Source organism: Streptomyces sp. NPDC096013, assembly GCF_044763565.1.
Classification (GTDB): domain Bacteria; phylum Actinomycetota; class Actinomycetes; order Streptomycetales; family Streptomycetaceae; genus Streptomyces.
In genome coordinates this window covers 1-55130 of sequence record NZ_JBIWGK010000008.1, presented here as the reverse complement: position 1 = coordinate 55130, position 55130 = coordinate 1, and the positions used below count along the sequence as shown (strand labels likewise).

The 55130-nt window shown below is 70.6% G+C and carries 55 protein-coding genes (1 of these 55 running past the window's edge); 28 read left to right on the top strand and 27 right to left on the bottom strand.

Going from position 1 to position 55130, the window contains the following annotated elements; genetic code table 11:
• The 10 genes in view from ACIRB1_RS26145 to ACIRB1_RS26100 are tightly spaced (at most 59 nt apart) and all read right to left on the bottom strand, a layout consistent with a single transcriptional unit that may run on beyond the window.
• On the bottom strand, nucleotides 1–669 hold the 5' portion of the coding sequence (locus tag ACIRB1_RS26145) for a M20/M25/M40 family metallo-hydrolase (protein WP_403467192.1). 504 nt of this gene lie to the left of the window's left edge; only the first 669 of its 1173 coding nucleotides appear in the window; its start codon is at nucleotides 667–669; its stop codon lies off the left edge, out of view.
• A 3-nt stretch (nucleotides 670–672) separates the two neighbouring features.
• Nucleotides 673–1608 (bottom strand): [LysW]-aminoadipate kinase, encoded by a 936-nt coding sequence (locus ACIRB1_RS26140; RefSeq protein ID WP_352179394.1) that lies wholly within the window; start codon nucleotides 1606–1608, stop codon nucleotides 673–675.
• Nucleotides 1609–1617: 9 nt separating this feature from the next.
• A complete protein-coding gene (argC, locus tag ACIRB1_RS26135; RefSeq protein WP_352179395.1) occupies nucleotides 1618–2643 on the bottom strand; it encodes an N-acetyl-gamma-glutamyl-phosphate reductase in 1026 nt (341 codons plus the stop codon).
• Nucleotides 2640–3524: a lysine biosynthesis protein LysX gene (lysX, locus tag ACIRB1_RS26130; RefSeq protein WP_352179396.1), complete on the bottom strand. Its 885-nt coding sequence runs from the start codon at nucleotides 3522–3524 to the stop codon at nucleotides 2640–2642. The genes argC and lysX overlap by 4 nt, the downstream gene beginning before the upstream one ends.
• Nucleotides 3517–3693, bottom strand: a complete 177-nt coding sequence (locus ACIRB1_RS26125) for a lysine biosynthesis protein LysW (protein ID WP_352179397.1) — start codon at nucleotides 3691–3693, stop codon at nucleotides 3517–3519. Before ACIRB1_RS26125 ends, lysX begins: the two co-directional genes overlap by 8 nt.
• 52 nt (nucleotides 3694–3745) lie before the next feature.
• On the bottom strand, nucleotides 3746–4705 hold the full coding sequence (locus ACIRB1_RS26120; protein WP_352179398.1) for a transketolase C-terminal domain-containing protein: 960 nt from the start codon (nucleotides 4703–4705) through the stop codon (nucleotides 3746–3748).
• Entirely contained in the window at nucleotides 4702–5574 is an 873-nt protein-coding gene (locus tag ACIRB1_RS26115; RefSeq protein WP_352179399.1) for a transketolase, read from the bottom strand. Before ACIRB1_RS26115 ends, ACIRB1_RS26120 begins: the two co-directional genes overlap by 4 nt.
• Nucleotides 5571–6905 carry a DegT/DnrJ/EryC1/StrS family aminotransferase gene (locus ACIRB1_RS26110; protein WP_403467191.1) on the bottom strand — a complete coding sequence of 445 codons (1335 nt, stop codon included), beginning with the start codon at nucleotides 6903–6905 and terminating at the stop codon, nucleotides 5571–5573. Before ACIRB1_RS26110 ends, ACIRB1_RS26115 begins: the two co-directional genes overlap by 4 nt.
• 59 nt (nucleotides 6906–6964) lie before the next feature.
• Entirely contained in the window at nucleotides 6965–8044 is a 1080-nt protein-coding gene (locus ACIRB1_RS26105; RefSeq protein ID WP_352179401.1) for a BtrH N-terminal domain-containing protein, read from the bottom strand.
• Nucleotides 8034–8630: a hypothetical protein gene (locus ACIRB1_RS26100; protein ID WP_352179402.1), complete on the bottom strand. Its 597-nt coding sequence runs from the start codon at nucleotides 8628–8630 to the stop codon at nucleotides 8034–8036. Before ACIRB1_RS26100 ends, ACIRB1_RS26105 begins: the two co-directional genes overlap by 11 nt.
• 313 nt (nucleotides 8631–8943) lie before the next feature.
• On the opposite strand from ACIRB1_RS26100, the gene ACIRB1_RS26095 reads away from it, so the two are divergent.
• Genes ACIRB1_RS26095 through ACIRB1_RS26085 form a run of 3 tightly spaced genes read left to right on the top strand, consistent with a single transcriptional unit; the run spans nucleotide 8944 to nucleotide 11317 of the window.
• Entirely contained in the window at nucleotides 8944–9705 is a 762-nt protein-coding gene (locus tag ACIRB1_RS26095; RefSeq protein WP_403467190.1) for a sulfotransferase family protein, read from the top strand.
• A gap of 44 nt (nucleotides 9706–9749) precedes the next feature.
• Nucleotides 9750–10286: a MarR family winged helix-turn-helix transcriptional regulator gene (locus ACIRB1_RS26090; RefSeq protein ID WP_403467189.1), complete on the top strand. Its 537-nt coding sequence runs from the start codon at nucleotides 9750–9752 to the stop codon at nucleotides 10284–10286.
• A complete protein-coding gene (locus ACIRB1_RS26085) occupies nucleotides 10283–11317 on the top strand; it encodes a DMT family transporter (protein WP_403467188.1) in 1035 nt (344 codons plus the stop codon). The genes ACIRB1_RS26090 and ACIRB1_RS26085 overlap by 4 nt, the downstream gene beginning before the upstream one ends.
• Here the strand turns inward: ACIRB1_RS26085 and ACIRB1_RS26080 are convergent.
• The gene (locus ACIRB1_RS26080) at nucleotides 11278–11943 is read right to left on the bottom strand and encodes a LuxR C-terminal-related transcriptional regulator (protein WP_403467187.1); all 666 of its coding nucleotides are present in this window, start codon (nucleotides 11941–11943) and stop codon (nucleotides 11278–11280) included. The genes ACIRB1_RS26085 and ACIRB1_RS26080 overlap by 40 nt on opposite strands.
• Before the next feature lie 501 nt (nucleotides 11944–12444).
• Here ACIRB1_RS26080 and ACIRB1_RS26075 point away from each other — a divergent pair.
• Both ACIRB1_RS26075 and ACIRB1_RS26070 read left to right on the top strand, forming a co-directional pair.
• Nucleotides 12445–12804 (top strand): DUF779 domain-containing protein, encoded by a 360-nt coding sequence (locus ACIRB1_RS26075; RefSeq protein WP_328832918.1) that lies wholly within the window; start codon nucleotides 12445–12447, stop codon nucleotides 12802–12804.
• A 75-nt stretch (nucleotides 12805–12879) separates the two neighbouring features.
• Nucleotides 12880–14118 (top strand): phosphodiester glycosidase family protein, encoded by a 1239-nt coding sequence (locus ACIRB1_RS26070; RefSeq protein ID WP_403467186.1) that lies wholly within the window; start codon nucleotides 12880–12882, stop codon nucleotides 14116–14118.
• 66 nt (nucleotides 14119–14184) lie between these two features.
• Here the strand turns inward: ACIRB1_RS26070 and ACIRB1_RS26065 are convergent, their stop codons facing one another.
• The 6 genes from ACIRB1_RS26065 to ACIRB1_RS26040 form a co-directional block, all read right to left on the bottom strand.
• Nucleotides 14185–14379 carry a hypothetical protein gene (locus ACIRB1_RS26065; RefSeq protein ID WP_403467185.1) on the bottom strand — a complete coding sequence of 65 codons (195 nt, stop codon included), beginning with the start codon at nucleotides 14377–14379 and terminating at the stop codon, nucleotides 14185–14187.
• A 125-nt stretch (nucleotides 14380–14504) separates the two neighbouring features.
• On the bottom strand, nucleotides 14505–15368 hold the full coding sequence (locus ACIRB1_RS26060; protein ID WP_403467184.1) for a phosphatidylinositol-specific phospholipase C/glycerophosphodiester phosphodiesterase family protein: 864 nt from the start codon (nucleotides 15366–15368) through the stop codon (nucleotides 14505–14507).
• Nucleotides 15369–15548: 180 nt separating this feature from the next.
• Complete coding sequence (locus ACIRB1_RS26055) at nucleotides 15549–16622, bottom strand: acyl-CoA dehydrogenase family protein (RefSeq protein ID WP_403467183.1); 1074 nt, start codon at nucleotides 16620–16622, stop codon at nucleotides 15549–15551.
• The gene (locus ACIRB1_RS26050) at nucleotides 16619–17854 is read right to left on the bottom strand and encodes an acyl-CoA dehydrogenase family protein (protein WP_403467182.1); all 1236 of its coding nucleotides are present in this window, start codon (nucleotides 17852–17854) and stop codon (nucleotides 16619–16621) included. The genes ACIRB1_RS26055 and ACIRB1_RS26050 overlap by 4 nt, the downstream gene beginning before the upstream one ends.
• On the bottom strand, nucleotides 17851–18852 hold the full coding sequence (locus ACIRB1_RS26045; RefSeq protein WP_403467181.1) for an NADPH:quinone oxidoreductase family protein: 1002 nt from the start codon (nucleotides 18850–18852) through the stop codon (nucleotides 17851–17853). The genes ACIRB1_RS26050 and ACIRB1_RS26045 overlap by 4 nt, the downstream gene beginning before the upstream one ends.
• A 199-nt stretch (nucleotides 18853–19051) precedes the next feature.
• A complete protein-coding gene (locus ACIRB1_RS26040) occupies nucleotides 19052–19633 on the bottom strand; it encodes an XRE family transcriptional regulator (protein WP_352179413.1) in 582 nt (193 codons plus the stop codon).
• Nucleotides 19634–19712: 79 nt separating this feature from the next.
• On the opposite strand from ACIRB1_RS26040, the gene ACIRB1_RS26035 reads away from it, so the two are divergent.
• From ACIRB1_RS26035 to ACIRB1_RS26000, 8 genes are all read left to right on the top strand, one after another.
• The gene (locus ACIRB1_RS26035) at nucleotides 19713–20672 is read left to right on the top strand and encodes an NAD(P)/FAD-dependent oxidoreductase (protein WP_403467180.1); all 960 of its coding nucleotides are present in this window, start codon (nucleotides 19713–19715) and stop codon (nucleotides 20670–20672) included.
• A 73-nt stretch (nucleotides 20673–20745) separates the two neighbouring features.
• Nucleotides 20746–22284 (top strand): ATP-dependent DNA ligase, encoded by a 1539-nt coding sequence (locus ACIRB1_RS26030; RefSeq protein WP_352179415.1) that lies wholly within the window; start codon nucleotides 20746–20748, stop codon nucleotides 22282–22284.
• Nucleotides 22281–22757, top strand: a complete 477-nt coding sequence (locus ACIRB1_RS26025; protein ID WP_403467179.1) for an NUDIX domain-containing protein — start codon at nucleotides 22281–22283, stop codon at nucleotides 22755–22757. The genes ACIRB1_RS26030 and ACIRB1_RS26025 overlap by 4 nt, the downstream gene beginning before the upstream one ends.
• A gap of 74 nt (nucleotides 22758–22831) precedes the next feature.
• Nucleotides 22832–24217: an NADP-dependent succinic semialdehyde dehydrogenase gene (locus ACIRB1_RS26020; protein WP_403467178.1), complete on the top strand. Its 1386-nt coding sequence runs from the start codon at nucleotides 22832–22834 to the stop codon at nucleotides 24215–24217.
• Nucleotides 24218–24242: 25 nt separating this feature from the next.
• Nucleotides 24243–24479, top strand: a complete 237-nt coding sequence (locus ACIRB1_RS26015) for a DUF6213 family protein (RefSeq protein WP_059198358.1) — start codon at nucleotides 24243–24245, stop codon at nucleotides 24477–24479.
• Between the two features lie 288 nt (nucleotides 24480–24767).
• A complete protein-coding gene (locus tag ACIRB1_RS26010) occupies nucleotides 24768–25832 on the top strand; it encodes a type III polyketide synthase (protein ID WP_352179418.1) in 1065 nt (354 codons plus the stop codon).
• A gap of 7 nt (nucleotides 25833–25839) precedes the next feature.
• Entirely contained in the window at nucleotides 25840–27054 is a 1215-nt protein-coding gene (locus ACIRB1_RS26005) for a cytochrome P450 (RefSeq protein ID WP_403467177.1), read from the top strand.
• A 7-nt stretch (nucleotides 27055–27061) separates the two neighbouring features.
• Nucleotides 27062–27583 carry a cupin domain-containing protein gene (locus ACIRB1_RS26000; RefSeq protein ID WP_403467176.1) on the top strand — a complete coding sequence of 174 codons (522 nt, stop codon included), beginning with the start codon at nucleotides 27062–27064 and terminating at the stop codon, nucleotides 27581–27583.
• 129 nt (nucleotides 27584–27712) lie between these two features.
• Here the strand turns inward: ACIRB1_RS26000 and ACIRB1_RS25995 are convergent, their stop codons facing one another.
• Entirely contained in the window at nucleotides 27713–28939 is a 1227-nt protein-coding gene (locus ACIRB1_RS25995) for an acyl-CoA dehydrogenase family protein (protein ID WP_352179421.1), read from the bottom strand.
• Nucleotides 28940–29108: 169 nt separating this feature from the next.
• On the opposite strand from ACIRB1_RS25995, the gene ACIRB1_RS25990 reads away from it, so the two are divergent.
• The gene (locus tag ACIRB1_RS25990) at nucleotides 29109–29753 is read left to right on the top strand and encodes a TetR family transcriptional regulator (RefSeq protein WP_352179422.1); all 645 of its coding nucleotides are present in this window, start codon (nucleotides 29109–29111) and stop codon (nucleotides 29751–29753) included.
• A gap of 89 nt (nucleotides 29754–29842) precedes the next feature.
• Here ACIRB1_RS25990 and def read toward each other — a convergent pair whose 3' ends face one another.
• Entirely contained in the window at nucleotides 29843–30388 is a 546-nt protein-coding gene (gene def, locus ACIRB1_RS25985) for a peptide deformylase (RefSeq protein ID WP_403467175.1), read from the bottom strand.
• 154 nt (nucleotides 30389–30542) lie between these two features.
• On the opposite strand from def, the gene ACIRB1_RS25980 reads away from it, so the two are divergent.
• From ACIRB1_RS25980 to ACIRB1_RS25950, 7 genes are all read left to right on the top strand, one after another.
• Complete coding sequence (locus ACIRB1_RS25980) at nucleotides 30543–31781, top strand: MurT ligase domain-containing protein (protein ID WP_352179424.1); 1239 nt, start codon at nucleotides 30543–30545, stop codon at nucleotides 31779–31781.
• 21 nt (nucleotides 31782–31802) lie between these two features.
• Nucleotides 31803–32531: a type 1 glutamine amidotransferase gene (locus tag ACIRB1_RS25975; RefSeq protein ID WP_266766659.1), complete on the top strand. Its 729-nt coding sequence runs from the start codon at nucleotides 31803–31805 to the stop codon at nucleotides 32529–32531.
• A gap of 223 nt (nucleotides 32532–32754) precedes the next feature.
• A complete protein-coding gene (locus ACIRB1_RS25970) occupies nucleotides 32755–33780 on the top strand; it encodes a 6-phosphofructokinase (RefSeq protein WP_352179425.1) in 1026 nt (341 codons plus the stop codon).
• Between the two features lie 104 nt (nucleotides 33781–33884).
• Nucleotides 33885–34835 carry a cytochrome c oxidase assembly protein gene (locus ACIRB1_RS25965; RefSeq protein ID WP_403467174.1) on the top strand — a complete coding sequence of 317 codons (951 nt, stop codon included), beginning with the start codon at nucleotides 33885–33887 and terminating at the stop codon, nucleotides 34833–34835.
• Between the two features lie 109 nt (nucleotides 34836–34944).
• Nucleotides 34945–36231: a DUF6777 domain-containing protein gene (locus tag ACIRB1_RS25960; RefSeq protein WP_403467173.1), complete on the top strand. Its 1287-nt coding sequence runs from the start codon at nucleotides 34945–34947 to the stop codon at nucleotides 36229–36231.
• Between the two features lie 25 nt (nucleotides 36232–36256).
• Nucleotides 36257–38095, top strand: coding sequence for a protein kinase (locus ACIRB1_RS25955; protein ID WP_403467172.1), 1839 nt, complete (start codon nucleotides 36257–36259; stop codon nucleotides 38093–38095).
• A 13-nt stretch (nucleotides 38096–38108) separates the two neighbouring features.
• Complete coding sequence (locus ACIRB1_RS25950; protein ID WP_329556153.1) at nucleotides 38109–38267, top strand: hypothetical protein; 159 nt, start codon at nucleotides 38109–38111, stop codon at nucleotides 38265–38267.
• Between the two features lie 4 nt (nucleotides 38268–38271).
• Here ACIRB1_RS25950 and ACIRB1_RS25945 read toward each other — a convergent pair whose 3' ends face one another.
• The 4 genes from ACIRB1_RS25945 to ACIRB1_RS25930 all read right to left on the bottom strand — a co-directional run bounded on the left by ACIRB1_RS25945 (nucleotide 38272) and on the right by ACIRB1_RS25930 (nucleotide 42365).
• Nucleotides 38272–39477 (bottom strand): sensor histidine kinase, encoded by a 1206-nt coding sequence (locus ACIRB1_RS25945; protein WP_403467390.1) that lies wholly within the window; start codon nucleotides 39475–39477, stop codon nucleotides 38272–38274.
• Between the two features lie 67 nt (nucleotides 39478–39544).
• Nucleotides 39545–41257 carry a cation acetate symporter gene (locus tag ACIRB1_RS25940; RefSeq protein ID WP_403467171.1) on the bottom strand — a complete coding sequence of 571 codons (1713 nt, stop codon included), beginning with the start codon at nucleotides 41255–41257 and terminating at the stop codon, nucleotides 39545–39547.
• Nucleotides 41254–41613: a hypothetical protein gene (locus ACIRB1_RS25935; RefSeq protein ID WP_403467170.1), complete on the bottom strand. Its 360-nt coding sequence runs from the start codon at nucleotides 41611–41613 to the stop codon at nucleotides 41254–41256. Before ACIRB1_RS25935 ends, ACIRB1_RS25940 begins: the two co-directional genes overlap by 4 nt.
• A 2-nt stretch (nucleotides 41614–41615) precedes the next feature.
• Nucleotides 41616–42365, bottom strand: a complete 750-nt coding sequence (locus tag ACIRB1_RS25930) for a LytTR family DNA-binding domain-containing protein (protein WP_266766667.1) — start codon at nucleotides 42363–42365, stop codon at nucleotides 41616–41618.
• Nucleotides 42366–42442: 77 nt separating this feature from the next.
• Here ACIRB1_RS25930 and ACIRB1_RS25925 point away from each other — a divergent pair, with 77 nt between their 5' ends.
• The 3 genes from ACIRB1_RS25925 (at nucleotide 42443) to rocD (ending at nucleotide 45105) form a co-directional block, all read left to right on the top strand.
• Complete coding sequence (locus ACIRB1_RS25925) at nucleotides 42443–42946, top strand: Lrp/AsnC family transcriptional regulator (protein ID WP_403467169.1); 504 nt, start codon at nucleotides 42443–42445, stop codon at nucleotides 42944–42946.
• A 123-nt stretch (nucleotides 42947–43069) separates the two neighbouring features.
• Nucleotides 43070–43882, top strand: coding sequence for a dimethylargininase (gene ddaH / locus ACIRB1_RS25920; RefSeq protein WP_352179433.1), 813 nt, complete (start codon nucleotides 43070–43072; stop codon nucleotides 43880–43882).
• On the top strand, nucleotides 43879–45105 hold the full coding sequence (gene rocD, locus ACIRB1_RS25915) for an ornithine--oxo-acid transaminase (RefSeq protein ID WP_403467168.1): 1227 nt from the start codon (nucleotides 43879–43881) through the stop codon (nucleotides 45103–45105). Before ddaH ends, rocD begins: the two co-directional genes overlap by 4 nt.
• Nucleotides 45106–45192: 87 nt before the next feature.
• On the opposite strand, the gene ACIRB1_RS25910 is transcribed toward rocD, so the two are convergent.
• Nucleotides 45193–45477 (bottom strand): hypothetical protein, encoded by a 285-nt coding sequence (locus ACIRB1_RS25910; RefSeq protein ID WP_403467167.1) that lies wholly within the window; start codon nucleotides 45475–45477, stop codon nucleotides 45193–45195.
• Between the two features lie 265 nt (nucleotides 45478–45742).
• Between ACIRB1_RS25910 and ACIRB1_RS25905 the strand changes: the two genes are divergently transcribed.
• The 4 genes from ACIRB1_RS25905 to ACIRB1_RS25890 all read left to right on the top strand — a co-directional run bounded on the left by ACIRB1_RS25905 (nucleotide 45743) and on the right by ACIRB1_RS25890 (nucleotide 51222).
• Complete coding sequence (locus ACIRB1_RS25905; RefSeq protein ID WP_403467166.1) at nucleotides 45743–47035, top strand: EfeM/EfeO family lipoprotein; 1293 nt, start codon at nucleotides 45743–45745, stop codon at nucleotides 47033–47035.
• Nucleotides 47032–48249, top strand: coding sequence for an iron uptake transporter deferrochelatase/peroxidase subunit (gene efeB / locus ACIRB1_RS25900; RefSeq protein ID WP_403467165.1), 1218 nt, complete (start codon nucleotides 47032–47034; stop codon nucleotides 48247–48249). The genes ACIRB1_RS25905 and efeB overlap by 4 nt, the downstream gene beginning before the upstream one ends.
• 173 nt (nucleotides 48250–48422) lie before the next feature.
• A complete protein-coding gene (locus ACIRB1_RS25895) occupies nucleotides 48423–50306 on the top strand; it encodes a phospholipase C (RefSeq protein ID WP_403467164.1) in 1884 nt (627 codons plus the stop codon).
• 196 nt (nucleotides 50307–50502) lie between these two features.
• Nucleotides 50503–51222, top strand: coding sequence for a lysophospholipid acyltransferase family protein (locus ACIRB1_RS25890; protein ID WP_403467163.1), 720 nt, complete (start codon nucleotides 50503–50505; stop codon nucleotides 51220–51222).
• A 115-nt stretch (nucleotides 51223–51337) separates the two neighbouring features.
• On the opposite strand, the gene ACIRB1_RS25885 is transcribed toward ACIRB1_RS25890, so the two are convergent.
• The 3 genes from ACIRB1_RS25885 to ureG all read right to left on the bottom strand — a co-directional run bounded on the left by ACIRB1_RS25885 (nucleotide 51338) and on the right by ureG (nucleotide 54512).
• On the bottom strand, nucleotides 51338–52915 hold the full coding sequence (locus tag ACIRB1_RS25885) for an alpha/beta hydrolase (RefSeq protein WP_403467389.1): 1578 nt from the start codon (nucleotides 52913–52915) through the stop codon (nucleotides 51338–51340).
• A 164-nt stretch (nucleotides 52916–53079) separates the two neighbouring features.
• Nucleotides 53080–53847, bottom strand: a complete 768-nt coding sequence (locus ACIRB1_RS25880) for an urease accessory protein UreD (protein WP_403467162.1) — start codon at nucleotides 53845–53847, stop codon at nucleotides 53080–53082.
• On the bottom strand, nucleotides 53835–54512 hold the full coding sequence (ureG, locus tag ACIRB1_RS25875) for an urease accessory protein UreG (RefSeq protein WP_352179441.1): 678 nt from the start codon (nucleotides 54510–54512) through the stop codon (nucleotides 53835–53837). Before ureG ends, ACIRB1_RS25880 begins: the two co-directional genes overlap by 13 nt.
• Between the last annotated feature and the right edge of the window lie 618 nt (nucleotides 54513–55130).

The following is a 55130-nucleotide window of genomic DNA, read 5'->3' as shown; positions in this document are numbered from 1 at the left end:
GGGTCCGAGCAGTTCCAGCACGTCCTGCCAGAACGCGGCGGCGGACTCGGTGGCCTTCTCGACCGGGTTGCTCGGGTGCGTGGCGGGGCAGTCGACCCGGTATTCGAGGTCCAGTTTCCCCTTGTAGCCGATGACGATCCCCGGCCACCCGCTGGGCTCCCCCACGATCAGCGCGTCCGGCCGCGCGAGGGTCTGCCCGATGTGCACCGCTCCACGGGACTTCGGCGTCTCCTCCTCCACGACGCCCACGACGACGAGCTGTCCGGGGAAGGCGCGGTGGGCGGCGACCGCGCGCACCATGGCCGCGAGGGGTCCCTGGGCGTCGGCCGCGCCACGGCCGTGCAGCCGGCCGCCGTCGAGGTGGACGGCCAACTGCCCCGGGACGGTGTCCATATGGCCGAGCAGCATGATGCGCGGGCCGGGGCGGGGCGGGGTCTCGCCGATCACGTTGCCCGCGTCGTCGATGCGGGCGGTGAGTCCGAGTCCCCTCATGACGTCGGCCAGATGGCGGGCCAGCGGACCCTCCTCGCCGGACGGGGAGGGGATCTCCAGCATGGACCGCAGCATGTCCACGGCGGCGCCGGGATCGGTGCCCGCGAGGGCCGCGGTGAGTTCATCGGTGAGTTCGTCGGTGGGCGCCGCGGCGGGGGCGGCTGTTTCGGTGGTCATCCGTCACTCCCTGTCTGTTCGGGGCAATTCCTGTTCCTGAGCGGGGTGTTGAGGGAGCGTCGGCCGGGTCTCCTGTTCCCCTTCGGGGGGAGACGCGAGCCGTACCTCCGTCCCGGCTCCCCGCAGCGCCTCGCCGACCGACCCCTCGCGCCGCCCGTCGGCGACGGTCACCTGGCCGACCCCGCCGAGCAACGCCTCCCGGGCGGCGACGAGTTTGAGCGCCATGCCGCCCCGGGCGAACTCCCCCGGTGCGCCCGTCCGGTGGACCGCGCAGGCGGGCAGCACGCTGTCGGCGTCGTCCGGGTCGGCGAGCACGCCTGGTGCGCCGGTGAGCAACACCAGCCGGTCCGCTTCGAGTTCGGCCGCGAGGGCCGCCGCGATGCGGTCGGCGTCGGCGTTGACCGGCTCGCCGTGCTCGTCGGAGGCGGGCGGTGACACGACGGGGACGTACCCGTGAGAGAGCAGGGTCGCGATCAACTCCCCGCGTACCGCCTCGATCCGGCCGCTGTGGTCGTCGCGGACGACGACGGTGCGGCCGTCGACCACCGCCTTCTGGCCCTTCTTGCGGCGGGTCAGTACGAGTCCGCCGTCGAGGCCGGTGAGGCCCACGGCGGGGATGCCCCGGCCCAGCAGCTCGCTCACGAGCTTCGGCTTCACCGAGCCGGCCAGCGCCAGCGTCACCACCTCGAGGGTGGCCTCGTCGGTGTGCCGGGCCGAGACCCCGTCGGGCGAGACCAGGCGCCGTTGCGGTACGTCGAGTTCATCGGCCAGCCGGTCGATCTCGGCGGATCCGCCGTGCACCACCACGAGACGGTGGCCCTCCTTCACCAGACCGGCGACGTCCGCGCAGATGGCGGCGGCGTTCACATCGCTGTTGCCGCCGCATTTGACGACGACCAACTGGGGCTCGCCCATGGTCGGTTCTCCCTTCACGCTCATGCACGGTCCTCACACCGGGTGCAGCCCGGGGAAGGACAGTCCGTACGATTCGGGCCAGTCCATGCGTACGTTGAGGCACTGCACGGCGTTGCCCGCGCCGCCCTTGACGAGGTTGTCGAGGGCGGCGACGACCACCAGGCGACGCGACGCGCCGTCCCAGACATGGCCGATGTCGCAGTAGTTGGAGCCGAGCAGGATCTTGGGCTCGGGATAGCGGTAGGTGCCCCGCTTGTGGGCCACCAGGCGGACGAACGGCTCGTCGGCGTAGGCCTCGCGGTACGCCGCCCGTACGGCCCGCTCCTCGACGCCGTCGGGCACCTCGGTGTGGCAGACGACCTGCACACCCCGTACGGCCTCGACGCCGGTCGCCGTCATCCGGGCGTCGAGGCCGGTGTGCTGGGCGACTTCGGCCTCGTGCCGGTGGGTGGCGGGGGCGAACACCCGCAGGGCACCGCTGCGTTCGGCGTGCAGATTGGAGTCGCCGGCGGAGGCACCCGACCCGCTGGACCCGGTACGGCCGTCCAACAGCACCGGAGAAAGGGCCAGTTGGTGGGCGGCCAGCGGGTGCAGGGCGAGGATCGCGGCGTTGGCCATACAGCCCGGGACACTGATCAACCGGGCGGTGCGCAGCCGGTCGCGATGCAGTTCCGGTATGCCCGGGACGAACCGGTCGAGCAACTCCGGTGCTTCGTGCGGGACTCCGTAGTAGCGCTCGTACACCTCCGTGTCGCGCAGCCGGAAGTCGCCCGAGAGGTCGACCAGCAGTTCCGTCCGGTCCGCCCAGTGCCGTACGAGTTCCATGGTGGAGCGGTGCGGGGTGGCCAGGAAGACCACGTCGCAGTCCTCGGCCCGCTCGGGGGCGGTGAAGGTGAGGTCGGTCGCCGAGCGGAGGTTGGGGTGGACGCTGTCGAGGCGTTTGCCGGGGAAGCGGGACGACACGGCGGCCGTCAGCTCCACCTCGGGGTGGCCGAGGAGCAGCCTCAGCAGTTCGCCGCCGATGTAGCCGGCGGCACCGAACACCGCGACCCTGATCATGACTCCACCTCCCTGTCCAGCACCAGGCGTTCCACGATGAGTTCGGCGACGTCGACGCGGTCCGCGTGTGCTTCCTGGAAGCCCTTGAACTCGACTCCGTGGTTCACTTCGAGGACCTGGAGGCCGCCGTCCGCGTCCTCGACGAGATCGACTCCCGCGAGGTCCGCGCCGGTCTCCCGGGCCGCGGTCGCCGTGAGTTTGGCGAGGTCGTCGGTGAGGGGGCAGGACGTGGTCGTCGCGCCGCGTGCCACATTGGTCCGCCAGCCGTCCGACGTGCGGTACATGGCACCGATCGGGGTGCCGCCGACGACGATCACCCTGATGTCGCGGTCGGGCTTGTCGACGTACCGCTGCAAATAGGCCAGCTTGGCCAGCGGTGACGGCAGCGCGTCGCTGTACTCCAGCACGGTGCGCAGCGCGGCGGCGTCCGGGAGCAGGGCGACCCGCCTGCCCCAGGAACCCACCAGGGGTTTGAGGACGACCGGGTAGCCGATCTCCTCGGCCGCCTCCTCCGCGGCCTCCGCCGTGAGGGCGAGGGCGGCGGGCGGTGTGGGGACCCCGGCGGCGCGCAGCGCGAGCGAGGTGCGCCACTTGTCGCCGCACGTCTCTATGGCCGCGGCCGAGTTGACGACGGTGACGCCGGCGGATTCGTAACTGAGGGCCGCGTAGAGGGCCTTGGTCGCCGAAATCTCCCGGTTGAGCACCAGGTCCCACGGCGGCGGGGTGTCGTGCAGGTGGTGGCGGACGGTGCGGGTGTCGATGACGGTACGGGGGATGCCCCGGCGGTCCAGGACCTCCAGGAGACGCTTCTCCTCGAAGCGCATCCTGGAAGCCAGCAACGCCGTACGGGGCGCTGTGGAGGAGACCACCTCGTTACTCACCCCAGTCCTCTTCGACCTCGGGGGCCAGGGCGAGCAGCAGCGGTGCGGTGGTCACGACCTCCAACTCACTGCGGCACTCAGGGCATTCGATGACCTCGCTGGCGCGGACGGTGTCGCCGACGTTCACCGGGCCGTCGCACTCGGGGCAGGTCTGGGTAACGGTCGTCATGAAGTCGCCTTTCTGGGTTGGGTGTTGGTTGTTCCTGGTTGGTGAGAGATCGTCAGTTCGCTTCGAGGGCGGCGGTCACGGCGGCGGCGGTGCGCGCGGCCGTGATGCCGTAGTGGTCGAGGAGGTGCTCCTGGCCGCCGACGGTGTCCGAGAACTTGTCCGGCATCCCGATCCGCAGCACCCGCACCGGCTGCCGTTCGGCCAGGGCCTCGCAGACGGCGCCGCCGAGACCGCCGCTGCGCCAGTGCTCCTCCACGGTGACGACGAGCGAGGCGCCCGAGGCGGCCGTACAGAGGGACTCGGTGTCGAGCGGGCTCAGGGTGTGCATGTTGAGGACGGCGGCGGAGATGCCCGCCTCGCCCAGCAGGTCGGCGGCTTCGGTGCAGGCGGTCACCGGGTACGGGCCGCAGCCGACGAGGACCACGTCGGTTCCCTCGCGCAGCCGTTGGGCCCTGCCGATGACCATGGGCTGCTCGCTCGGGACGGCTGGGGTGGCCTTGCGGCCGAGCCGTACGTAGAGCGGGCCCGACAGGTCGAGGCTCTGCTCGACCACGGCGGCGGTGGCGTCGGCGTCGGCGGGCACGACCACCGTCATGGAGGGCAGCGTCCGCATGACGGCCAGGTCCTCCAACGCGTGGTGCGTGGGCCCGAGATGGCCGGCGGCCAGGCCGCCGTGCGTCGCCATGATGCGGACGGGCAGCGCGGGATAGGCGATGTCGACCTTCACGGCTTCCAGGGCGCGTGAACTGGCGAAGCCCGCCATGGTGTTGACGAACGGCATGCGTCCGCCGAACGCGAGGCCCGCGGCGATGCCCATCAGGTTGTGTTCCGCTATGCCGAGGTTGAGGTACTGCTCGCCCGCCGCCTCGATGTGGTCGGGGCCGAACAGTCCGGTGTCGGTGTCCAGGCACATCAGCCGGGGATCGGTGCCGAGCAGGGCGATCAGCCGGTCGCGATAGGCCTCACGGGTCACGGCGCGAGCCGTTGCCGCAGGAGCCGCGGTGGTGGTCACCTGGTGTCCTCCTTCCTTGAACGGCCCAGTACGGAACGGGCCTTGGCGTGGTTGCGCTCGGAGAAGGTGACGTAGTGGCACGCGGTGCGTCCCTCCAGGAACGGCAGGCCGCGGCCCTTGACGGTGCGGGCGATCAGGACGCTGGGGCGGCCCGGTTCCCACGGCGTGCTGCCGAGGGCGCGCACCAGCGTCGCGAGGTCATGGCCGTCGGCCTCCTGGACGGCCCAGCCGAAGCCGCGCCAGCGGTCGGCGAGGGGTTCCATGGCGGCGATGGAGTCCGTATCGCCCGTCAGCTGAAGGGAGTTGCGGTCCACGACGGCGACCAGCCGGTCGAGTCCCAGTGAGGCGGCGCCGATGGCCGCCTCCCACACCGAGCCCTCCTGGAGTTCGCCGTCGCCCATGAGGACGAAAGTCCTGCTGTCGTGGCCGTCCAGGCGTGCGCCGAGCGCGAACCCGCAGCCCAGCGCGAGGCCGTGGCCGAGCGATCCGGTGGCCGCCTCGACGCCGGGTACGGCGCGCACCGGGTGGCCCATCAGCCGGCTGCCGGGGCGGCCGTAGGTGGTGAGTTCGTCGACGGGCAGGTAGCCGCGCTCGGCGAGGGTCGCGTACAGGCCGACGGCGGCGTGCCCCTTGCTGAGCACGAAGCGGTCCCGCTCAGGGGCGTCGGGCCGGGCCGGATCGAGGTTCATGACGTCGAAGTAGAGGGCGGTCATGATGTCGGCGGCCGAGTACGCGCCGCCGAGGTGGCCTCCTTCGGGGCCAGCGCACATGTCGGCGACGTGCTCGCGGATGCGGGTGGCGCGCTCGCGCAGTGCGCCGAGCCGGGTGTCTCCGATCGTCTCGATGGTCTCCGTGCCGGTCGTGGTCATGCGCTCACCCCCGCGAACTGCCCCACCACGTCGAGGTGTTGCCAGGTCTTCTCGAAGGCGTCGGCGTAGCGGTCGAGGAGTTCACCGCTGCCGGGGTTGAGGTGCCGCTTCTGAAGAGTGAGGGAGTCGCGGATGACGGCACGGGTGACGGGGTGCTCGTCGTCCGGGGGTACGGTGAACTCCCCTGCCGCGTCACCGTCTTGGGCATCGCGGGCTTCATGCTGGAGTGCCGTCCAGGGATACCCGCGTCCGAAGCCGGTCCGGTCCCGGAAGACGGTCTGGTCCGGCAGCGGCATCAGCTGGTACCGCGACATCGGCACCCCTTCGGCCCGCAGCACCCGCCGCAGCGCGTCCCGGAAGCGCTCCGGGGTGGCGCCGGGCAGACCGGCGGCGGCCGGGTCGAGGCGGAAGCGCAGGATGTGCCAGACATGGGTGGTGCCGGGCGGCGCGGTGGGCACGGTCAGACCCGGCAGCGCGGAGATCCGGTCCAGGAAGCGGGTGATGTTGCCCTGCCGGGACCGCTCGTAGCCGTCGAAGCGGGTCAACTGCGTCCGGGTGAAGGCCGCTTGGAGGGCGTTCATCTTCTGGTTCCAGCCGAGCCGGTGGGAGATGTAGTCGCGGTCCTTGCCGCTCTCGATGTCCTCCCCGAACTGCCGTGCCCGGCGCGCGGACTGCGCGAGGCCGGCGTCACCGGTCACCAGCAGTCCGCCCTCCCCGCAGGTGGGGATGTTCTTGGTGACCTGGAGGCTGAACGCCCCCATGTCCCCCAGCCCGCCGACCGGACGCCCCCGGTACGTGGCGCCGGGCGCCTGCGCGGCGTCCTCGATCACGGCGAGGCCGTGCCGGCGCGCGATCTCGTTGATCCGGTCCATGTCGGCGGGGGCGCCGTGCAGATGGACGGGGATGATCGCGGCGGTCCTCGGTGTGATGTGCCGCTCGATGTCGTCCGGGTCGATGTTGAAGGTCACCGGGTCGATGTCGGCGAAGACCGGCACGGCCAGGTTGTGCAGGGGCGCGAGTCCGGTGGCGATGAAACTCAGCGCGGGGACGATGACTTCGGCGCCCGGTCCGATGCCGAGCGCGGCAAGGGCCAGCGAGAGCGCGGCGGTTCCGTTGGCCACGGCGACACAGTGGCCGTAGCCGAACCGCTCGGCCCACTCGCGCTCCAGCAGGCTGACGGGTGTCTCGCCGTCGGTGTCGGAGACCAGTCGGCCGCCGTCCAGCGCGTCGAGCACGGCCTTGCGGTCGTCGTCCTCGATCACCGGCCACTCGGCCCGGCGTTGTGCCGGTGGTACGGCGGCTGTGCCGCCCAGTACTGCGAGCTTGCTCATGTCGTCCTCTCGGCTCGGCTCGGCGTGGGGTGTCGAAGTGGGTTGCGGGGAGCGGGAGTTCACAGTTCGTCCAGGGCGCGTCGGACGGCTTCGATCGCCTCGGTGTGGCGCCAGCGCAGGACTCCCGCGTGCCGGCGCAGGTCGTCGGCCGCGGCGGCCGGGTCGTCGAGTCCGTGGGCGGCGGTGATCCGCAGCGGGGTCCACGCGTGGGCCACGCTCTCCACGGCCCGCCCGGCTCCGGCCAGCGCCGGTGACCGCCACGCGGCCCCCCGGTCGCGCAACAGCTCGCCGTGCAGGGCGGCTTGGGCCTGCATGCCCCAGCCGAAGGGGTACAGCTCCTGGAGCGCGCGCACCTCGCCGGCCCGTGCCCGGAGGGTCAACTCGCCGAGAAAGCCGTCGAGTCCGGCCAGTCCGCCGAGCCCGGCGACCATGCCGGGGTCGTCGAACCGCTCCAGGTTGCCCCGCAGCCAGCCCGCGAACTGCTCGGGACCGGGGTCGGTGCCGGCGCCTCCGAGGGAGCCGACCGAGACGGACAGACAGCGGCGGCTGATCTCCGAGTCGCTGAAGAACGCGTCCTGGTGGTCCTGCGGGTTCGCCGATCCCCAGCTGTTCAGGAAGTCGTCGAGCGGGATCGGCCCCTGGAACGCGGGCGGCATCGCGTCCGAGACATGGACGAGACCGCGCCGCTCGTCGAGGCCGTAGACGACCAGCAGATGTGCTGCGTGGACGTCGCCGAAGGCGGGCCGGAAGGGGAGGTAGAAGTTGTCCACGGCGGCGATGACCAGCCGCCCTTCCGTCATCGCCTCGCGTATCTCGCGCAGCGGGTCGTCCGGGTCCGCCGGGCACCACCACGAGGAGCTCACGTCGTGGTGGGGGAAGAGGCTGCGGCCGAGGTCGCCCTCGTAGCGGCACGGGTAGTAGAACTCCTCCGACCGTACGTCGTCAGGGACGTAGAGGAACTCCCAGCCCGCGCCGAGCGCGAACAGCGGGTTCACACCGGCCCGGTCCAGCACGGACGCGAAGGTGGACTGGAGGCAGCTGATCGGGTCCCGGTACCAGAGGAGGGGTGCCTCGACCGGTACGGAGTCGGTCGTCGAGGTCGTCGTGGGCGTCGTGGGCGTAGCGAAGTCACTGGTCATGGCCGGCCTCCGGGATCGCGGTCTGCTGGAGGGTGGCGGCGAAGACATGGACGGCGGCATGGCGCGGCAGGCGGAACCCGCTCAGATCCGCGCGGCGGGTGACGGGGACGCGCTGCGACCACAGCATGGCCGAAACGCCCCGCTGGACATGGTGCGGATAGTGCATCACCGGCGTCGCGAACGCGGTCGTCTCACCGAACCAGGCGGGCGCGGCCCAGAAGTCCGAGACGCGCAGCCACTCGGGATCGACGCTGCCGTCCGCGAAGTGCATCTCCACCACGTCCTCGGCCCGCCGTTCGGACGCGGTCAGCAGATGCAGCCAGTCGAACCGCCCCGCCTCGACCGCGATGAACTGCCCGTCGCAGCGCACGTTGTCGTCTCCCACCCCCACCCGCGGAAATCGGAACGGGACACCGCCGACGCTGACCGGAGCCCCCGATTCCGGCAGATGTTCCGCCGGGAAGGAGTTGCCCCAGACATTGAACGCACCCCGCGAGGTGTGCGCGGCTGCTGAAATACCGACATTGTTGGAGTACGGCGCCAGATCCACGGCGCGATAGGCCGAGGCAACCGAGGTATCGATCACGATCACTCCCCTGTTCGTAGGGACTCATTCGCTCGTAGGGACTCATTCCTCGTGGCGACTACTGCGATCTCGTCTCCCCGGAGTCAAACACCCGCAGGGCCGGTCGACCTCCCCCAGCCGATTACATCGCCGTGCCAATTTCGAGGACGCCGACAGCGGTTCGGCTAATAATTCGCGGAAGGGCAGCAGCTCACGCCGTAATCAGAATGATGACCCGGGCGCACCCTTCAACCGCACACGGACTCGGTGCTACGGTCCGACTGCGAAAGGAGGATCAATGAGCAAAGGAGGATCAATGAGCGACGGTGGATCAATGAAGAATTCAACCCGGGCGAACGATTCGGTCCCGACCGAGAATCCGCGCATTATCGCGATGTGGAGCGCGCCCCGATCCCGTTCCACCGCGTTCCTGCGCATGATGATGGAGCGCGAGGATCTCACCACGCTGCACGAGCCCTTCTCCCATCTGAAGGACTTCGGTTCGACGGAGGTGGCGGGCCGCACGATCGACACCGAGGCGGGGCTGATCGAGGCCATCCGCGCACTGGCCGGGACCACCCCGGTCTTCTTCAAGGACACGACGGACTTCCGCTTCCCGGGGGTGCTGGCGGACCAGCGCTTCCTGACGGAGGCCCGGCACACGTTCATCATCCGGAGGCCGGACGAGGTCATCGCCTCGCACTACGCGCTCGACCCCGACGTCACGGCCGAAGGGATCGGCTTCGGGCGGCTGCACGAACTCTTCGAGGCGGTCGGTACGGCGACCGGCGAGGTCCCCGTCGTGGTGGATTCCGACGACCTGCTCGACCACCCCTCCGACACGGTCAGGGAGTACTGCGCCCGGGTCGGGCTCCCCTTCGTCCCCGACACCCTGAACTGGGGGACCCGGACGCGCGAGGAGTGGCAGAAGGCCCCGCAGTGGCACCAGGACGCGCGCCGGAGCGGCGGCTTCACACGCGCGCCCCGGGAGTACGAGTTCACCGTGGACAACCACCCGGCACTGGCCGACTTCCACCGTCGGCAGCTGCCGTACTACGAGGAGCTGCGCCGGCACCGGCTGTCACCGCGGGGCTGACCCAGCGGTTGACACTCATGCATGAGTCATGCATCGTCGATGGTATGGACGCTTCACTGGACGGCCGCACCGGGAACCTGCTGGGGGCGTTGGTCACCGCGCTGGGCGACGCTCAGCGGGCGGCGAGCGAGAGCGCGTCAGGGCAGAGCGGGGCGACGCCTGCCGCCCTCACGTATCTGCTCCAGGAGCCCGGCGCGGGCGTCGACCAGATCTCCGGGCCGCTCGGTCTGACCCAGTCCGCGGCGACCCGCCTGGTGGACCGGCTCGAACGCGACGGCAAGGCGCGGCGGGAACCGGTTGCCAACGGCCGCAAGGTGGCCATCTTCCTCACCGAGGAGGGAACACGTGAGGCGAAGCGGCTACTGGAGCTGCGCGGCGGCCTGATGAACGAAGCGATGTCCGTGCTCCGGCCGCGCGAGAGAACGGTGCTGACCGGCCTCCTGGAACGGATGCTGGCCCATCTGACGACCGACGCCGACCACGGACAACGCATCTGCCGCATGTGCGCCCTGGATGAGTGCCCCAAGCAGACGTGCCCGGTCGACACGGCGGTCGTCATCCGGACGAAAGGACCGTCATGAACGGCGTCTTGAACGGCAGGTTCCGGCTCCGGCCGGCGCGCGAGGACGCGGCGCACAGCAGGTTACGACTCACCGCCGTGGTCGGGCTGTTGCTCGTCACGGCCGTCTGGGGCGCCACGTTCCTGGTCGTCAAGGACGCCACCGTGGGCATGCCCGTCTTCGACTTCCTGACCTGGCGGTTCGCGCTCGCCGCGGTGGTGATGGCGGCGATCCGCCCGTCCGTCCTACGGCGTATCGACCGGGGCACCCTGGCGCGCGGCGCGGGGGCCGGGTTCCTGCTGGGGATGTCGTACATCCTCCAGACCCTCGGCCTTCAGCACACGTCGGCGGCCGTCAGCGGCTTCCTGACCGGCCTGTTCGTGGTGATCACCCCGCTGCTGGCCTGGGCGTTGTTCCGCCAGCACCTGTCCCTGACGGCCTGGGCCGCCGCCCTCACGGCGACCGCGGGGCTGGCGCTGATCACGCTCAGCGGGGTCTCGTTCGGCTCCGGGGAGGCGCTCACCCTGCTGTGCGCGCTCTTCTTCGCGCTGCATCTGCTGGCGCTGGGCCGCTGGTCCCCTGGCCGGGACGCCTACGCCCTCACCGTGGTTCAGCTGACGACGGCGTCGCTGATGTGCCTGATCGGCGCGGCCCCTCACGGCGTACGTCCGCCCCACAGCGGCAGCACCTGGATGGCGGTCCTCGTCACGGCGGTGCTGGCCTCGGCGTTCGCGTACATGGTGCAGACATGGGCCCAGAAGCATGTGACGGCGACGCAGGCCGCGGTGGTCCTGACCATGGAGCCGGTCTTCGCGGGCCTGTTCGCCGTGGTCGTCGGCGGCGAACGCCTCACGGTCTCCACGCTGGTGGGCGGGGCGTTGGTGGTGGCGGCGATGTTCTTGATCGAGGTGCCGTCGGCGGAGCCGGAGAAGTCGGCGGAATCCGCGGAGTTGACGGGGTCGGCGGAATCCGAGAGGGCCGAAGGGTCCGTACGGTCCGACGAACCGAGTCCTCAGAGCAAGCCGGCGCTGTGGGCGAAGGAGACGAGCTGAGCGCGGTCCCGCACGTTGAGCTTGTGCCGCAGCCGGTAGATGTGGGTACGGACGGTCGCCGAACCGATGACGAGTTTCGCGGCGATCTCCTCTATCGGCAGCCCCTCCCCCACGAGCACGAGGATCTCCCGCTCACGCGGCGTCAGTGACTCGACCTGGGGATCGGGGGCGCGGTCCGGCCCGAACTCCCGGCTCCTGAACCAGCGGACGAGCCTTCCGGTCACATGGGGCGCGAGCATCACCTCGCCCCGGGCCGCCGCCCTGACCGCGGTGAGCAGCATTTCCCGCCCGGTCTCCTTCTCAAGGAGGGTGATCGCCCCGGCCCGTAACAGCTTCTCTATCACCCGGTCCGTCATGTCACTGGCGAAGACCACGACACCGGGCCGCCCGTCTCGCTCCTGCGCGTTCTCCCGGATCACCCGGCGGACGAAATCGACGCCGTCCATGCCTTCGGGACTGAGGTCGGTTATCAGCACGTCGGGCTTTAATTTCCGGGTCATGACGAGACATTCGACGGCATTTCCGGTCGCGGAGACTCTCGTGACGTCCGGCGCCTCGGAAAGGAGCGACTTGAGGCCGTCCCGCACGACAGGAACCGAGTCGCACACGAGCACTGTCATTGCCATTGATCCGCGTCTCCCGACTCTCCCACAACATTCCGAAACCGACTACCGGCACAATTTGTTACCGAGCATAAAATCCAAAGTTACACGGTCGCAACCAAGTGCATGTAAAGGCATACCGCCCGCGAAGTGAACCATCCGGAAAATCGTGGACGGATTCCGTGATCGTCGATCATGTCGGTGCCCGCCACAGACAACAGCAACAGTCAACAGCAACGAACATCGGACGATTCTCTGCTTCCCCATCACCAAGCGGACACGCCCTCCGGAACCGGCACCACTGAATTTCGGCCACCGCGAGATCGGAAATATCGGAAATACGGCTGCCGGACGCGCAGCTCCTGGGCCCATCCGATCTCCGGCCGATCTCCGGGATCACCCCGCCGGTGAAGGCTCCGGCGGCGAAGGCGCGTCGGGGTGGGCGGCACGCAACCCTCTCGCAACCTTGTGTGTGCTGTGCTGGGGCACCTGCACCACCCCCACCGGCTCCCTGGGACGGCTGACATGGACGACACCACCCCGCGCGTCGAACTCACCCCCGCCGCGGCCGACCTGCTGCGCCAACTCCACTCGGTGCACGGCCCGTTGATGTTCCACCAATCCGGCGGCTGCTGCGACGGCAGCGCGCCCATGTGCTACCCGGAGGGCGAGTTCCGCACCGGCGGCTCGGACGTGCTGCTCGCCGAGCTGGAGGTCGACGGCGTGGCGGAGCCGGTGAGCTTCTGGATCTCGCGCAGCCAGTACGAGGTGTGGAGCCACACACGGCTGATCGTGGACGTCGTAGCAGGGCGCGGCAGCGGTTTCTCGCTGGAGGCACCCGAGGGGGTGCGTTTTCTCACCCGTTCCCGTGTAGTCGGCGCCTAGCAGCCCCACCGGTCACCGCGATCTGCTGCACTTCCCCTGAGACCAGAGAGAGTTGACGAGACCTCAGGGGACTCTGTGACGCACCGTCAAACACGTTTAAGAGCAGGCAGATTTGTAACCACCTACCTCACGGCATTCGGCGCGCTGGCCGGCGCCGCCCTGGTCGGGGCGGCACCGGCCGACGCCGCGCCGAGGGCCACGCGGCTCGCGCCGGGTGTCACCTACGAGCAGTTCGACATCGCGGCGGCCAAGGGTGTGACCCACGCCCATGTGGTCGTCGTGGACCTGCGCAACGCCCATGTGCGCGTCAACCTGCTGTACCCGGGAGCGGTCGCGGCCCGGAAGCCCGTCTCGCAGCTGGCCGGCGCGGCGGGCGCGGTCGCGGGTGTCAACGGTGACTTCTTCAACATCACCGAGACCCAGCACCCGGGCGTCGAGGCCACCGGCGCCACGGACGGACCGGCGATCGCGAGCGGTGTCGCGCTCAAGGGGGCGGTGCCGGACGGCCAGCGCTTCGGGCCCGCGCTGCCGCCCGGCACGAACACCCGGGACGTGCTCGGTGTGGGCGTCGACCGGGTGGCCCGGCTGGACAGCCTCGCCCTGAGCGGGACGGTCCGTACCCCGCACAGCCGGCTGACACTCGGCGGATTCAACCAGTACGCGCTGGCGGAGAACTCCATCGCTGCGTTCACCACACAGTGGGGCAGTGTCTCCCGGGTGCGCGCCACATGTGGCTCGGACTCGGACCGGGCCGCCGCCTGTAGTGCGGACACCTATGAGGTGACGGTTCGCGGCGGCCGGGTCGTATCGGCCTCCAACACTCCCGGCAGCGGTGCCATCGCGGCGGGCACCACCGTCCTCGTCGGCCGTGAGGCGGGCGCGCAGCGGCTTCGCAAGCTGTCCAAGGGCGAGTGGGTCGAGGTGCGGCACCGGCTCGTGGCATCGAGGTCCGGGGTCCCGTACCGCTTCGCCATCGGCGGCTACCCGGTGCTGCGGCACGGTCAGCCGCTGGCCGGTCTCGACGACAGGACCTCGGCCGTACGCACCGCCGTGGGCATCGCCGACGGCGGCCACCGTCTGCTGCTGTTCGCGACGGACGGCGCGGTCGCCTACCGCACTGGCCTCACGATCGCCGAAGTAGCCGCCCAGATGCGGAAGTTGGGCTCGGTGGACGCCTTCAGCCTGGACGGCGGCGGCTCGACGACCCTGGTCGCCCGCGCGTCCGGCGCGAGCGCCGTCACGGTCCGCAACCATCCCAGCGGGGGCGCCGAACGTCCCGTACCGAACGGCGTCGGGGTCTTCTCGACCAAATGACCGACCGGCCGACTGACCGACCGACTGATCGACCGGCTGATCAGCCGACCGGCCAACCGGCCGATCTCACGGACGCAGGCCGCTCACCAGGTCCGCGGTGGCCGTCAGGCCAGTGTGGATCGTGGGCGCCATGCTGGTGCTCGCCATGAAGAACCCGAGCAGTGCGCAGATCAGCGCGTGGGAGGGCTTCAGCCCGCCGCTGCGCATGAAGATCACCGCAAGGATCAGGAGCAGCAGCACCACAGAGATGGAAATGGCCATCGTCACCCTCCTCCGCCACGCCGCCATGTCTGTTTCACGGCGTTCGGCCGCAAGTGTGGCGTAGCGGAGGGTTCATCCGGGCTGCTGACGTGTCCCCCGAACGTGTGGTGACCGTCCGTGTGGCGTCACGCCGTGCGACGCGCGTCCAGGAACGCTTCCAGGCCGGCCAGGTCGTCGGTGTTGAGGAAGTCCACACCGGCAGTGAACAGTTCGTCCCACAGCGCGTCACGGGCGGGGCCCGCCGCGTCCGGGGTGTTCCAGAACCGTACGGTCTGCCCGTGCGCGTGCGCCTGCCGGACGATGGAGCGCAGCTTCTGCCGCTCGGCGTCGGGGAAGGTGCCGGTGCCCAGCCAGGTGAAGTTGGTCTGCCAGTTGTCGCTGATGAGCGAGATGAAGGAGGCGGGCGCCGAGCTGCCGAGGTCGGCGAGCCGGCCGTCGTAGAAGGCGCGGCGCACGGTCTGCGCCTCCATCGGGATGCGGGCGGCGCGGTCGCCGGAGATGACGTTGGTGACGGCTCCGGGGTGGACGCGTCCGTGGACGTAGGTCGTGAACAGGTGCTTGTAGCGCTGGAGATGGCGGTCGAGTTCGAGGTACGTCGAGGAGCCCTCGGTCTTGATGTCGATCAGGAGTTGCAGCGGCTTGTGCCAACCCCGGTACACCGAGCCGTGGTTGGCCTTCACGAGGGCGGAGAGCGGTTCGAGGTACAGGGATTCGAGGGTGCGGCTGGGGTCGAGTTCGGTCGCGTCGTGGCCGATGAGGAGCTGGTCGCCGACGAGGAAGATGTCGGCCTCGACGCTGCCGAAGCGGTGGTCGAGGGCGTCGAAGAGCGGGCGGGGGTGCTCGTAGTCGTTGTGGGCGTGGGCGCGCCACAACGGCCGCGGACGGTGGCCTTGTTCGCCGGCGAACGCGCTGCCCGCGGGCGGGGCGAGGACGGCCGCGAGGGTGGCGCCGAGCCCGGTGAGCGCTCTGCGACGGGTGATGAGGGCCATGGTGTTCCTCCGTGTGGGGGCGGGCTAGAACCACAGGGAGTATGAGGCTGTGCGCACGGCAACGAACCTGTACATGCCAGGAGTTGGCCGGACTGCCCTCGCGTGTTCACTCCTTCGGCAGGGGCGCACGGAAAAGCCCGCCCCAGGTGGGACGGGCTTCACCGAAGGGACGGCCGGCGGTCAGGGGGCGCGCAGATCGACCAGTTCCGCCAGTGCCTCGCGGTGGGCGCCCGCGGTGCCGTAGGCGATCGAGTCGGCCTTGGCCCGCTTCAGGTAGAGGTGGGCCGGGTGCTCCCATGTCATGCCGATGCCGCCGTGCAACTGGACGGCCTCCTCGGCCGCGTGGACGGCGACGGACGCCGCGTAGGCCTGCGCGACGGCGACCGCCACATCGGTGTCGTCACCGGTCGCGAGGGCGTCGGCGGCATTGCGCGCGGCGGCCCGCAGGCTGACGACCTCCAGCCACAGCTGCGCGAGCCGGTGCTTGAGCGCCTGGAACCCGCCGACGGGCCGGTTGAACTGCTTGCGCTCCTTGAGGTACCGCACCGTCTCCGTCAACGTCCAGTCGGCGAGGCCCAGTTGCTCGGACGCGAGCAGCCCGGCCCCGGCCCGCAGGGCACGCCGTACGGCGGGTTCGGCGTCCCCGATGCGACGCCCGGCGGCCCCGTCGAACACGACGCGCGCCAGCGGCCGGGTCAGGTCGAGGGACACCTGCGGTACGACGGTCACGGCACCCGCGTCGACGGCGTACAGCCCGCCGTCCGCACCCGGCACCAGCAGCACATCGGCGGCGGCAGCGTCCGCGATGCCGGTCAACTCCCCGTGCAGGGAGCCGTTTTCGAGCCGTACGGTCTTGTGGGCCGCGCCCGGTGCGAGGCTCAGGGAAACGGCGAGGGCGCCGATCTTCCGGCCGGAGGCGAGCTCGGCGAGGAGGTCGTCCGCGTCGGACGCGAGGAGCGCCTCGGTGGCGACGACCGCACTGGTGAGGTACGGGACGGGGGCGACCGCGCGGCCCAACTCCTCCAGGACGACGGCGACTTCACGGTGGGTGGCGCCCTGGCCGCCCCGCTCCTCGGGCACCAGGAGACCGGCGAGGCCCATGCCGTCGGCGAGGGACTTCCACAGGGACAGGTCGTGCGGGGCGTCCGACTCGGTGCGGGCGATCACGCTCGCCGCGTCGCAGTGGTCGGTGAGCAGATCCCGGACGGCGGCGCGGAGCGCCTCTTCCTCCTCCGAGTACAGCAGATCCGTCATCGGGCGAGGTCCTTCCAGGCGACGTCCTTGTCGGTGCGCGGCTCGGCCGGGAGGCCCAGGACGCGCTCGGCGACGATGTTCAGCAGGACCTCGCTGGTCCCGCCCTCGATGCTGTTGCCCTTGGAGCGAAGGTAGCGGTAGCCGGCGTCGCGGCCGGTGAAGTCGACCAGTTCCGGGCGGCGCATGGTCCAGTCGTCGTACAACAGGCCCTCTTCGCCCCGGAGTTCGACCTCCAGGCCGCTGATCTCCTGGTTGAGACGGGCGAAGGAGAGCTTCATGCCGGAGCCCTCGTGGCCGGGCTGGCCCGCTACGAGCTGCTGGCGCAGCCGCTCGCCGGAGAGGCGGGCGACCTCGGCCTCGACCCAGAGCTTCAGGAGGCGCTGGTGGAGGTCGTGGGTGCGCAACTCAGGGCGCTCGCGCCAGGTCTGGCTGATCGGGCCGATCATGCCGCCCTCGCGCGGGATGCGCATGCCGCCGATCGAGACGCGCTCGTTCATCAGCGTGGTCTGCGCGACCCGCCAGCCGTCGCCGACCGCGCCGAGGCGATGGGCGTCGGGGATACGGACGTCGGTGAGGAAGACCTCGTTGAACTCGGCCTCGCCGGTGATCTGGCGCAGCGGCCTGACCTCGACGCCCGGGTCGGTCATGTCGCAGATGAAGTAGGTGATGCCCGCGTGCTTGGGCACGTCCGGGTCGGTGCGTGCGATGAGGATGGCCCAGCGGGCGAGGTGGGCGCTGGACGTCCACACCTTCTGCCCGTTGACGATCCAGTCTCCCCCGCTCTCGCCTTCGCCCGACCGGGAGGAGCCCGCGTCCTCACGCACCGCGCGTGTGCCGAGCGCGGCCAGGTCGGAGCCGGCGCCCGGCTCGCTGAAGAGCTGGCACCAGACCTCGTCACCGACCCAAAGAGGCCTGAGGAAGCGGCTCTTCTGCTCGTCGGTGCCGAAGCGGAGGATCGTCGGCGCGGCCATGCCGAGGCCGATGCCGATCCGGCGCGGGTCGTTGTCGGGGGCCCCGGCCGCCGCCAACTCGGCGTCCACGACGGCCTGGAGAGCGCGCGGGGCACCGAGTCCGCCGAGTCCTTCGGGGTAGTGCACCCAGGCCAGTCCCGCGTCGAAGCGGGCCTTGAGGAAGTCCTGCTTCTCGGTCTCCAGCGGCGGGTGCGCGGCCAGCAACTCCTGGGTGCGGCGGCGCAGTTCGGCCGAGGCCGCGCCCGTGGTCTCTTCGCTCATGCGGCGGCTCCGTTCTCCGGCGAGGCGGCCTGCGCCGCGTCCAGCGAGGGCACGACGACGACCCGGCCGGTCGTGACGCCGTCGGCGAGCCGCTGCACGGCTGCGGCGCCACCGCTCAGCGGCACGCGCTCGCTCACCAGGGGCTTGACGACACCGCGGGCGGCGAGTTCGGTGAGCTGCTCGTGGCAGTCGAGGATCAGCTTCGGGTTCTTGGTGGCGTACAGGCCCCAATGCAGGCCCAGGATCGAGTAGTTCTTCACGAGGGCGTGGTTGAGGGCGGGGCTGGGGATCGTGCCGCTCGCGAAGCCCACGACGATGATCCGGCCCTCGAAGGCGACGACCTTCGTGGACTGCGTGTAGGCGTCGCCGCCGACCGGGTCGTAGATCACGTCGGCACCGCGTCCGCCGGTGGCCTCCTTGACGGCCGCGACGACATCCTGCGTCCGCCGGTCGATCACGACGTCGCAGCCCAACTCCCGTGCCACGGCGGCCTTGTCGGCGCCGCCGACGACCCCGATGACGGTGGCGCCGGCCGCCTTGCCGAGCTGGACGGCAGCGCTCCCCACACCGCCGGCCGCGGCGTGCACGAGGAGGGTCTCGCCGGCCTCGAGACGGGCGCGGCGGTGGAGGGCGAACCAGCCTGTCTGGTAACCGACATGGAGCGCGGCGACCTCGGCGTCGTCCAGCGACTCGGGGGCGGGCAGCAGGCCCGCGGCGTCCGCGACGGCGTACTCCGCCAGGCCGCCGTACGGCAGCACCGGGTTGGCGATCACGCGGCGGCCGTCCTCGGTCTCGGCGCAGATCTCCACGCCGGGGGTGAACGGCAGGGGTGGCCTGACCTGGTACTGGCCTCGGCACATCAGGACGTCCGGGAAGTTGATGTTCGCCGCGCGTACCTTCAGCAGGACCTGGCCCTCGCCCGGCGTGGGTCGTTCCACCTCCGTCAGGCGCATCGCCTCACTCGGCTCGCCGTTCTCGTGCACTTGCCATGCCTGCATGCGGAGCCTCCACGGGACTGCTCTGTCTGACCGGGGTCGGGTGCATACTAAGCGGTCGCTTGCCGATCAGGGAACAGTCGGGTGCGTCACCCTCCGGCGGGTGCGGGTGGCTCCTCGGCCATCCGCCCGGTGCGCGCCGGTCGCGCCCACGCGGCGCAGCCGCGCCTCGATACGGCCCCGCGCCCCCGAAAGGGCGCTCTCACTTGCCCTGCTTGGGGCGTGCGCGGACGTGCATCCGCTCCCCCTGCGGGCCGAACAGGCTCAGGAATTCCACCGGCCCCTCGCCCGTCGAGCCGAACCAGTGGGGCACCCGGGTGTCGAATTCGGCGGCCTCCCCGGGCCCCAGCACCACGTCGTGCTCGCCCAGCAACAGACGCAGGCGTCCGGACATCACGTACAGCCACTCGTAGCCCTCGTGGGTGCGCAGGTCGGGCTCGTCCTTCCGCTGGGGTTCGAGGACCTTGTACGCCTGGAGGCCGCCGGGCTGGCGGGTCAGGGGCCAGTGGGTACGGCCGCCTCGGACGATCGGTTCGGCGCGTACGCGGGGGTCGCGGACCGCCGGGGCCCCGACCAGTTCGTCCAGGGGGACCTGGTGGGCGCGCGCGATCGGGAGCAGCAGTTCCAGGCTGGGCTTGCGCAGCCCGGACTCCAGGCGGGAGAGCGTGCTGACCGAGATGCCGGTCGTCTCCGACAGGCCGGCAAGGGTCTCGCCCTTCTCCTTGCGGATGCGGCGCAGCCGGGGGCCGACCTCCGCGAGTACGTCGTCCGTGTCGTCGTTCATGCTCGATATTGCAGTTTCGGCAAACGTGTTTGTCAATACGGCAGGGGAGGCGCGACCTTCGGGGGCGGAGGTGGTCACCATGACCGAGACACACACCGGGACCTACGAAGTGGTCGTCATCGGCGGCGGCGCGGCCGGGCTCTCCGCCGCCCTGGTGCTGGGCCGGTCCCGGCGCCGCACCCTGGTCGTCGACGCGGGCGAGCCGCGCAACACGCCCGCCGCGCACATGCAGGGCTATCTGACCCGGGACGGCATGTCCCCGGCCGAGTTCCTGGCCCTGGGCCGCGAGGAGATCGCGCGCTACGGCGTCGACCTGGTCCGCGACCGCGCGGTGGACGTCACGAAGGGCGACGGCTTCGCCGTGGCGCTGGCCGGCGGGGAGACCGTGCACGCGCGCCGGATCGTCGTCGCCACCGGGCTGAAGGACGAGCTGCCGGACGTCCCCGGGGTCGCCGAGCGCTTCGGGCGGGACGTGATCCACTGCCCGTACTGCCACGGCTGGGAGGTCCGTGACCAGGCGTTCGGGGTGCTCGCGACGACTCCGTTGAGCGTGCACCAGGCACTGATGGTCTCGCAGTGGTCGAAGGACGTGACCCTGTTCCTGCACACGGTCGCCGAGTCCGAGCTGAGCGACGACGACCTGCGCAGGCTGGCCGCCGCCGGGGTCGCCGTGGTGCCCGGCGAGGTCGCGGAGCTGGTCGTCGAGGACGACCGGCTCACCGGTGTCCGCCTCGCCGCCGGCACTCACTCCGGTGGAGGCGCCACACACCCGCGCGAGGCCGTGTTCGTGGCGCCCCGCGCGGTCCCGCAGACCGGCCTGCTGGAGAAGCTGGGCGCCGAGCTCCAGGAGACCCCGTTCGGCGCGTACCCGGTGGTCGACCCGACGGGCCTGACGACCGTGCCCGGCGTGTGGGCGGTCGGCAACGCGATGGGCTTCGGGGAGCAGGTCGTGAACGCGGCCTCCGCCGGGTACCGGGCGGGCGCCACGATCAACGGCGACCTGCTGATGGCCGACCTCGACGCGACCGTACGCGCCTAGAGCGGACCCCCATCCGTACGGGCATCGCCGCCGTCCGGGTGTAGACCGGCCGCGCCCGTTGCAGGATGGCTGCATGCTGCTGACCCGGCTCGCGCAGGTGTCCCAGGAGGTCGCCGCCACCTCGGCGCGGTCCCGGAAGATCGCTCTGCTCGCGGAGCTCTTCCGGGACGCGGAGGCCGACGACGTCCCGATCGTCATCCCGTATCTGGCGGGCCGGCTCCCGCAGGGGCGGCTCGGCATCGGCTGGAAGGTGCTGAGTCAGTCGGTCGAACCGGCCGCCGAACCCACCCTCACCGTGCGCGAGGTGGACGCCCGGCTCACCGCCCTCGGTGCGGTGTCGGGCGCCGGTTCGCAGGCCGAACGCGCCCGCCTGGTCGGCGAGTTGATGGGCGCGGCCACCGCCGACGAGCAGCGTTTCCTCTTCGGGCTCATCACCGGCGAGGTCCGGCAGGGCGCGCTCGACGCGGTCGCCGTGGAGGGCCTGGCCCAGGCAACCGACGTGCCGGCAGCCGATGTTCGGCGGGCCGTGATGCTGGCCGGTTCGCTCCAGACGGTGGCCGAGGCCCTGCTCGCCGCCGGCCCCGCGTCCCTCGACCGCTTCCGGCTGACCGTGGGCCGCCCGGTCCTGCCGATGCTCGCGCACAGCGCCACATCCGTCGCGGAGGCGGTCGAGAAGCTGGGCGACTGCGCGGTCGAGGAGAAGCTCGACGGCATCCGCGTCCAGGTCCACCGCGACGGCGATGCCGTACGGCTCTACACCCGCACCCTCGACGACATCACCGACCGGCTGCCCGAACTGACCGCCGCCGCGCTCGAGTTGCGAGGCGAGCGGTTCATCCTGGACGGCGAGGTGATCTCCTTCGACGCGGACGGGCGGCCCCGCTCCTTCCAGGAGACGGCGGGCCGGGTCGGCTCCCGGGTGGACGTGGCCACGGCCGCCGAGACGGTGCCGGTCTCCCCCGTGTTCTTCGACGCGCTGTCCGTCGACGGCCGCGACCTGCTCGACCTCCCGTTCGCCGAACGGCACGCGGAACTGGCCCGGTTGGTGCCCGAGCCGATGCGGGTCCGCCGGACGCTCGTGTCCGGCCCGGAGGACATCCCCGCGGCGGAGGCCTTCTTGGCCGAGACCTTGAAGCGCGGCCATGAGGGGGTCGTGGTGAAAGGGCTCGACGCCCCCTACAACGCGGGCCGCAGGGGCGCCTCGTGGCTGAAGGTGAAGCCCGTCCACACCCTCGACCTGGTCGTCCTGGCCGCCGAGTGGGGCCATGGCCGCCGTACCGGCAAACTCTCCAACCTCCATCTGGGCGCCCGGAGTTCGGACGGTTCCTTCGCGATGCTGGGCAAGACCTTCAAGGGCATGACGGACGCCCTGCTGACCTGGCAGACCGAGCGCCTCCAGGAGCTGGCCGTTCGGAGCGACGGTCATGTGGTGACCGTACGGCCCGAACTCGTCGTGGAGATCGCCTACGACGGACTCCAGAGGTCGAGCCGTTATCCGGCCGGTGTGACGCTGCGTTTCGCGCGGGTCGTGCGGTATCGGGAGGACAAGCGGGCGGAGGAGGCGGACTCGGTGGAGACGTTGTTGGCGGCGCATCCGGAGGTGACGCCGTGAGCGGGGACACGAGGGGGAAGCGGAGCGCCGGGCTGTTGTTGTTCCGGCACACCGATCGGGGGCTGGAGGTGTTGCTCGGCCATATGGGCGGCCCGTTCTTCGCGCGCCGGGACGCGGGGGCGTGGAGTGTGCCCAAGGGCGAGTACGAGCCGGACGAGCCCGCCTGGGACGCGGCCCGGCGCGAGTTCCAGGAGGAGCTGGGGATCGCGCCGCCCGACGGCGAGGCGATCGAGCTGGGCGAGGTGCGGCAGGCCAACGGGAAGGTCGTCACCGCGTGGGCGATCGAGGCGGATCTGGACCCCGCGGCCATGGTGCCGGGCACCTTCCGGATGGAGTGGCCGCCGAAGTCGGGGCAGATCCAGGAGTTCCCCGAGCTGGACCGGGTGGAGTGGCTGAGCCTCGACCGGGCGCGCGAGGTCGTCGTCACAGCACAGGCCACGTTTCTCGACCGGCTGGCGGAGCACTCGGGCTGAAGGGCCGCGCACGCGTTGCGGTCCCCCGCGCCGCGCGGGAAGGTCGAAGCACAGCCCGCTCCAGGAGGTCAGCCATGCCCATCGCGACGGTCAACCCGGCCAACGGCGAGACACTCAAGACGTACGAGGCCATGGGTGCCGAGGAGATCGAGCGCCGGCTCCAGCTCGCCGAGGCCACGTTCCGCACCTACCGGACGTCCGCGTTCGCCGAGCGTGCCCGGCTCATGCACCGGGCCGCCGACCTGCTCGACGAGGACCAGCAGGACATCGGCCGGATCATGACCACCGAGATGGGCAAGCCGGTCAAGCAGGCCCGCGCGGAGGCCGCCAAGTGCGCGAAGTCGATGCGCTGGTACGCCGACCACGCGGCGGAACTGCTCGCCGACGAGCAACCCTCGGCCGCCGACGTCAAGGACTCGGGCGGTGCACGGGCGCTGGTCCGCTACCGGCCGCTGGGTCCCGTCCTCGCCGTCATGCCGTGGAACTTCCCGCTGTGGCAGGTGATCCGCTTCGCCGCGCCCGCGCTGATGGCGGGCAACGTCGGTCTGCTCAAGCACGCGTCGAACGTCCCGCAGACCGCCCTCTATCTGGAGGACCTCTTCCACCGCGCGGGCTTCCCCGAGGGCGCGTTCCAGACCCTGCTGGTCGGCTCCGGCGCGATCGAGGAGATCCTGCGCGACGAGCGGGTCAAGGCGGCCACCCTCACCGGCAGTGAGCCCGCGGGGCGTGCGGTCGCGTCCGTCGCCGGGGACATGGTGAAGAAGACGGTGCTGGAGCTGGGCGGCAGCGACCCGTACGTCGTGATGCCGTCCGCCGACATCGAGCGGGCCGCACAGGTCGCAGTGACCGCGCGCGTGCAGAACAACGGGCAGTCGTGCATCGCCGCCAAGCGGTTCATCGTGCACACGGACGTCTTCGACGCGTTCGCCGAACGGTTCGTGGCCGGCATGAAGGCGCTCACGGTCGGTGATCCGCTGGAGGAGGAGACCGAGGTCGGCCCGGTCGCGAGCGAGGCGGGCCGCGGCGATCTGGAGGAACTCGTCGACGACGCGGTGGAGAGCGGGGCGACCGTGCTGTGCGGCGGTGAGCGGCCGGACGGCCCCGGCTGGTTCTACCCGCCGACCGTCCTCACCGACATCACCCGCGAGATGCGCATCCACCGCGAGGAGACGTTCGGACCCGTCGCCACGCTGTACCGGGTCGCCGACCTCGACGAGGCCGTCCTCCTCGCCAACGACACGCCGTTCGGGCTGAGTTCCAACGTGTGGACGCGGGACGAGGCGGAGGTCGAGCGGTTCGTACGGGACCTGGAGGCCGGTGGGGTCTTCTTCAACGGGATGACCGCCTCGCATCCGGCGTTCCCGTTCGGCGGGGTGAAGCGGTCCGGGTACGGGCGAGAACTGTCGGGGCACGGAATCCGCGAGTTCTGCAACATCACCACGGTATGGCACGGAGCGTGAGCGTTCCGCGGCTACGATCCCCTCTGTGAACCGCGAAGTGACTCTGCCTCTGATCGTCGACGACCGCGGGACCTTGCAGGTGGCTGCCGCCGATGTCAGCAAGCTTTTGCGAACCGTGGGTGGGCGGTGGCTGCACCTTGTCGAGGCCGGGGAGGAGGGGCTCGATGAGGACACGGTGGCCGCGTTGACGATCGAGCTGGCGAAGTTGGCGGATCGGATCGACGTCGCGTGCATCGCGCACAGCAGCGGGGGCGCTTCGTAGTTTCGCGAGTGCGGGCTCGTCGTGGCTTGTCGCGCAGTTCCCCGCGCCCCTGGGGGGTTGCTCCCGGCGTGTGCCGGAAAGCCGGACGGTGCCGGTCGCGACGCGGGATACGACGGGGTTTCTGGTCATCGCGTGCTGATCCGACCTTTACACGGGGTCCCTGAATTGGAGTAGTCCACCGCGAGATCGTCGTCCTCAGGGGTGATCGTGGGTGCACCACCCTCTGAGGTGAACCACCTTCTGACCGGCGGGCGAAAGCCTTCCGGAAGGCGAAAGCAGGGACGGTTCATGGCGACTTTGTGCAAACCCTCGGTGTCGGTTCCCGAGCACGTGATCACGATGGAGGAGACGCTGGAGCTGGCGCGCTCCCGTCACGCGGACCACCCCAACCTGCCGCTGGCCCTGCGGCTGATCGAGAACACCGGTGTGCGCACGCGGCACATCGTGCAGCCCATCGAGGAGACCCTGAAGCACCCCGGGTTCGAGGACCGCAACAAGATCTACACGGCCGAGGCGAAGGCCCGTGTCCCCTCGGTCGTACAGCGCGCGCTCGACGAGGCGGAGCTGCTCACCACCGACATCGACGTGATCATCTACGTCTCGTGCACGGGCTTCATGATGCCCTCGCTCACGGCCTGGCTGATCAACGAGATGGCGTTCGACTCCACCACCCGCCAGATCCCCATCGCCCAGCTGGGCTGCGCGGCCGGCGGCGCGGCCATCAACCGGGCGCACGACTTCTGCACGGCCTACCCCGAGGCCAACGCCCTCATCGTCGCCTGCGAGTTCTGCTCGCTGTGCTACCAGCCGACCGACCTCGGCATCGGCTCCCTGCTCTCCAACGGCCTGTTCGGCGACGGCATCGCCGCCGCGGTCGTCCGCGGGCGCGGCGGGACGGGCATCCAGCTGGAGCGCAACGGGTCGTACCTGATCCCCAAGACCGAAGAGTGGATCATGTACGACGTCCGGGCCACCGGGTTCCACTTCCTGCTGGACAAGCGGGTCCCGGCCACCATGGAGCCCCTCGCACCGGCGCTCCAGGACCTCGCGGGACTGCACGGCTGGGACGCGGCCGACCTGGACTTCTACATAGTCCACGCGGGCGGGCCCCGAATACTCGACGACCTGAGCAAGTTCCTCCAGGTCGACCCGCACGCGTTCCGGTTCAGCCGGGCCACCCTCACCGAGTACGGCAACATCGCCAGCGCCGTCGTGCTGGACGCGCTGCGCCGGCTCTTCGACGAGGGCGGCGCCGAACACCGGGCACGCGGGCTCCTCGCCGGGTTCGGACCCGGTATCACCGCCGAGATGGCCCTGGGCCGCTGGCACAGCGACGACCGAGAGACGGCTTGAGTACGGCATGACTGAAGAGACGCTCACCGAGACGCTGCCCCCCGTCCGGCCCTGGCCGGCGCTCGACCTGACCGGGGTGGACTTCGACCCGGTCCTCGCCAAGCTGATGCGGGAGGGTCCGGTCAACCGGATCAAACTGCCCAACGGCGAGGGCTGGGCGTGGCTGGTCACTCGGCACGACGACGTGCGGATGGTCACCAACGACCCACGGTTCAGCCGCGAGGCGGTGATGGACCAGCCGGTGACCCGGCTCGCGCCGCACTTCATCCCGGCGCGCGGCGCGGTCGGCTTCCTCGACCCACCGGACCACACGCGGCTACGGCGCTCGGTCGCCCCGGCGTTCACGGCGCGCGGGGTGGAGCGGGTGCGGGACCAATCCCGGCTGCTGCTCGACGAGTTGATCGACGAGCTGCTGGAGCACGGGCCGCCCGCGGACCTCACCGAGACCGTGCTGAGCCCCTTCCCCATCGCGGTGATCTGCGAGCTGATGGGTGTGCCGGCGGCCGACCGGCACGGCATGCACACCTGGACCCAGCTCATCCTGTCCTCCTCGCACGGCGCCAAGGTCAGCGAGAAGGCGAAGCAGGAGATGGGCGCCTACTTCGGTGACCTCATCGGGCTGCGGGAGGGCAGCGACGGCGAGGACGTGGCCTCGCTGCTCGGTGCCGCCGTGAGCCGGGAGGAGATCACGCTGGAGGAGGCGGTCGGGCTCGCGGTGCTGCTCCAGATCGGCGGCGAGGCGGTCACGAACAACAGCGGGCAGATGTTCTACCTGCTGCTGACCCGCCCGGATCTCGTCGAACGGCTGCGCGCCGAACCGGAGTCGAGGCCCCAGGCCATCGACGAGCTGCTGCGCTACATCCCGCACCGCAACGCGGTCGGGCTGTCCCGGATCGCCATGGAGGACGTGGAGATCCGAGGCGTGCGGATGCGGGCGGGCGACCCGGTGTACGTGTCGTACCTGGCCGCGAACCGGGACCCGGACGTGTTCCCGGACCCCGAGAAGATCGACTTCTCACGCAGCCCGAACCCGCATGTGTCCTTCGGCTTCGGCCCGCACTTCTGCCCCGGCAACATGCTGGCCCGGCTGGAGTCCGAGCTGCTGGTGGACGCCCTGCTGGACCGGCTGCCCGGGCTGAGGCTCGCGGTACCGGCCGGTCAAGTCCCGTTCAAGAAGGGCGCGTTGATCCGCGGGCCCGAGGCACTGCCCGTGACATGGTGAGGTGCCGATGACGGCGACGGAGGGGCTGCTCGTGCCGCCCGGTCACGGCCGGGTCGTCCAGACGCCCGCGCAGCACGTGACGTTCAAGGTGACCGGCTCGCACTCGCGGACCTCGTCGACCTTCGAGGTGGTGGTGCCGCCGGGGTTCGATGTCGGGGCCCATGTGCACACCCGCAGCGAGGAGTTGTTCTACGTGCTCGAGGGCGAGCTGGACGTCCTCGCCTTCGAGCCGCGGGTCCGGACGCCTGACAACTGGCAGCGCTGGGAGTCCGGTTCGGGGTCCCGGGTGGTGCGGGCGACGCCGGGGACGGTGATCGCCGTACCGCCCGGTTGTCCGCACGCGTTCTCCAACCCGACGGAGACGGCGGCGAAGATGTTCTTCCAGGCGTCTCCGCCGCCCGACCATGAGCGGTATTTCGAGGAGCTGTTGGAGATCCTCGGGGGTGGGGGGCCGCCGGATCATGCGGCGATCGAGGAGTTGCGGTCGCGTTATGACATCGAGCAGCTGACGCCGCTGAAGCACCGGTAGCGCACGTCGTTGTGTGGCTGCGGGCCCGGTGGGGGCTGGTCGCGCAGTTCCCCGCGCCCCTTAGAAGACCCCCAGCTACCGGTCTTTCAGGGGCGCGCGCTCATCCCCCACCGGCCCGCGGGTTTCCACTCAACGGATCGGCATCCCGGCCAACGTCCGCGCTATCACCAGCCGCTGGATCTCACTCGTGCCCTCGAAGATCGTGTAGATCGCCGCGTCCCGGTGCATCCGCTCGACCGGATACTCGCGGGTGTAGCCGTTGCCGCCGAGGATCTGGATCGCCTGGCCGGTGACCTTCTTCGCCGTCTCGCTGGCGAACAGCTTCGACATCGAGCCCTCGGCCGCCGTGAACTGCTTGCCGCTGATGGCCATCCAGGACGCCCGCCACACGAGCAGCCGCGCCGCGTCGATGGACGTACGCATGTCGGCGAGCTGGAAGGCCACGCCCTGGTTGTCGATGATCGGGCGGCCGAACTGCTCGCGGGTCTTCGCGTAGTCGAGGGCGACCTCGTACGCGGCGCGTGCCGTGCCCACCGCCATCGCGCCGACCGCGGGGCGTGACGCCTCGAACGTCGCCATCGCCGCGTTCTTCACCCGCTCGCCGCCGGCCTTCGCGCGCTCACGGGCGCGGGCGAGGCGCTCGTCCAGCTTCTCCTTGCCGCCGAGCAGGCAGGAACCGGGGACGCGCACGTTCTCCAGGACGACCTCGGCGGTGTGCGAGGCGCGGATGCCGTGCTTCTTGAACTTCTGCCCCTGGGACAGACCGGGCGTGCCGGCCGGGACGATGAAGGAGGCGTGGCCCTTGGAGCCGAGGTCCGCGTCGACGACCGCGACGACGACGTGGACGTTGGCGATCCCACCGTTGGTCGCCCAGGTCTTGGTGCCGTTGAGCACCCACTCGTCCTTGGCCTCGTCGTACACGGCGCGCGTGCGCATGGAGGCGACGTCGGAACCGGCGTCGGGCTCGGAGGAGCAGAAGGCGGCGACCTTCACGTCGTTGGCGTCGCCGTACATCTGCGGGATCCAGGTGCCGATCTGCTCCTCGGTGCCGTTGGCGAGGACGCCGACGGCCGCCAGGCCGGTGCCGACGATGGAGAGGGCTATGCCCGCGTCGCCCCAGAACAGTTCCTCCATGGCCATCGGGATGCCGAGGCCCGTGGGGTCGAAGTACTGCTGGGCGTAGAAGTCCAGGGAGTAGATGCCGACCTTCGCGGCCTCCTGGATGACCGGCCAGGGAGTCTCCTCACGCTCGTCCCATTCGGCGGCGGCGGGGCGGATGACGTCGGCGGCGAAGCCGTGCAGCCAGTCCCGCACCTCCTTCTGTTCGTCGTTGAGTTCCATGGTGAACTCGGCCATGACTCCTCCAGCGGCGCACTAGCATGTTACTTGCGGTAACCGAAGTCTGTTACCGACGGGTAGGAAAAGTCAACTCCCGATGACCACTCGGCAGCCCGTTCGAGGTGTTGGGGCCATTGAGTGTTACTTTGCGCAGGCGTCACCGATTCAGCACGGGTGGGGAGAGCACATGGACACCACGCAGCGGACCGATCAGCAACGGTCCGCCGATCGCCGACGGCGCGAGTTGCTGGAGGCCGCGGACAGAGTGGTGCTGCGTGATGGTCCGCAGGCCTCGATGAACGCGATCGCCGCGGAAGCGGGCATCACCAAGCCGATTCTGTACCGGCACTTCGGGGACAAGGGTGGACTGTACGCGGCCCTCGCCAAGCGGCACACGGATGCCCTGTTGTCCTCGTTGCGGGCGGCGCTGGACGCTCCGGCCGAACGCCGGGAGCGGGTCGAGGCGACGCTCGACACCTACCTCGCCGCGATCGAGGCGCTTCCTCAGGTGTACCGCTTTCTGATGCACCCCGTCGAGGGCGGGCAGACCGCGGATCAGGGGTTCGACACCGGCAACCACTCCGTTCCGTTGCTGCGGCGGATGGGCGAGGAGCTGGCCCAGGTCATCGAGGAGCGGGTGGACCTCGGGCCCAACAGTCAGCAGCTCGCCCGGGTGTGGGGTCACGGCATCGTCGGGATGATGCATGCGGCCGGGGACTGGTGGCTGGGGGAACGGCCGTGTTCGCGGGGCGAGTTGGTGCGGAGTCTGGCTGATCTGCTGTGGGGCCGGTTGGCCGCCGCCGGCGACAGGGTCGGTGGGCCGGGGTTCTGACGGTCGTATGCGATGTGCGGGTGCGTGGGAGCCGGTCGCGCCCGCACAGCGGAGCCGCACGTCGCTTCGGCCCCGCGCCTCTGAAGACGTCACTCCGGCCTGTGCCATGACGCCCGGCCTGCCTGTCGCATCAGGCGTTTGTGGCGCCACCCCGTCACGCGGTCCGCGTACACCCGGCCCTCCACGTGGTCGTGTTCGTGCTGGAGGCAGCGGGCGAACCAACCGGTGCCGTGGATGGTGACCGGGTCGCCGGTCGCCGTGAAGCCCTCGACGACCGCGTGGTCGTAGCGCTCGGTTCCGGCCTCCAGGCCCGGCAGGGAGAGGCAGCCCTCCGGGCCCCTCAGCACCACGCCGTCCGTCGCGACCAGGCGCGGGTTGACCACATGGCCGAGGTGGCGGGTCTCCTCGTCGTCGGGGCAGTCGTAGACGAACACCCGCAAGGGGACGCCGACTTGGTTCGCAGCGAGGCCGACGCCCCGGGCGGCGTACATCGTGGCGAACAAGTCCTCTACGAGACGGGCGAGTTCCGGCCCGAAGTCTGTTACCTCCTCGCACGGGGTATGGAGCAGAGGGTCGCCGAGCAGGATGAGGGGACGGACTCGCCCGCGGGCGCCCGGGATGGAGCCGTATCGCATGGGCGCAAGGGTACGGTTCTCTACGGCGCACGCCCGCCGCGAGGCGTTCGCGGTGCCACGGTTCAGGCACCGATAAGGATCTCGATAGGCTGAGGTCCACACCACGTTGCCGGAGGCAGAGGCGCGGCGCGTACGCAAGGAGGATCGAGAACTGATGGCAGGCAACTCGGACCCGCTCACGCCGCGGGCCAAGCTGGCCGTGACGGCGGGCAAGGCGGTCGCGGCGGCATCCCGTGCAGCGGGGCGGGGCAGCGGATCGGTGATCGGCGGCCGAGTGGCACTCAAACTCGACCCCGACCTGCTCGCCAGGCTCGCGCAGAGCCTGGATGTGACGCTCGTCTCGGCGACCAACGGCAAGACGACCACGACCCGGCTCATCGCCGAGGCCCTCGGGGCCGCGGGACCCGTCGTCTCGAACGCGCTGGGCGCCAACATGCCCGCCGGCATCACCTCGGCTCTGGCCGGCGGTTCGGACGCCAAGTTCGGTGTCATCGAGGTCGACGAGAAATACCTCGCCGGCGTCGCCCGCGACACCGACCCCAAGTGCATCGCCCTGCTCAACCTCTCCCGCGACCAGCTCGACCGCGCGGCCGAGACCCGCATGCTCGCGGAGAACTGGCGTGAGGGGCTGTCGGGCTCCAAGGCCGTCATCGTCGCCAACGCCGACGACCCGTTGGTCGTGTGGGCCGCTTCCTCCTCCCCGAACGTGATCTGGGTCGCCGCCGGGCAGATGTGGAAGGACGACGCCTGGTCCTGCCCGTCCTGCGGTGGCGTGATGCAGCGTCCCGGAGACGACTGGTTCTGCGGCGAGTGCGGATTCCGTCGGCCCACCCCGAGTTGGGCGCTGTCCGGGGACCATGTCCTCGACCCGCACGGCTCCGCCTGGCCGATCCACCTTCAGCTGCCCGGGCGTGCCAACAAGGCCAACGCCGCGTCCTCCGCCGCCGTCGCCGCCGTGTTCGGGGTGCCGCCACAGGTCGCCCTGGAGCGGATGTACCGCGTGCAGGCCGTCGCCGGGCGTTATGACGTCGTCCAGTTCATGCAGCGCGATCTGCGGCTGCTGCTGGCGAAGAACCCGGCGGGCTGGCTCGAGACGTTCAGCCTGATCGATCCCCCGCCGACCCCGGTGATCCTCTCGGTGAACGCACGCGGCGCCGACGGCACCGACACCTCGTGGCTGTGGGATGTCGACTACACCCGACTGACCGGCCACCCCATCTTCGTCGTGGGCGACCGCAAGCTGGACCTCGCGGTCCGTCTGGAAGTGGCGGGCCAGCACTTCCAGGTCTGCGACAACCTCGATCAGGCCGTGCAGATGGCCCCGCCCGGCCGCATCGAGGTCATCGCGAACTACACCGCGTTCCAGGACCTGCGCCGCCGCGTCGGCAACTGACACTCAGAGGACGAATTGACCATGAGCGACAACCAGCTGCGTCTGGTGTGGATCTACCCGGACCTGCTGAGCACCTACGGCGACCAGGGCAACGCCCTTGTCGTGGAACGCCGGGCACGGCAGCGCGGCCTCGATGTGGCCCGGCTGGACGTGCGCAGCGACCAGCCCATCCCGACCTCGGGCGACATCTACCTGATCGGTGGCGGTGAGGACCGCCCGCAGCGGCTCGCGGCGGAGCGTCTGCGCCGTGACGGCGGTCTGCACCGGGCCGTCGGCAACGGCGCGATCGTCTTCTCGGTGTGCGCCGGCTACCAGATCCTCGGCCACGAGTTCATCAACGACCTCGGCCAGCGTGAGCCCGGCCTCGGCCTGCTCGACGTGGTGTCGACGCGCGGCGAGGGCGAGCGGTGCGTCGGCGATGTCCTCGGCGACATCGACGCGCGCCTGGGCCTGCCCCCGCTGACCGGCTTCGAGAACCACCAGGGCGTCACGCATCTCGGCCCGACCGCCCGCCCGTTCGCGCAGGTCCGCCTCGGCAAGGGCAACGGCACGGGCGACGGCACCGAGGGCGCGTACAACGACACGGTGTTCGGTACGTACATGCACGGCCCCGTCCTCGCCCGCAATCCGCTGATCGCGGACCTGCTGCTGAAGCTGGCCCTCGATGTGAACGCGCTGCCGCCGATCGACGACCGCTGGTACGAGGCACTCCGCAACGAGCGCATCGCCGCAGCTCAGCAGCCCGCCTGAGGCCGAGCGGACCGGGTTCCGGGGCGGGCCGGGAGGCAGGTGTACACCTCGTCTTCGGACGTCGGCAACCAGCCCGTCTGACGGCCCGTCCGCGCAGGTGAGCGGGGTCGTCCAGCTGGCGGACGCGCGCTACGATCCCGCCCCCTCCTGCCGTTAGGGTGGCGGGGTTCGTACCGGACGACGTGGTCCGGTTTCGGCCCACGTTGAGAAGGTTCCTCGGGCTATGCGCATTGGTGTCCTCACGTCCGGCGGCGACTGCCCCGGCCTGAACGCCGTCATCCGGTCCGTCGTGCACCGCGCCGTCGTGGACCACGGCGACGAGGTCATCGGCTTCCGGGACGGCTGGAAGGGCCTCCTGGAGTGCGACTACCTCAAGCTCGACCTCGACGCGGTGAGCGGCATCCTCGCTCGCGGCGGCACCATCCTCGGCTCCTCCCGTGTCCAGCCCTCCCATCTGCGGGACGGCGTGGAGCGGGCCCGGGGCCATGTCGAGGAGCTCGGCCTGGACGCGATCATCCCGATCGGCGGCGAGGGCACGCTCAAGGCGGCCAAGCTGATGTACGACGCCGGTCTCCCGATCGTCGGCGTCCCCAAGACCATCGACAACGACATCGCGGTCACGGACGTCACCTTCGGCTTCGACACCGCCGTAGGCGTCGCGACCGAGGCGCTCGACCGGCTCAAGACCACCGCCGAGTCCCATCAGCGCGTCCTGGTCGTGGAGGTCATGGGCCGCCACACCGGCTGGATCGCGCTCCACTCCGGCATGGCGGCCGGCGCCCACGCCATCGTCGTACCTGAACGGCCTTTCGACATAGAGGAGTTGGCCGCGCGCGTCGGCGAACGCTTCGAGGCGGGCAAGCGGTTCGCGATCGTCGTCGCCGCCGAGGGTGCCAAGCCTCGTGAGGGGTCCATGGACTTCGACGAGGGCAAGAAGGACGTCTACGGCCATGAGCGCTTCGCGGGGATCGCCCGGCAGCTGTCCCTCGAACTGGAGGAGCGGCTCGGCAAGGAGGCGCGGCCGGTGATCCTCGGGCATGTGCAGCGCGGGGGTACGCCGACCGCGTACGACCGGGTGCTGGCGACCCGGTTCGGGTGGCATGCGGTGGAGGCCGCGCATCGGGGGGAGTTCGGGAAGATGACCGCGCTTCAGGGGACCGACATCGTGATGGTGTCGCTGGCCGATGCGGTGGAGACGCTGAAGACGGTGCCCGCCGAGCGGTACGAAGAGGCGGAATGCGTCCTGTAGCCCGTACGTGAGCGAAGCTGCCCCCGGTCATGATCGTGACCGGGGGCAGTTCTAGTCTGTGAGCGGACAGACTTGCACAACCCCCACGAATCAGGAGCCGTCCGATGGATCACGGCGGGCACGGCATGACGATGGATCTGCCGCCGTTCACGTTGGGACGGGGGCTTGAATGGTCGGCCGACCCGTTCTTCCTGACCGCCTGCCTCCTCGGGATCGGGCTGTACGGCTGGGGGGTCGTGCGGCTGGCACGGCGCGGGGACTCGTGGCCCGTGGGGCGGACGGTCTCCTTCGTCATCGGGGTGCTGACCGTCGGGCTGGTCATGTGCACCAAGCTCAACGACTACGGCATGGTCATGTTCAGCGTGCACATGGTGCAGCACATGGTGATCAGCATGCTGTCGCCGATCCTGCTGCTGCTCGGCGCCCCGGTCACCCTGGCGTTGCGCGCGCTGCCACCGGCGGCCCGGGGCCGCAAGGGGCCGCGTGAGCTGCTGCTGATGTTCCTGCACAGCCGGTACATGAAGATCATCACGCATCCCGCGTTCACGATCCCGCTGTTCATCGCCAGTCTCTACGCGCTGTACTTCACGCCGATCTTCGACTTCCTGATGGGGTCCAAGACCGGGCACATCGCGATGATGGTGCACTTCCTCGCCGTGGGCGTGGTGTTCTTCTGGCCGATCATGGGCGTCGACCCGGGACCCAGCCGGCCCGGCTATCTGATGCGGATGCTGGAGCTGTTCGCCGGGATGCCGTTCCACGCGTTCTTCGGCATCGCGTTGATGATGGCGTCCGAGCCGATGGTCACGACGTTCAAGCACCCGCCCGCCTCGCTCGGCATCGACGCCCTCTCCGACCAGAACGCCGCCGGCGGCATCGCCTGGGCGTTCAGCGAGATCCCGTCCGTGCTGGTGCTGATCGCCCTGCTGTTCCAGTGGTACGGCTCCGAGCAGCGCCAGGCGAAGCGTCAGGACCGGGCCGCCGACCGGGACGGTGACAGGGAACTCGAGGCATACAACGCCTATTTGGCCTCATTGAACACACGCGGCAGCTGAACGGGAATTTTCTTCAGTAGCATAAAGCGCGATGGGGGAACCGCCGCCGGGGGGAGCGGTCATGACATTTCGCGTTGCTGTGCAAAGGTGTCGGCGTTGTGGAATCGCGGTGGTCCGCAGGATCGCCGTACTGCTGGTCTGCGTCCTGGTCGTGAGTGGGCTGGGCGCATGCGGTGGGGGCGCGGTCGGGGGCATACACGCGTTCGCCGTACAGGCGGTCGCCGCCGGAGTTCCGTCGCTCGCGCCTTTCTTCGACGAGAAACAGGGGATGGGGCAGGACGCCGCGGTGCGTTCGACACCGGTGCGTGGGAGCCTCCAGCAGGGGGACACGCCAGGTCTCTACGGAGGCACCAAGAAGCCGACCGTCTGTGACGTGGCGAGGCTCAAGAGGTTTCTGACCGATCCCGCGAACCGTCGCAAGGCCGTCGCCTGGTCGGGTGTGCTGGGTATCGGCACGGATCAGATACCGGGCTATCTGGACCGGCTCACACCCGTACTCCTGCGTCACGACACTCTCGTACAGAATCACGACTACAAAAAGGGAAAGGCAACGCCCTACAACTCCCTTCTCCAGTCGGGAATCGCGATTCTCGTCGACGCGCGGGGAGAACCGGCCGCGAAGTGTTCCTGCGGAAATCCACTGCGGCCCTTCAAGGGCGACGCGGACCGTATTTCCGTCACGTTCGCGGACGGCAACAAGAAGTGGCACGGATATGAGGCGTCCTCGGTCGTGGCCGTGCGTCCGGCGCCCCGGAAAATGGAGCGGCTCGTCCTCGTCGACGTCGGCGATCCCGCCCGCGGTATCCAGCGTCCGGTGGGGACGACGGGGCGGAGTGACGCCGCCTTCGACACCCGGACGCGGCATCCCGTACCCGACCTCGCGGGGAGGACCTTCGGGGAGGCGCGGCGGCAACTGGTGAGCGGCGGTCTGGCGGTCGGATACGCCGGGAGTGCGCCGCCCTCCGACGACGCTCGGGTCATCGCGAGCGATCCGCCGGCCGGAACCGAGCTGCGGTTCGGGGAGTACGTGACGGTGAGCGTGGCCGGGGCGACGAGTGGTGGGGTGACGTCCACTCCCTCGGGTCCGACCCGTCCTACGAGTGCTACGGGCCCCACCGGTCCGGCGACGCCTTCCGGGCCGACACTGACGCCGCCGACATCCACGGCACCACCAGCCTCCACGTCCGCACCGGCGCCGCGTACGTCCTCGTCGCCGCCCCCGTCCTCGCCCGCGAGTGAGCCACCACCGACGACGAGTGCGCCGGTCACCACCACCAGCGCTCCGATGACGAGCGCCCCCGTGACGACCAGCGCCTCCACGACGACCAGCGCACCGGTCACCAGCAGCGCCCCGGTGACCACCGCACTCACGGCACCCACCACCACCGAGACGTGACGCGGACCGGGAAGGGGGACACCGCATGCCACACGGATCGCCGGCCTCGGGGGTGGGCCGGGTCATCGCCGGCCGCTATCTGCTGCTGAAGCCGCTGGGCAGTGGCGGGATGGGACATGTGTGGCTCGCACATGACCAGCGGCTGGCCTGTGACGTCGCGCTCAAGGAGATCGTGTTCAGCAACCTGGCCTCCGCCGACGCCGAACGGGAGGCCCGGGTCGCGCGGGCCCGGGCCGAGGCGCGGAACGCGGCCGGATTGCGCGGTCATCCCCATGTAGTGACCGTCCATGACGTGCTGGAGCACGAGGGGCTGCCGTGGATCGTCATGGAGTACGTGGCGGACGCCGTGGACCTGCGCGACCTGATCGCCCGGTACGGCTCGCTCGCCCCGGCGGAGTGCGCCCGCATCGGACTCGCCGTACTCGACGCGCTGACCGCGGGGCATCAGCGGGGCGTGATGCACCGGGACGTGAAACCGGCGAACATCCTGCTGGCACCGGACCGCACCGGTTCGCCGTACGCCCGCGTCCTGCTCACCGACTACGGCATCTCGGTGCAGCCGGACGCCGGGGACACGCGGTACACGCTGACGTCCGTGCTCGTCGGTACGGCGGGATATCTCGCGCCGGAACGGGCCACGGGCGGGCCGCCGACCGCCGCCGCCGACCTGTTCTCGCTGGGCTGCACGCTCTACCACGCCGTCGAGGGCCACGGCCCCTTCGTCCGCGACACACCCCTCGCGGAGATCACGGCGGTGGTCACGGAGGACCCGCTGCTCCCGGTCCGCGCGGGCGCCCTGGCCCCGGTGCTCCACGCGATGCTGGAGAAGGATCCGCTACGACGGATTCCGGCGGCGGAGGCCGAGGGCGCACTGTCGTTGATCGTGACTCCGGGGACCGACCCGGGGGCGGGGGCGTACTCCCGGACGCAGACCGACCTGGGCTCGCCGTCGCCCTGGGAGGGGCAGGCCGTGCCTTTCGCGACGGGGTCTCCGCCTCCCTCGCACTCCCCCACCGGTCGGCGCCGGCGTCCGCGCCCCCGGCTCCTGCGGGCCGCCCTCGCCGGTCTCCTCGGGCTCGCCCTCGCGCTGGGCGGCGTCTGGTACGCGATGGCCCGCCAGCCGCCCGGCGGCAGCTCGGACGCGGGCGGCGACACATCGCCGTACGGCAAAGGTGTCGGGCTCTCCGCGCCCCTCAAGGACGGTGACTGCGTCACGGCCGACTGGCCCGGCGGGAAGCGGTTCCGGGGGACGCCCCGGCTCGCCGTCGACCCCAGCTGCCGGAACTCGGTGCCGGACGGGCAGGTGATGGCATCGGTCTCCACCGCGTCGGCGAGCGAGGCGCGGGCCGCCGGGGCCGGCCGGTGTGCGGAGCGGACGCAGGAGATGCGGGAGAAGCTCGCGGACGTCCGGGGCTTCGCCGTCGTACCGACCGATGCCGGTTTCGAGGCCGCCGGGCATCGCACCGCGTGTCTGGTGCTGGGCGCGCACGGGCCGGTCTACGGGCCGCTCGGCAGTCGGCGTGCCCTCGGGTCGGCGTTCGCGGACACGTCGACGATGCAGAAGCGGGACTGTCTGGACGTGCCCTCCGACCGGGCCGCGAGCCTGGTCTCCTGCGCCGGAAAGCATGATCAGCTGGTGCTCGGGTTCACCCGGTTGGGCGCGGGCGTCACGCTGGACCAGGCGCGTACGGAGTCGGACGCGGCGTGCGCGCGGGAGGTCCCGCCGGCCGACTACGGCTTCGATCCGTCGGTCTACGAGGCGGCCTCCTGGACGAGTCGGGGACCGTGGAAGTCGGGCACACATTTCGTCGTGTGCTCCGTTCGGAGGCAGAACGGGGGCACCATGGAGGGTGACGAGCCATGAGGAGGGTGTCGCGATGCCCGGTTCCACGAAGACCATGGGGGTGATCACCGTCGGCGGTCTGGTGGTGGTGACGGCCTACACGGTGGCGCTCGGAAGCAACGGCTGGCTGTGGTTCGGCTGGGTCGTGCTCGGGCTGATCACTCTCGGGATGGTGGCCACACGCAGCGCCTGAGGCCCTAGGACTCGCTCGGCCTGCTCGCCGAGTGGACGCCCGGCTGGTACTTCGGCAGCCGGGCGGTGATCTTCATGCCCGCTCCTACGGCGGTCTCGATGACGAGGCCGTAGTCGTCGCCGTAGACCTGGCGGAGCCGGTCGTCGACGTTGGACAGGCCGATGCCGCCGGAGGGGCTGACCTCGCCCGCGAGGATGCGGCGAAGCAGGTCGGGGTCCATGCCGGTGCCGTCGTCCTCGATGACGACGAGTGCCTCGGCGCCCGCGTCCTGCGCGGTGATGCTGATGCGGCTCTTGTCGGCCTTGCCCTCCAGGCCGTGCTTGACGGCGTTCTCGACGAGGGGCTGAAGGCAGAGGAACGGGAGCGCGACCGGCAGCACCTCGGGGGCGATCTGGAGGGTGACGGAGAGGCGTTCACCGAAGCGGGCCCGGACGAGCGCCAAGTAGTGGTCGATGGCGTGGAGTTCGTCGGCGAGGGTGGTGAAGTCGCCGTGCCTGCGGAACGAGTAGCGGGTGAAGTCGGCGAACTCCAGGAGCAGTTCGCGGGCGCGCTCGGGGTCGGTGCGGACGAAGGACGCGATCACCGCGAGCGAGTTGAAGATGAAGTGCGGGGAGATCTGGGCCCGAAGTGCCTTGATCTCGGCCTCGATCAGCCGGGTGCGGGACTGGTCCAGATCCGCCAACTCCAGTTGGACGGAGACCCAGCGGGCGACCTCTCCCGCGGCGCGGACGAGGACGGCGGACTCGCGGGGTGCGCAGGCGACCAGCGCTCCGTGGACGCGGTCGTCGACGGTGAGCGGGGCGACCACGGCCCAGCGCAGCGGGCAGTCGGGGGCGTCGCAGGTGAGCCGGAACGCCTCGCCCCGGCCGGTCTCCAGGGCGCCCGCGAGGCGTTCCATGACCTCGGCGCGGTGATGGTCGCCGACGCCGTCCCAGGCGAGGACCTGCTGCTGGTCGGTGAGGCACAGGGCGTCCGTGCCGAGCAGGGTGCGGAGCCTGCGGGCCGAGCGGCGGGCCGTCTCCTCGGTGAGGCCCGCGCGCAGCGGGGGTGCGGCGAGGGACGCGGTGTGCAGGGTCTGGAAGGTGGCGTGCTCGACCGGGGTGCCGAGTCCGCCGAGGTTCTCGGGGCGTGCGGTGCGGCGGCCGAGCCAGAAGCCGGCGGCGAGCAGCGGGAGCACGGCGACGCAGAGGCCGGCCAGGAATCCGCTCATGCGGCCGCCTCGGTAGGGGAGTTGGGCCATCCGCTCATGGTGTCGGCAGGGCCGCCCGTGGGTGTCGTCACGCCTTCGCCTCCGCCCGTAGCTCCTCGGGCAGATGGAACCGCGCGAGGATCGCCGCCGTTCCCGTGGGCACCCGCCCCGGCGTCGCCAGGGACACCAGCATCATGGTGAGGAACCCCAGCGGCACCGACCAGAGCGCGGGCCAGGCGAGCAGGGCGTGCAGGGGGTCCGTGCCGGGGAGGCCCGCCATGGTCGCGGCCACGGCGGCGAACGCCGAGCCGCCGCCCACCAGCATCCCGGCCGCCGCGCCGGGCGGGGTGAGCCGCGTCCACCAGATGCCGAGGACCAGCAACGGGCAGAAGGAGGACGCCGATACGGCGAACGCGAGTCCCACGGCGTCGGCGACGGGCAGGCCGCCGACGAGCACGCTCGCGGCCAGCGGTACGGCCATGGCGAGGACCGTGCCGAGCCTGAAGTGCCGTACCCCGCGCGACGGAAGGACGTCCTGGGTGAGGACCCCGGCGACCGCCATGGTCAGTCCCGACGCGGTGGACAGGAACGCGGCGAAGGCGCCGCCCGCGACCAGGGCGCCGAGCAGGTCGCCGCCGACGCCGCCGATCATGCGGTCGGGCAGCAGGAGGACGGCCGCGTCGGCGTCGCCGGTGAGGGTGAGTTCGGGGGTGTAGAGGCGGCCGAGGGCGCCGTAGACGGGCGGGAGGAGGTAGAAGGCGCCGATCAGGCCGAGGACGGCGACCGTGGTGCGGCGGGCGGCGACGCCGTGCGGGCTGGTGTAGAAGCGGACGACGACATGCGGCAGGCCCATGGTGCCGAGGAAGGTGGCGAGGATGAGGCCGTAGGTCGCGTACAGCGGGCGTTCCTCGCGGCTCGCGGCGAGCGAGGTCGACATGCCGCCGTCGGTGCCGCGGTCGGCGACGGGGACCGTGGCGCCCTCGGCGAAGGTGAGGCGGGTGCCGCGCTCGATGTGGTGGGTGCCGGCGGGGAGTTGGAGCTTCACCGCGGTGTGGTGGCGGCCGTCGACCGTCCCGTCGACCGTGACCGTGAGGGGGTGGTCGAGTCTCAGGTCGAGTGTCTCGTCGACCCGGACCGCCCGTTGTTCGCGGAAGGTCGCCGGTTCCTCGAAGGCGTGCCGGGGTGCTCCGTCGCCCTGCCAGGCGAGGACCAGGAAGAGGGCGGGGACGAGCAGCGCGGTGAGCTTCAGCCAGTACTGGAAGGCCTGCACGAAGGTGATGCTGCGCATGCCGCCGGCCGCGACGGTGGCGACCACGACGACCGCCACGATCAGCCCGCCGAGCGAGTCGGGTGCCCCGGTGAGGACGGTCAACGTGAGTCCGGCGCCCTGGAGTTGGGGCAGGAGGTAGAGCCAGCCGACGCCGACGACGAAGGCGCCCGCGAGCCGCCGTACGGCGTGCGAGGCGAGCCGGGCCTCGGCGAAGTCGGGGAGGGTGTAGGCGCCGGAGCGGCGGAGCGGGGCCGCGACGAACAGGAGCAGGACCAGGTATCCGGCCGTGTAGCCGACCGGGTACCAGAGCATGTCCGGGCCCTGCACGAGGACCAGTCCGGCGATGCCCAGGAAGGAGGCCGCGGAGAGGTATTCGCCGCTGATGGCCGCCGCGTTGAGGCGGGGACCGACGGTGCGGGAGGCGACGTAGAAGTCGGAGGTGGTGCGGGAGATGCGCAGCCCGAACGCGCCGACGAGGACCGTGACCACGACGACGAGGGCGACCGCCGGTACGGCATAGCTGGAGTTCATCGGTCCTCGACGAGGCGGACGAAGTCGCGTTCGTTGCGTTCGGCGCGGCGCACGTACCAGAGGGCGAGCAGGACGAGCGGGGCGTAGAGGCAGAAGCCGAGGACGAGCCATTCGAGGCGGTGCGAGTCCGGGGTCGCCGCGAAGACCAGGGGCAGCGGGCCGACGAGGAGCACGAGGACCGCGAACACCGCGAGGGCGGACCGGAGTTGGGTGCGCATGAGGGAGCGGACGTAGGTGTGGCCGAGGGTGGTCTGCTCGTCGATCTCGGTGCGGGGGCGGGAGTAGCCGGAGGCGCGCCGGGTGCGGCGGGGCGGCGCGGTGACAACGACCCTGCGTTCGGTGGGGTCCTGAGGCATCGTCAGGACCTCCGCATCAGCAGGTCCCGCAGTTCGCGGGTGTGGCGGCGGCTGACCTGGAGTTCCTCGCCGCCGACGAGAACGCTCACCGTGCCCGCGTCCAGGCGGAGTTCACCGATGTGACGCAGGGCGACGAGGTGACGGCGGTGGATGCGGACGAAGCCGCGGGAGCGCCAGCGGTCCTCCAGGGTCGACACCGGGATGCGGACGAGGTGGCTGCCCCGGTCGGTGTGCAGACGGGCGTAGTCGCCCTGGGCCTCGACGTGGGTGATGTCGTCGACGGCCACGAACCGTGTGACACCGCCGAGTTCGACGGCGATGTGGTCGGGGTCGGGTTCGTGCACGGGTATCCGCGGTGCGGCGCCGCCGAGTTCGGCCGCCCGGCGCACCGCCTCGGCGAGCCGTTCCTTGCGGACGGGCTTGAGCACGTAGTCGACCGCCTTGAGATCGAAGGCCTGTACGGCGAAGTCCTCGTGCGCGGTGACGAAGACGACGAGCGGCGGTTTGGCGAAACCGGTCAGCAGCCGTGCCATGTCGAGGCCGTCGAGGCCGGGCATCTGGATGTCGAGGAACACGACATCGATGGCTTCCGGTCCGTCCGGGCCTGATTCCAGGGCCCTGTTGATGCGGCGCAGCGCCTCGGTCGCGTCGCCCGCGCCCTCCGCGCTGCCGATGCGTGGATCGGCGTTCAGCAGATAGAGCAGCTCCTCCAGCGAGGGGCGTTCGTCGTCGACGGCGAGGGCGCGCAGCATGAAGGTGGAGTGTAGGAGGAATCCGCACGCCTGGACATGTGCCCGGCGTGGACGTCGGCGCTGGATACAGTGCCGGCATGAACAGCAGGACCACCCCGTTCGACGAACTCGACCGGAAGATCATCACCGCGCTGATGGCGAACGCGCGGACCAGTTTCGCCGAGATCGGGGCGGCGATCGGGCTGTCCGCGACGGCGGTGAAGCGGCGCGTGGACCGGTTGCGCGAGACAGGTGTGATCACCGGGTTCACGGCGACGGTGCAGCCGTCCGCGCTCGGCTGGCGCACGGAGGCGTACGTGGAGGTGTACTGCGAGGGCGCCGCGCCCCCCAGGCGGCTCGCGGAGGTGGTGCGCAACTACCCGGAGATCACCGCGGCGATGACGGTGACCGGCGGCGCGGACGCGCTGCTGCATGTACGGGCCACCGATGTGGAGCACTTCGAGGAGGTGCTGGAGCGGATCCGGCAGGAGCCGTTCATCCGGAAGACGATCAGCGTGATGGTGCTGTCCCACCTCCTCCCTGAAAGCCCGGAAGCGGGCGCCACCCATCCGGCCCCAGAGGACGCATCAGACGTGCGCTGACCCTGGAAAAGACGCAGCGTTACTGCGTATGCGCGCAGCGTTTGTCCCTTGTCGGGCGTATCTGTCGCTTTCTACCGTGGTGTCAACCCCAGTCGTCATCACAGGAAGCGGAGGAACCCCTCTGTGCCCGAGACCCGTGTGCGGCGCCGGCGGCGCTTTCTCGTCTGTGAACCCAGACACTTCGCCGTGCAGTACGCGATCAACCCCTGGATGCACCCCGACATCCAGGTGGACGTCGATCTCGCCCATGAGCAGTGGCGGACGCTGATCGACACCTACCGCGCCCACGGCCACACCGTCGACACGGTGCCGCCGGTGGCCGGTCTCCCCGACATGGTCTTCGCCGCGAACTCGGCGGTCGTCGTCGACGGCCGCGTCTTCGGCTCCCTCTTCCACGCCCCCGAGCGGCGCCCGGAGTCCGACCACTACGACACATGGTTCAAGGCGGCGGGCTACGACGTCCACCGCCCCGAGTCGGTGAGCGAGGGCGAGGGCGATCTCATCCCGACCGGCCGCTACGTACTGGCCGGCACCGGGTTCCGCACGACCCGCGAGGCCCATCGCGAGGTGCAGGAGTTCTTCGGCGTCCCGGTGATCAGCCTGACGCTGGTCGACCCGTACTTCTACCACCTCGACACGGCGCTGTTCGTCCTGGACGAGGACAACGTCTGCTACTACCCGGAGGCGTTCTCCCCGGGCAGCCGCGAGGTGCTCGCGCGGCTGTACCCGGAGGCGGTGCTCGCCACCCGCGAGGACGCGATGACGTTCGGGCTCAACTCCGTCTCCGACGGTCTGCACGTCTTCATCGCGCCCCAGGCCGAGGACCTGGCCGCGCGCCTCGCCGAACGAGGCTACGTCCCCGTCCCCGTCGACCTCTCCGAGTTCCACAAGGCCGGCGGCGGCATCAAGTGCTGCACCCAGGAGATCCGCTCATGACCGCACCCGTCCGCGCCCGTACGTCCGCCGACCTCATCCGTGCCGAGGAACCGGTCCTCGCGCACAACTACCACCCCCTGCCCGTGGTCGTCGCCCGCGCCGAGGGCACCTGGGTGGAGGACGTCGAGGGCCGCCGCTACCTCGACATGCTCGCGGGCTACTCGGCCCTCAACTTCGGCCACCGGCACCCCGCGTTGATCGAGGCGGCCCACCGCCAGCTCGACCAGCTGACGCTCACCTCGCGCGCCTTCCACAACGACAGGCTCGCCGAATTCGCCGAGCGCCTCGCGCAGTTGACCGGCCTCGACATGGTGCTGCCGATGAACACCGGCGCGGAGGCGGTCGAGAGCGGCATCAAGGTGGCCCGCAAATGGGCCTACGACGTCAAGGGCGTCCCCGCCGACCAGGCCACCATCGTCGTCGCGGCGGAGAACTTCCACGGCCGTACGACCACGATCGTCAGCTTCTCCACCGACGAGAGCGCACGCGCGGGCTTCGGTCCCTTCACGCCGGGCTTCCGGATCGTGCCGTACAACGACCTCGCGGCGCTGGAGGCGGCGGTCGACGAGACGACGGCGGCCGTGCTGATCGAGCCGATCCAGGGCGAGGCCGGGGTGATCATCCCGGACGCGGGCTATCTGGCCGGCGTGCGCGAACTCACCGCCCGCAAAGGCTGCTTGTTCATCGCGGACGAGATCCAGTCGGGCCTGGGCCGCACCGGTCGCACCCTCGCCGTCGAGCACGAGGGGGTCGTCCCGGACGTGCTGCTGCTCGGGAAGGCGCTCGGCGGTGGCATCGTGCCGGTGTCGGCGGTGGTCGCGCGGCGCGAGGTGCTCAGCGTGCTGAAGCCCGGTGAGCACGGGTCGACGTTCGGCGGGAACCCGCTCGCCGCGGCGGTCGGCACGGCGGTCGTCGAGCTGCTGGAGACCGGTGAATTCCAGGGCAGGGCGGCCGAGTTGGGCGTCCTCCTGCGGGACGGCCTGACCGAGCTGGCCGGCAAGGGCGTCGTCGGTTTCCGGGCCCGTGGTCTGTGGGCGGGCGTCGACGTCGACCCGGCGATCGGCACCGGCCGTGAGATCAGCGAACGCCTCATGCGCGAGGGCGTGTTGGCCAAGGACACGCACGGCTCCACGATCCGGCTCGCGCCGCCGCTGACCATCACGGAGGACGAACTCCGCTCGGCGATCGGCGCGTTGGAGAAGGTGCTGACGCAAGGGGCCTGAGGTGTGCGGGTGTGGCTGGACCGGCGCATGAGGCCGGTCCAGCCAGGCCCATGAGGGGGTGTGCTCGCACCTCCCCCGTGGCGGCGGCTAGTGGCCCGCCGCGCTCGGCTCCGCGGGGGTACCGGTGCCCGTGTCGGCCAAGGCCGCCTGGGCGAGAAGACGACGGGCCAGGTCACGGGCCTCGGCCACGGTGAGCGAGGCCCACAGCCCGGGCTCACCGCGTACGACGGGCCCCACGTCCAGGGTGACCCGTGTGATGGGCCGCTCCGGGATCGCCAGCCGCAGCCGCTTCACCGCGACCTGGCGGCCGCACGTGGTCACCAACGGCGCTTCACCCGACGGCGGGAGCGGCTCCTGCCCTGACCGATTCATCTCCTTCACGACCCTTCTCTGAGTACCCGGCGAGGTATCAGGAGCAGCGCCGAAGGGGGCCGCGTTGTTCCCGGGCCGTGCCGTAGCCCACCGTGCGGCTCCCCACAGCACACCGTGGCGATCACGGACCGTCCGGTGAACCCCGGGCGAATTCTCGCCCGCCCTCCGGTCAGAACAGGGTCAAGGGACGCGGTGGGGGCCGTGGCGCCCTCCTAAGATCGCTGGTACCGCCACCTTTTTCGTACGACGCCCCTGGAGGCCCGGCGTGCCCGACACCGCGCGCGGCGCCGCAGCCGATGCCGAGCCCAGTCCGATACCCGGCTCGGAGCCGGCCCCGCCCACGCCCGAGCCCCCTACCGGCCGTCCCCGTACCCGTACCGTGCTGCTCGCGGCCGGTGCCCTGGTCGCCGTGGCGGCAGTGGTCGCCGGGGTGCTCGCGGCCCGGGGCTCCGGCTCGGCGGACCGGAAGTCCACCACCGCCGACGGCCTTCCGCACACCACCGTCGAGGTCGCGACCGCCGGGTGCGGCAGCGGCTGGACGCATCCGCGGGCCGGTCACCAGGTCTTCGAGCTGCACAACACGTCCAGCACGGCGGCAGAGGTGTATCTCACCGACGTGAAGACCGGTGCCGTCCACGGCGAGGTCGAGGGGCTGGCTCCGGGTACCGTCCGGCCGCTCGGGGTGACCCTCGGGAACGGGTCGTACGCCTTCAAGTGCCTGCCCGACGACGGCGACGCCGTGACCGGCCCCACCGTGCGCATCACCGGCTCGAAGGTGAAGAGCGGACCGGCTGCCATGCCGGTCACCCAGCAGGAGCTCATACCGCCGACCCTCGCCTACCAGAAGTGGATTCAGGCCCGGACGGTCGAACTGGCCCGGAAGACGGACGTGTTGCGTGCCGACGTCGACCGGGGCGATCTCGCCGCCGCCCGCACGGCGTGGCTGCCCGCGCATCTCGTGTACGAGCGGATGGGCGCCGCCTACGGCACGTTCGGCGACTCGGACGGGGCGATCAACGGCACCACGGCCGGGCTCGCGGGCGGCCTGCACGACGCCGGGTTCACCGGGTTCCACCGGGTCGAGTACGGGCTGTGGCACGGCGAGCCGGCGAGCGGGCTGCGTGGTCCCGCCAATCAACTCGCCAAGGACGTGCACGCGTTGGAGAGCAGCTGGCCCTCCCAGCGGATGGATCCGTCCGACACCGGGCTGCGGGCGCACGAGATCCTGGAGAACACCGTGCAGTTCGAGCTGACCGGCCGCACCGACTACGGCAGCGGCACCAACCTGGCCACCGCCCGCGCCAACCTCGACGGCACCCGCGTACTGCTCGGCTTTCTGAGTCCGCTGCTGAAGACCCGGGACGCGGGATTCGCCGGACTCGGTACCTGGATGGACCGCGCCCAGCACACCCTGGACGGCCTCGACCACTCCGGCAGGTGGACGCCGTTGACCCGGCTCACCCGTCCGCAGAGGGAGAAGGTCGACGCCGACCTCGGTGGACTGGTCGAGCGGCTGGCCGACGTGGCCGCCCTCACGGACGTACGGAGGACCGCGTGAAGCGCGTGAACGAGGTGGGCCGCCGGGGTTTCCTGGCGAGTGCGGCGGCCATGGCCGGTGCCGGGCTGGTGGCCGCCGACCGCGGTGCGGCCGTCGCCGCGGTGCGGAGTGCCTCGAGCGTGCCCTTCCACGGACCGCATCAGGCCGGGATCATCACCCCGGCCCAGCGTGCCACGGCGTTCGTGTCCTTCGACACGACGGCCGCCGACCGGACCGAACTCACCGACCTGTTGCGGACGTTGACCGAGCGGGCCCGCTTCCTGACGGCCGGCGGCAGCCCGGAGGACCTGGGCATCACCGCCCCGCCCGCCGACTCGGGCACGCTCGGCCCGGACCTCCCCGCCGACCGGCTGAGCGTCACCGTGGGCGTCGGCGCCTCGCTCTTCGACGACCGCTACGGCCTGGCGAAGCTGAAGCCCCGCCGCCTGACCGCGATGCCCGCGTTCCCGGACGACGACCTGAACGCCGACTGGTGTCACGGCGATATGAGTGTGCAGTTCTGCGCGGACAGCTCGGACACAGTGCTGCACGCGCTGCGCGATGTCACCCGGCACACCCGCGGCGGCCTCCAGGTCCGCTGGCGCACCGACGGGTTCATCAGTCCGCCGCGCCCCTCGGGCACCCCGCGCAACCACCTCGGCTTCAAGGACGGCATCTCCAACCCCGAGGTGACCGACGCCCGCGCGATGAACGACCTCGTGTGGGTGGGCGGCACCAGCGGCGAGCCTGGCTGGACGACCGGCGGCAGCTATCAAGTCGTACGCCTGATAAGGATGTTGGTGGAGTTCTGGGACCGAGTCTCCCTCACCGAGCAGGAGCGGATGTTCGGCCGTGCCCGGGACACCGGCGCCCCGCTGGACGGTCACCACGAGAAGGACATACCCAACTTCGCGCAGGACCCGCAGGGCGATGTGATCCCGCTCGACAGCCACATCCGGCTCGCCAACCCGCGCTCCCCGCAGAGCGCCGATCAGCGCATCCTGCGGCGGGGCTACAACTACGACCGGGGCATGGACAGCAACGGCAACCTCGACATGGGGCTGCTGTTCTGCTGCTACCAGCAGGACCTGGCCCGGCAGTTCGAGAACGTGCAGAAGCGGCTGGCCGGTGAACCGCTGGTCGACTACGTCTCGCCGTACGGCGGCGGGTACTTCTTCGCGCTGCCCGGTGTGCGGGACACGTCCGACTGGCTGGGGCGCGGCCTGCTGACCTGAGAACAGGGTCAAGAACAGGCCAACAGACCATGAGAAATTCCTGACCGGGCGTTCGCTCCCACGTCATTGCCGCTCCCCCACCTCGCCGCCACCATTGCCCAGGCTACGGCGGTAGATGCCACGACCATGGACCGTGTGGCAGCGGAACAACTGCTCCCGGAAGGCGAGACAGCATGATCGGCAAAGGAAGAAACCCCGGTGCACGGCGCCGGTTGACGCGCGTGGGCGCCCTGCTCGGCGCCGCGGCCCTGGCCACCGCGGGCGGGGCAGTGCCCGCGTCGGCAGCCTCGCACGGCCACCAGCCCTCGGGCGGCACGCACACGTCGACGCCGATCAAGCACGTGGTCGTGATCTACGACGAGAACATCTCCTTCGACCACTACTTCGCCACCTACCCCCAGGCCGCGAACACCGACGGCACCAGGTTCAAGGCCGCGGCGCACACGCCGAAGGCCGACAACCTGCTCAACGCCGGGCTGCTGAAGAAGAACCCGAACCTCTACACGCCGAAGCGGCTGAGCAGTGCGCAGGCGATGACCTGCGACCAGAACCACTCCTACGGCCCCGAGCAGTACGCGGCCGACGGCGGCAAGGCCGACAAGTACGTCGAGAACACCGAGGTCAACAAGTGCAGCGGCCTCTTCGGTGAGCCCGGCCTCGTCATGGACTACTACGACGGCAACACCGTCACGGGTCTGTGGAACTACGCCCAGCAGTACGCCCTCAACGACCGCTCGTTCAGCTCCACCTTCGGTCCCTCGACGCCCGGCGCGCTGAACCTCATATCGGGTCAGACGCACGGTGTGATCTCCGTCGACCCGGCCTCGGGCACCGAGAACCCGAAGCAGACGACGACCCCGGACTCGTACACCGTGGTCTCCCCGAACGCCAAGGGTGTCGGCACGGTCATCAACGACCCCGACCCGGCCTTCGACGACTGCTCGGACAAGGACCACACCTCGACCAGCGCGCTCGCGGAGATGCAGGGCAAGAACATCGGTGACCTGCTCAACTCCAGGAACGTGAGCTGGGGTTGGTTCCAGGGCGGGTTCCGGCCCAGCACCGCGTGGGACGGCAAAAGCGGCGACTACGCGCACTGCGCCGGCACCACCCACACCAACGTGGGCGGCGCCGCGTCGGAGGACTACAGCCCGCACCACGAGCCGTTCGAGTACTACAAGTCGACCTCCAACCCGCACCACCTGGCGCCCAAGTCGGTCGCTGAGATCGGGCACAACGGCCGGGCGAACCACAACTACGACCTGACCGACTTCGACGCCGCTCTGAAGGCGAACAACCTTCCCGCGGTGAGCTTCCTGAAGGCGGCCGAGTACCAGGACGGACACGCCGGCTACTCGGACCCGACCGACGAGCAGAACTTCCTGGTCAAGGAGATCAACGCCCTTCAGAAGTCGCCCGAGTGGAAGTCGACGGCGGTCGTCCTCGCCTACGACGACTCCGACGGCTGGTACGACCACGTCACGTCGAAGGTCCTGAACGGCTCCAAGGACTCGACCGTCGGCTCCAACGGCAAGGCCATCGACAGCCCGGCCTGCCAGTCCGGTCCGGCCCCCAAGGGCGGCTACGCGGACCGCTGCGGCCCCGGCACCCGGCAGCCGCTGCTGGTCATCTCGCCCTACAGCAAGGTCAACAGGATCGACCACACGCCGACCGAGCAGGCGTCGATCACGCAGTTCATCGAGGACAACTGGCACACCGGCCGCATCGGTGACGCGTCCTTCGACCAGCGGGCGGGCACCCTGGGCGGCATGTTCGACTTCCGGCACCCCAACAACAAGCAGGTGCTGCTGAACTCGGACGGTTCGGTGAAGTCGGTGAAGCGCATCCCGCACTACACGCAGACCTCGTCGACGGCCACCGAGGCCCCGTACCCGGCGTACGTCCAGGACCTCAAGGCGCAGAACGTCGCCGCCACCACCGACTCCTCCACGGCCCTGCCCGTCGCCGTAGGAGCCGGTCTGGTCACGGCGGTCGGGGCGACCACGGCCTTCGCGCTGTACCGGCGCCGGTCGCGCGCCAGGGGCATGACCGCGTAGGTGCGACCCCGCGGAACCGAGCGGCCGAGGGCGGCGAGGAGGTATCTCGCCGCCCTCGGCCGTGCCCAACTCCCGTCTGATCGCCGCCGGTTCCACGAGACGGCGGCTGCCCCTACACTGGCAGCTCACGAGGTACCGGGTGACCTGCGAGAACAGGTCGGTCGAGCCGACCCGCCGGAGTGAGGAGCGACCCCCCTTGTTCTACTACCTCCTGAAGTACGTCATTCTGGGTCCCCTGCTGAGACTGGTCTTCCGCCCCCGGATCGAGGGCCTGGACCACATCCCGGAGTCGGGCGCGGCGATCATCGCCGGTAACCACCTCTCCTTCGCCGACCACTTCCTGATGCCGGCGGTCCTCAAGCGCCGGATCACCTTCCTCGCGAAGGCCGAGTACTTCACCGGCCCCGGCATCCGCGGCCGCCTCACCGCGACGTTCTTCCGCAGCGCGGGCCAGATCCCGGTCGACCGCTCCGGCAAGGAGGCGGGCCAGGCCGCGATCCGCGAGGGCCTCGGCGTCCTGAGCAAGGACGAACTCCTCGGCATCTACCCCGAGGGCACCCGCTCCCACGACGGCCGCCTCTACAAGGGCAAGGTGGGCGTGGCGGTCATGGCGCTGAGGGCCCAGGTCCCGGTCATCCCGTGCGCGATGATCGGCACCTTCGAGGCCCAGCCGCCCGGCAAGGTCATTCCCAAGGTCCACCCGGTGACGATCCGCTTCGGCGAACCCCTCGACTTCTCCCGCTACGAAGGCATGGAGAACGAGAAGGCCATCCTCCGCGCCGTCACCGACGAGATCATGTACGCGATCCTCATGCTCTCCGAGCAGGAGTACGTCGACCAGTACGCGGCGGTCGCCAAGGCGGAGGAGGCGGCAACGGCCAAGGAACGCAAGTTCCGCCGCCTGCCGCTGAGTTGAGGCCACCTGAGATCCGAGTGGACATGAACGAGGGGCGACCGGTTCAACACCGGCCGCCCCTCATCACGTACAACTACCGCCTACGGCTGACTGCTTACTTCTTACGACGTGCCCCTCACGGCTGCGGCGTCGCGTGCGGGGTGCACGTGAAGTCGGCCGAGTCGAGCTTGCCGGTCAACAGGTAGGCGTCGACACGGGAGTTGATGCACGGGTTGACCAGACCGGTCACACCGTGCGAACCGGCGTCCTTCTCGGTGATGAGACGCGAGCCCTTGAAGCGCTTGTGCAACTCGACGGCGCCGGCGTACGGGGTGGCGGCGTCGCGCTGCGACTGGACGATGAGGACGGGCGGCAGACCCTTGCCGGTCCTGACCTCGACCGGGGACTGCTGCTTGACCGGCCAGGTCGCGCACGGCAGGTTCATCCAGGCGTTGGCCCAGGTCATGAACGGGTACTGCTTGTTGAGCTCCGTGTTGTCCTTGTCCCACTTCGCCCAGCTGGTGGGCCACTTGGCGTCGGTGCACTCGACGGCCGTGTAGACGGCGTTGCCGTTCTCCGAGGAGATGTTGCCCGCGGTGTCCGACAGATCGGGCGAGGCGGCGTCGATCAGCGCCTGCGGGTCTCCGGCGAAGTACTTGCTGAAGGCGGTGGCGACCGGGACCCACGAGGAGTCGTAGTACGGGGCGCTCTGGAAGAAGCCGATCAGCTCGGCCGGACCGACGACCCCGCCGAGCGGGTTCTTCTTGGCGGTGGCGCGCAGTTCGAGCCACTTGGCCTGGACGGCGGCGCGGGTGGTGCCGAGGTGGAAGGCCGCGTCGTTCTTGGCGACCCAGTCCTCCCAGTCCTTCCAGCGGCCCTCGAAGGCGATGTCCTGGCCCAGGTTGGCCTCGTACCAGATGTTGTCGCGCGCCGGGTTGACGACGCTGTCGACGATCATGCGGCGGAGGTGGGACGGGAACAGCGTGCCGTAGACCGCTCCGAGGTAGGTGCCGTAGGAGACGCCCAGGTAGTTGAGCTTCTTCTCACCGAGGGCGGCGCGGATGACGTCGAGGTCGCGCGCGGTGTTCGGCGTGGTCATCTGCGCGAGCATGGTGCGGCCGGTGCGCTCGGCGCAGCCGTCCGCGTACTCACGGGCGAGCTTGCGCTGCGCGTTCTTGTCGGCCGTGGTGTCCGGTACCGGGTCCGCCTTGGGCGCCTTCACGAACTCCTGCGGGTCGATGCAGGAGATGGGCGCCGAGTGGCCGACTCCGCGCGGGTCGAAGCCCACGAAGTCGTATGCCTTGGAGGCGTTGACCCACAGCGGGTTCTTGGTGACGACCCGGAGCGGGAAGCGCATTCCCGAGCCGCCGGGACCGCCGGGGTTGTAGACGAGCGCGCCCTGGCGCTCCGCCTTCGTCCCGGTGCTGACGGCACGGTCGACGGCGAGCTTGATCTTCTTGCCGTTCGGCTTGGTGTAGTCGACCGGCACGGTGACCCACCCGCACTGGACCGGCTTCGCCAGCGCCCAATCGGCGGGGCAGTCCTGCCAGTCGATCCCGGCCTTGGCGGCACGGGCGGCGGCGAGTTCGGCGCCCCGGGCCGCGCTGTCGTGCCGGTGCGCTGCCGTCTGGTTGGTCTGCGCGGTCGCCGTGGGTGCCACCACGGCGCCGGCTATCAGCGCCGCCGCCGCGAATCCGGCCGAACCGAACGCCATCACCCGGCTCTTCGGTCTGTTGTGCCTCAAGTGGGCCCCTCCCCGTACATTGTTGCGACTAGGTCTCGGAGGATCCTCGCGGCTGTGAGCCACCTGAGAACAGAGTCCGTTGACCTTCTTTACCAATCCGATAAGCGGAAACAGACGTACCGCTCAGCGGATACTCAGGCCAACGACGCCAACGCCTCGTCCAGCACCCGTCGCAGCCGCAGCCCGTCCGCCGCGACGGCCGTCACCAGGGCGGCGGGCCCGGCGAGCGGCACCAGGGCCGCGGACTCCCCCAGCATGCGCGCCGCGACCGGCTCCCGGGTGAACTCCGGCCGTACGACAAGGAGTTGGCCCACCGCGCGATGCCCAGCGAGAACGGCGGGCCCGTCCCAGCCTCCCGGCGCCCCGGGCCCACAGGCCAACTCCTGGTCGAGCACGGCACGCCCCGCGATCCGTACCGCGAGCCGACTGGTGAGCCGCCCGGGCTCCTCCCCCACCCTCCCGAGCACCTGCTCCTCACGCAGCACGAGCCGGGCGGAGGCGGCGACCTCGACCCGGGTCATCACACGCAGATCACTGCCGTGCACGGAGATCAACTGCTCGGGCAGCCAGTGCAGTTCACCGTCCTCACCCACGTTGATCCGCACGTCGTACCGCGACTCCCCCTTCGCCTGCCCCGGCAGCGCGATGGTGGCGGCGGCGGACCCCACCCGCAACCGCGCCCCCCGCTCGACATCCGCCTCGACGGCGAAGTGATCACCCCCGAGCGGCCCGCTCATCGCCCCCACGAGCATGACCCGCGCCTCGGCACCACTGGCCCGCGTCCGCCGCAGCGCGAGCGGCCCGTCCCCCTCCAGCACGGGCAGCGCGGTACCGCCTCGCCCGTCCTCCCGGGCCACGATCCGCGCGGTGGCCCGGACCCCGGTGGCGATCACACCGTCCACGCGGCGAGCCGCTCCCGCACCCAGGCGGCGACGTCGGCGACCCCGGCCTCGGTCCGCAACGACTGGAAGACGACGGGCAGTTCGGCCCGCTGCGCCTTGGCGTCGGCGGCCATCCGCCCCAGATCGGACCCGACGTACGGTGCGAGGTCGGTCTTGTTGACGACCAGCAGATCGGCGGTGGTGACACCGGGTCCGCCCTTGCGCGGAATGTCGTCCCCGCCGGCGACATCGATCACGAAGATCTGCGCGTCGACGAGCCCCTTGGAGAAGGTCGCGGTGAGATTGTCCCCACCGGACTCCACCAGGATCAGATCCAACGGCCCGACCGCGTCCTCAAGATCCTCCACCGCTTCGAGGTTGGCGGAGATGTCGTCCCGGATAGCGGTGTGCGGACAGGCCCCGGTCTCGACGGCGGCGATCCGCTCGGGCGGCAACACAGCTTCCCTGAGCAGGAATTCGGCGTCCTCGCGGGTGTAGATGTCGTTGGTGACGACAGCGAGGGACAACTCGTCACGCAACGCCCGGCAGAGCGCGGCGACGGTAGCGGTCTTGCCGGACCCGACGGGCCCACCGAGCCCGATCCGCAGGGCACGGTGGGTCCCGTCGGGACGGTGCGCGTCAGCACTGACAGCGGCGGGGCCGTCGTGGGTGTGGTCGAGGTGCATGGGGCGGCTCCTTCTGGTTTCTTACGGGTCCTGACGGCTTCGACGGTTTCGACTTGGGGTCGGGCGGGTTCGGCGTTTCGACTTCGGGGTCTGACGGCTTCGGCGTTTCGACTCAGGGTTCCGAGGGCTCCGGGTTCCGAGGGCTCCGGGTTACGAGGGCTCCGGTATTTCGACTTCGGGTTCTGCCAGCTCCACGCTCTCGCGACTCCGGGTCCGGCTGGCTTCGGCGTTTCGACTCCGGGTCCTGACGGCTCCGGGTTCTTGTTTCCTACGGCGTTGCGCGGCTCCGGGCCCCTGTCTGCCGAGGCGGGCACCACTCAGCCCGTGCGGCATCCTCCAGGCCCTGCCACCCGGGCCGACTTGCTTCAGCCCGTCCGACATCCTCCAGGCCCCTCTCACCAAGGCCGGCCTTCTTCAGCCCGTCCGGCGTTTGAGGACGAGGCCCCTTCAGGGCCGATCGGGGGTCCGGGGGCGGAGCCCCCCGCCACCGCGGGCCCCCCCCCCCCCCCCCCCCCCCCCCCCCCCCCGCCCCCCCCCCCCCCCCCACCCCCCCCCCCCCCCCCCCCCCCGGGGCGGGGGGGGGGGGGGGGGCGGCCCCCCCCGCGAGGCCACCGTGGG

What these genes read in the sequence shown, in the direction of transcription:
- ACIRB1_RS25965 (WP_403467174.1), top strand. Translation starts at nt 33,885, where the DNA reads ATGGATCACGGCGGGCACGGCATGACGATGGATCTGCCGCCGTTCACG.
- ACIRB1_RS25935 (WP_403467170.1), bottom strand. Translation starts at nt 41,613, where the DNA reads ATGCCTCAGGACCCCACCGAACGCAGGGTCGTTGTCACCGCGCCGCCC.
- ACIRB1_RS25895 (WP_403467164.1), top strand. Translation starts at nt 48,423, where the DNA reads ATGATCGGCAAAGGAAGAAACCCCGGTGCACGGCGCCGGTTGACGCGC.
- ACIRB1_RS26050 (WP_403467182.1), bottom strand. Translation starts at nt 17,854, where the DNA reads ATGAGCGAAGAGACCACGGGCGCGGCCTCGGCCGAACTGCGCCGCCGC.
- ACIRB1_RS26010 (WP_352179418.1), top strand. Translation starts at nt 24,768, where the DNA reads ATGGCGACTTTGTGCAAACCCTCGGTGTCGGTTCCCGAGCACGTGATC.
- ACIRB1_RS26125 (WP_352179397.1), bottom strand. Translation starts at nt 3,693, where the DNA reads ATGACGACCGTTACCCAGACCTGCCCCGAGTGCGACGGCCCGGTGAAC.
- ACIRB1_RS25990 (WP_352179422.1), top strand. Translation starts at nt 29,109, where the DNA reads ATGGACACCACGCAGCGGACCGATCAGCAACGGTCCGCCGATCGCCGA.
- ACIRB1_RS25925 (WP_403467169.1), top strand. Translation starts at nt 42,443, where the DNA reads ATGAACAGCAGGACCACCCCGTTCGACGAACTCGACCGGAAGATCATC.
- ACIRB1_RS25975 (WP_266766659.1), top strand. Translation starts at nt 31,803, where the DNA reads ATGAGCGACAACCAGCTGCGTCTGGTGTGGATCTACCCGGACCTGCTG.
- ACIRB1_RS25950 (WP_329556153.1), top strand. Translation starts at nt 38,109, where the DNA reads ATGCCCGGTTCCACGAAGACCATGGGGGTGATCACCGTCGGCGGTCTG.
- ACIRB1_RS25980 (WP_352179424.1), top strand. Translation starts at nt 30,543, where the DNA reads ATGGCAGGCAACTCGGACCCGCTCACGCCGCGGGCCAAGCTGGCCGTG.
- ACIRB1_RS26075 (WP_328832918.1), top strand. Translation starts at nt 12,445, where the DNA reads ATGGACGACACCACCCCGCGCGTCGAACTCACCCCCGCCGCGGCCGAC.
- ACIRB1_RS26095 (WP_403467190.1), top strand. Translation starts at nt 8,944, where the DNA reads ATGAAGAATTCAACCCGGGCGAACGATTCGGTCCCGACCGAGAATCCG.
- ACIRB1_RS25995 (WP_352179421.1), bottom strand. Translation starts at nt 28,939, where the DNA reads ATGGCCGAGTTCACCATGGAACTCAACGACGAACAGAAGGAGGTGCGG.
- ACIRB1_RS26065 (WP_403467185.1), bottom strand. Translation starts at nt 14,379, where the DNA reads ATGGCCATTTCCATCTCTGTGGTGCTGCTGCTCCTGATCCTTGCGGTG.
- ureG (WP_352179441.1), bottom strand. Translation starts at nt 54,512, where the DNA reads ATGCACCTCGACCACACCCACGACGGCCCCGCCGCTGTCAGTGCTGAC.
- ACIRB1_RS26090 (WP_403467189.1), top strand. Translation starts at nt 9,750, where the DNA reads ATGGACGCTTCACTGGACGGCCGCACCGGGAACCTGCTGGGGGCGTTG.
- ACIRB1_RS26110 (WP_403467191.1), bottom strand. Translation starts at nt 6,905, where the DNA reads ATGAGCAAGCTCGCAGTACTGGGCGGCACAGCCGCCGTACCACCGGCA.
- ACIRB1_RS25970 (WP_352179425.1), top strand. Translation starts at nt 32,755, where the DNA reads ATGCGCATTGGTGTCCTCACGTCCGGCGGCGACTGCCCCGGCCTGAAC.
- ACIRB1_RS26055 (WP_403467183.1), bottom strand. Translation starts at nt 16,622, where the DNA reads ATGACGGATCTGCTGTACTCGGAGGAGGAAGAGGCGCTCCGCGCCGCC.
- ACIRB1_RS25940 (WP_403467171.1), bottom strand. Translation starts at nt 41,257, where the DNA reads ATGAACTCCAGCTATGCCGTACCGGCGGTCGCCCTCGTCGTCGTGGTC.
- ACIRB1_RS26045 (WP_403467181.1), bottom strand. Translation starts at nt 18,852, where the DNA reads ATGCAGGCATGGCAAGTGCACGAGAACGGCGAGCCGAGTGAGGCGATG.
- ACIRB1_RS25930 (WP_266766667.1), bottom strand. Translation starts at nt 42,365, where the DNA reads ATGCTGCGCGCCCTCGCCGTCGACGACGAACGCCCCTCGCTGGAGGAG.
- ACIRB1_RS25955 (WP_403467172.1), top strand. Translation starts at nt 36,257, where the DNA reads ATGCCACACGGATCGCCGGCCTCGGGGGTGGGCCGGGTCATCGCCGGC.
- ACIRB1_RS26105 (WP_352179401.1), bottom strand. Translation starts at nt 8,044, where the DNA reads ATGACCAGTGACTTCGCTACGCCCACGACGCCCACGACGACCTCGACG.
- def (WP_403467175.1), bottom strand. Translation starts at nt 30,388, where the DNA reads ATGCGATACGGCTCCATCCCGGGCGCCCGCGGGCGAGTCCGTCCCCTC.
- ACIRB1_RS26115 (WP_352179399.1), bottom strand. Translation starts at nt 5,574, where the DNA reads ATGACCACGACCGGCACGGAGACCATCGAGACGATCGGAGACACCCGG.
- ACIRB1_RS26140 (WP_352179394.1), bottom strand. Translation starts at nt 1,608, where the DNA reads ATGAGCGTGAAGGGAGAACCGACCATGGGCGAGCCCCAGTTGGTCGTC.
- ACIRB1_RS26060 (WP_403467184.1), bottom strand. Translation starts at nt 15,368, where the DNA reads ATGGCCCTCATCACCCGTCGCAGAGCGCTCACCGGGCTCGGCGCCACC.
- ACIRB1_RS26020 (WP_403467178.1), top strand. Translation starts at nt 22,832, where the DNA reads ATGCCCATCGCGACGGTCAACCCGGCCAACGGCGAGACACTCAAGACG.
- ACIRB1_RS25945 (WP_403467390.1), bottom strand. Translation starts at nt 39,477, where the DNA reads ATGAGCGGATTCCTGGCCGGCCTCTGCGTCGCCGTGCTCCCGCTGCTC.
- argC (WP_352179395.1), bottom strand. Translation starts at nt 2,643, where the DNA reads ATGATCAGGGTCGCGGTGTTCGGTGCCGCCGGCTACATCGGCGGCGAA.
- ACIRB1_RS26040 (WP_352179413.1), bottom strand. Translation starts at nt 19,633, where the DNA reads ATGAACGACGACACGGACGACGTACTCGCGGAGGTCGGCCCCCGGCTG.
- ACIRB1_RS25885 (WP_403467389.1), bottom strand. Translation starts at nt 52,915, where the DNA reads ATGGCGTTCGGTTCGGCCGGATTCGCGGCGGCGGCGCTGATAGCCGGC.
- rocD (WP_403467168.1), top strand. Translation starts at nt 43,879, where the DNA reads ATGACCGCACCCGTCCGCGCCCGTACGTCCGCCGACCTCATCCGTGCC.
- ACIRB1_RS26005 (WP_403467177.1), top strand. Translation starts at nt 25,840, where the DNA reads ATGACTGAAGAGACGCTCACCGAGACGCTGCCCCCCGTCCGGCCCTGG.
- ACIRB1_RS25910 (WP_403467167.1), bottom strand. Translation starts at nt 45,477, where the DNA reads ATGAATCGGTCAGGGCAGGAGCCGCTCCCGCCGTCGGGTGAAGCGCCG.
- ACIRB1_RS26000 (WP_403467176.1), top strand. Translation starts at nt 27,062, where the DNA reads ATGACGGCGACGGAGGGGCTGCTCGTGCCGCCCGGTCACGGCCGGGTC.
- ACIRB1_RS26085 (WP_403467188.1), top strand. Translation starts at nt 10,283, where the DNA reads ATGAACGGCGTCTTGAACGGCAGGTTCCGGCTCCGGCCGGCGCGCGAG.
- ACIRB1_RS26080 (WP_403467187.1), bottom strand. Translation starts at nt 11,943, where the DNA reads ATGGCAATGACAGTGCTCGTGTGCGACTCGGTTCCTGTCGTGCGGGAC.
- ACIRB1_RS26030 (WP_352179415.1), top strand. Translation starts at nt 20,746, where the DNA reads ATGCTGCTGACCCGGCTCGCGCAGGTGTCCCAGGAGGTCGCCGCCACC.
- ACIRB1_RS26035 (WP_403467180.1), top strand. Translation starts at nt 19,713, where the DNA reads ATGACCGAGACACACACCGGGACCTACGAAGTGGTCGTCATCGGCGGC.